The sequence below is a fragment of the Phyllobacterium sp. OV277 genome (assembly GCF_900104355.1).
Taxonomy (GTDB): domain Bacteria; phylum Pseudomonadota; class Alphaproteobacteria; order Rhizobiales; family Rhizobiaceae; genus Phyllobacterium.
In genome coordinates, this window is the sequence record NZ_FNIY01000001.1 from 1,145,819 (window position 1) to 1,203,489 (window position 57,671).

General features: G+C 55.8%; 46 protein-coding genes and 1 tRNA gene (1 of these 47 cut by a window edge). 25 read left to right on the top strand and 22 right to left on the bottom strand.

Annotated features, from left to right (window positions below; all coding sequences use genetic code 11):
- The first annotated feature begins 7 nt into the window (after window positions 1-7).
- On the top strand, window positions 8-646 hold the full coding sequence (locus BLU05_RS05640; RefSeq protein WP_091878237.1) for a 2-dehydro-3-deoxy-phosphogluconate aldolase: 639 nt from the start codon (window positions 8-10) through the stop codon (window positions 644-646).
- 476 nt (window positions 647-1,122) lie between these two features.
- Here BLU05_RS05640 and BLU05_RS05650 read toward each other — a convergent pair whose 3' ends face one another.
- Complete coding sequence (locus BLU05_RS05650; RefSeq protein ID WP_175540520.1) at window positions 1,123-3,102, bottom strand: peptidoglycan L,D-endopeptidase MepK; 1,980 nt, start codon at window positions 3,100-3,102, stop codon at window positions 1,123-1,125.
- A gap of 348 nt (window positions 3,103-3,450) precedes the next feature.
- On the opposite strand from BLU05_RS05650, the gene BLU05_RS05655 reads away from it, so the two are divergent.
- The 9 genes from BLU05_RS05655 (at window position 3,451) to BLU05_RS05695 (ending at window position 15,139) form a co-directional block, all read left to right on the top strand.
- Window positions 3,451-5,310, top strand: coding sequence for a M3 family oligoendopeptidase (locus tag BLU05_RS05655; RefSeq protein WP_091878240.1), 1,860 nt, complete (start codon window positions 3,451-3,453; stop codon window positions 5,308-5,310).
- A gap of 2 nt (window positions 5,311-5,312) precedes the next feature.
- Window positions 5,313-6,209 carry a heme-dependent oxidative N-demethylase family protein gene (locus BLU05_RS05660; protein ID WP_091878242.1) on the top strand — a complete coding sequence of 299 codons (897 nt, stop codon included), beginning with the start codon at window positions 5,313-5,315 and terminating at the stop codon, window positions 6,207-6,209.
- Window positions 6,210-6,360: 151 nt separating this feature from the next.
- Window positions 6,361-7,803 carry a homospermidine synthase gene (locus tag BLU05_RS05665; RefSeq protein ID WP_091878244.1) on the top strand — a complete coding sequence of 481 codons (1,443 nt, stop codon included), beginning with the start codon at window positions 6,361-6,363 and terminating at the stop codon, window positions 7,801-7,803.
- A 1,316-nt stretch (window positions 7,804-9,119) separates the two neighbouring features.
- Entirely contained in the window at window positions 9,120-9,722 is a 603-nt protein-coding gene (locus BLU05_RS05670) for a LysE family translocator (protein WP_091878245.1), read from the top strand.
- 94 nt (window positions 9,723-9,816) lie between these two features.
- Window positions 9,817-10,212, top strand: a complete 396-nt coding sequence (locus BLU05_RS05675; RefSeq protein WP_091878247.1) for an outer membrane lipoprotein Omp10 — start codon at window positions 9,817-9,819, stop codon at window positions 10,210-10,212.
- A 173-nt stretch (window positions 10,213-10,385) separates the two neighbouring features.
- Entirely contained in the window at window positions 10,386-12,263 is a 1,878-nt protein-coding gene (locus BLU05_RS05680; protein ID WP_091878249.1) for a bifunctional metallophosphatase/5'-nucleotidase, read from the top strand.
- A gap of 193 nt (window positions 12,264-12,456) precedes the next feature.
- Complete coding sequence (gene hemH / locus BLU05_RS05685) at window positions 12,457-13,506, top strand: ferrochelatase (protein ID WP_091878250.1); 1,050 nt, start codon at window positions 12,457-12,459, stop codon at window positions 13,504-13,506.
- A 133-nt stretch (window positions 13,507-13,639) separates the two neighbouring features.
- Window positions 13,640-14,653: an SPFH domain-containing protein gene (locus BLU05_RS05690; protein WP_091878252.1), complete on the top strand. Its 1,014-nt coding sequence runs from the start codon at window positions 13,640-13,642 to the stop codon at window positions 14,651-14,653.
- A 24-nt stretch (window positions 14,654-14,677) separates the two neighbouring features.
- Entirely contained in the window at window positions 14,678-15,139 is a 462-nt protein-coding gene (locus BLU05_RS05695) for an NfeD family protein (RefSeq protein WP_091878254.1), read from the top strand.
- A gap of 180 nt (window positions 15,140-15,319) precedes the next feature.
- On the opposite strand, the gene BLU05_RS05700 is transcribed toward BLU05_RS05695, so the two are convergent.
- A complete protein-coding gene (locus BLU05_RS05700) occupies window positions 15,320-16,315 on the bottom strand; it encodes a KpsF/GutQ family sugar-phosphate isomerase (protein WP_091878552.1) in 996 nt (331 codons plus the stop codon).
- Between the two features lie 237 nt (window positions 16,316-16,552).
- On the opposite strand from BLU05_RS05700, the gene BLU05_RS05705 reads away from it, so the two are divergent.
- Window positions 16,553-18,232: an outer membrane beta-barrel protein gene (locus BLU05_RS05705; protein WP_175540521.1), complete on the top strand. Its 1,680-nt coding sequence runs from the start codon at window positions 16,553-16,555 to the stop codon at window positions 18,230-18,232.
- Between the two features lie 256 nt (window positions 18,233-18,488).
- Here the strand turns inward: BLU05_RS05705 and galU are convergent, their stop codons facing one another.
- Complete coding sequence (galU, locus tag BLU05_RS05710; protein WP_091878258.1) at window positions 18,489-19,391, bottom strand: UTP--glucose-1-phosphate uridylyltransferase GalU; 903 nt, start codon at window positions 19,389-19,391, stop codon at window positions 18,489-18,491.
- Between the two features lie 279 nt (window positions 19,392-19,670).
- Here galU and BLU05_RS05715 point away from each other — a divergent pair, with 279 nt between their 5' ends.
- Window positions 19,671-20,897 (top strand): lytic murein transglycosylase, encoded by a 1,227-nt coding sequence (locus BLU05_RS05715; protein WP_091878260.1) that lies wholly within the window; start codon window positions 19,671-19,673, stop codon window positions 20,895-20,897.
- Between the two features lie 14 nt (window positions 20,898-20,911).
- Window positions 20,912-22,120, top strand: a complete 1,209-nt coding sequence (locus tag BLU05_RS05720) for an SGNH/GDSL hydrolase family protein (protein ID WP_091878261.1) — start codon at window positions 20,912-20,914, stop codon at window positions 22,118-22,120.
- Between the two features lie 42 nt (window positions 22,121-22,162).
- Here the strand turns inward: BLU05_RS05720 and BLU05_RS05725 are convergent, their stop codons facing one another.
- Together BLU05_RS05725 and gltB are read right to left on the bottom strand one after the other, a co-directional pair.
- A complete protein-coding gene (locus BLU05_RS05725) occupies window positions 22,163-23,617 on the bottom strand; it encodes a glutamate synthase subunit beta (RefSeq protein WP_091878263.1) in 1,455 nt (484 codons plus the stop codon).
- Between the two features lie 116 nt (window positions 23,618-23,733).
- Window positions 23,734-28,452, bottom strand: coding sequence for a glutamate synthase large subunit (gltB, locus tag BLU05_RS05730; RefSeq protein ID WP_091878265.1), 4,719 nt, complete (start codon window positions 28,450-28,452; stop codon window positions 23,734-23,736).
- A gap of 454 nt (window positions 28,453-28,906) precedes the next feature.
- Between gltB and BLU05_RS05735 the strand changes: the two genes are divergently transcribed.
- Window positions 28,907-29,956, top strand: coding sequence for a threonine aldolase family protein (locus tag BLU05_RS05735; protein ID WP_091878267.1), 1,050 nt, complete (start codon window positions 28,907-28,909; stop codon window positions 29,954-29,956).
- A 276-nt stretch (window positions 29,957-30,232) separates the two neighbouring features.
- Here BLU05_RS05735 and BLU05_RS05740 read toward each other — a convergent pair whose 3' ends face one another.
- Entirely contained in the window at window positions 30,233-30,703 is a 471-nt protein-coding gene (locus BLU05_RS05740) for an Hsp20 family protein (protein ID WP_091878269.1), read from the bottom strand.
- Between the two features lie 438 nt (window positions 30,704-31,141).
- On the opposite strand from BLU05_RS05740, the gene BLU05_RS05745 reads away from it, so the two are divergent.
- Window positions 31,142-32,119 (top strand): alpha/beta fold hydrolase, encoded by a 978-nt coding sequence (locus BLU05_RS05745; protein WP_091878271.1) that lies wholly within the window; start codon window positions 31,142-31,144, stop codon window positions 32,117-32,119.
- Between the two features lie 6 nt (window positions 32,120-32,125).
- On the opposite strand, the gene hisN is transcribed toward BLU05_RS05745, so the two are convergent.
- Together hisN and BLU05_RS05755 are read right to left on the bottom strand one after the other, a co-directional pair.
- Complete coding sequence (hisN, locus tag BLU05_RS05750; RefSeq protein ID WP_091878273.1) at window positions 32,126-32,899, bottom strand: histidinol-phosphatase; 774 nt, start codon at window positions 32,897-32,899, stop codon at window positions 32,126-32,128.
- 249 nt (window positions 32,900-33,148) lie between these two features.
- A complete protein-coding gene (locus BLU05_RS05755) occupies window positions 33,149-34,039 on the bottom strand; it encodes an N-formylglutamate amidohydrolase (protein ID WP_091878275.1) in 891 nt (296 codons plus the stop codon).
- 273 nt (window positions 34,040-34,312) lie between these two features.
- Between BLU05_RS05755 and BLU05_RS05760 the strand changes: the two genes are divergently transcribed.
- The 4 genes from BLU05_RS05760 to BLU05_RS05775 all read left to right on the top strand — a co-directional run bounded on the left by BLU05_RS05760 (window position 34,313) and on the right by BLU05_RS05775 (window position 37,000).
- Window positions 34,313-34,675, top strand: a complete 363-nt coding sequence (locus BLU05_RS05760) for a cell cycle two-component system response regulator CpdR (protein ID WP_091878276.1) — start codon at window positions 34,313-34,315, stop codon at window positions 34,673-34,675.
- A gap of 102 nt (window positions 34,676-34,777) precedes the next feature.
- A tRNA-Val gene (locus tag BLU05_RS05765) sits at window positions 34,778-34,852 on the top strand.
- A gap of 194 nt (window positions 34,853-35,046) precedes the next feature.
- Window positions 35,047-36,429, top strand: coding sequence for a S41 family peptidase (locus BLU05_RS05770; protein ID WP_091878278.1), 1,383 nt, complete (start codon window positions 35,047-35,049; stop codon window positions 36,427-36,429).
- Between the two features lie 88 nt (window positions 36,430-36,517).
- Window positions 36,518-37,000 carry a MaoC family dehydratase gene (locus BLU05_RS05775; RefSeq protein ID WP_091878280.1) on the top strand — a complete coding sequence of 161 codons (483 nt, stop codon included), beginning with the start codon at window positions 36,518-36,520 and terminating at the stop codon, window positions 36,998-37,000.
- Between the two features lie 6 nt (window positions 37,001-37,006).
- Here BLU05_RS05775 and BLU05_RS05780 read toward each other — a convergent pair whose 3' ends face one another.
- The 5 genes from BLU05_RS05780 to BLU05_RS05800 all read right to left on the bottom strand — a co-directional run bounded on the left by BLU05_RS05780 (window position 37,007) and on the right by BLU05_RS05800 (window position 43,797).
- Window positions 37,007-38,185: an alpha/beta hydrolase gene (locus BLU05_RS05780; protein WP_091878282.1), complete on the bottom strand. Its 1,179-nt coding sequence runs from the start codon at window positions 38,183-38,185 to the stop codon at window positions 37,007-37,009.
- Between the two features lie 403 nt (window positions 38,186-38,588).
- Entirely contained in the window at window positions 38,589-39,146 is a 558-nt protein-coding gene (locus BLU05_RS05785; protein WP_091878284.1) for a sarcosine oxidase subunit gamma, read from the bottom strand.
- Window positions 39,139-42,144, bottom strand: coding sequence for a sarcosine oxidase subunit alpha (locus BLU05_RS05790; RefSeq protein WP_091878286.1), 3,006 nt, complete (start codon window positions 42,142-42,144; stop codon window positions 39,139-39,141). The genes BLU05_RS05785 and BLU05_RS05790 overlap by 8 nt, the downstream gene beginning before the upstream one ends.
- A 3-nt stretch (window positions 42,145-42,147) precedes the next feature.
- Complete coding sequence (locus tag BLU05_RS05795; RefSeq protein WP_091878288.1) at window positions 42,148-42,519, bottom strand: sarcosine oxidase subunit delta; 372 nt, start codon at window positions 42,517-42,519, stop codon at window positions 42,148-42,150.
- 24 nt (window positions 42,520-42,543) lie between these two features.
- Window positions 42,544-43,797 (bottom strand): sarcosine oxidase subunit beta, encoded by a 1,254-nt coding sequence (locus BLU05_RS05800; protein ID WP_091878553.1) that lies wholly within the window; start codon window positions 43,795-43,797, stop codon window positions 42,544-42,546.
- Window positions 43,798-44,208: 411 nt separating this feature from the next.
- Here BLU05_RS05800 and rpsU point away from each other — a divergent pair, with 411 nt between their 5' ends.
- The 3 genes from rpsU to BLU05_RS05815 all read left to right on the top strand — a co-directional run bounded on the left by rpsU (window position 44,209) and on the right by BLU05_RS05815 (window position 46,046).
- Complete coding sequence (gene rpsU, locus BLU05_RS05805) at window positions 44,209-44,460, top strand: 30S ribosomal protein S21 (protein WP_091878290.1); 252 nt, start codon at window positions 44,209-44,211, stop codon at window positions 44,458-44,460.
- Between the two features lie 114 nt (window positions 44,461-44,574).
- The gene (locus BLU05_RS05810; protein ID WP_244518194.1) at window positions 44,575-45,420 is read left to right on the top strand and encodes a tetratricopeptide repeat protein; all 846 of its coding nucleotides are present in this window, start codon (window positions 44,575-44,577) and stop codon (window positions 45,418-45,420) included.
- A gap of 23 nt (window positions 45,421-45,443) precedes the next feature.
- Window positions 45,444-46,046, top strand: coding sequence for an NAD(P)H-dependent oxidoreductase (locus BLU05_RS05815; RefSeq protein ID WP_091878293.1), 603 nt, complete (start codon window positions 45,444-45,446; stop codon window positions 46,044-46,046).
- A 48-nt stretch (window positions 46,047-46,094) separates the two neighbouring features.
- On the opposite strand, the gene BLU05_RS05820 is transcribed toward BLU05_RS05815, so the two are convergent.
- From BLU05_RS05820 to BLU05_RS05855, 8 genes are all read right to left on the bottom strand, one after another.
- On the bottom strand, window positions 46,095-47,495 hold the full coding sequence (locus BLU05_RS05820) for an NAD(P)(+) transhydrogenase (Re/Si-specific) subunit beta (protein ID WP_091878295.1): 1,401 nt from the start codon (window positions 47,493-47,495) through the stop codon (window positions 46,095-46,097).
- A gap of 10 nt (window positions 47,496-47,505) precedes the next feature.
- The gene (locus BLU05_RS05825) at window positions 47,506-47,916 is read right to left on the bottom strand and encodes an NAD(P) transhydrogenase subunit alpha part 2 (RefSeq protein ID WP_091878297.1); all 411 of its coding nucleotides are present in this window, start codon (window positions 47,914-47,916) and stop codon (window positions 47,506-47,508) included.
- Window positions 47,916-49,286, bottom strand: a complete 1,371-nt coding sequence (locus BLU05_RS05830) for a Re/Si-specific NAD(P)(+) transhydrogenase subunit alpha (RefSeq protein WP_091878299.1) — start codon at window positions 49,284-49,286, stop codon at window positions 47,916-47,918. Before BLU05_RS05830 ends, BLU05_RS05825 begins: the two co-directional genes overlap by 1 nt.
- A 163-nt stretch (window positions 49,287-49,449) precedes the next feature.
- A complete protein-coding gene (locus BLU05_RS05835; RefSeq protein ID WP_091878302.1) occupies window positions 49,450-49,671 on the bottom strand; it encodes an aa3-type cytochrome c oxidase subunit IV in 222 nt (73 codons plus the stop codon).
- Window positions 49,672-49,818: 147 nt separating this feature from the next.
- Entirely contained in the window at window positions 49,819-49,965 is a 147-nt protein-coding gene (locus BLU05_RS05840) for a DUF3096 domain-containing protein (protein ID WP_091878304.1), read from the bottom strand.
- Between the two features lie 90 nt (window positions 49,966-50,055).
- The gene (locus tag BLU05_RS05845; protein ID WP_091878306.1) at window positions 50,056-52,362 is read right to left on the bottom strand and encodes a putative bifunctional diguanylate cyclase/phosphodiesterase; all 2,307 of its coding nucleotides are present in this window, start codon (window positions 52,360-52,362) and stop codon (window positions 50,056-50,058) included.
- A 229-nt stretch (window positions 52,363-52,591) separates the two neighbouring features.
- A complete protein-coding gene (locus BLU05_RS05850; RefSeq protein WP_091878308.1) occupies window positions 52,592-53,104 on the bottom strand; it encodes a hypothetical protein in 513 nt (170 codons plus the stop codon).
- On the bottom strand, window positions 53,097-53,705 hold the full coding sequence (locus BLU05_RS05855) for a CGNR zinc finger domain-containing protein (RefSeq protein WP_091878310.1): 609 nt from the start codon (window positions 53,703-53,705) through the stop codon (window positions 53,097-53,099). The genes BLU05_RS05850 and BLU05_RS05855 overlap by 8 nt, the downstream gene beginning before the upstream one ends.
- Before the next feature lie 64 nt (window positions 53,706-53,769).
- On the opposite strand from BLU05_RS05855, the gene BLU05_RS05860 reads away from it, so the two are divergent.
- A complete protein-coding gene (locus BLU05_RS05860; protein ID WP_091878312.1) occupies window positions 53,770-54,669 on the top strand; it encodes a branched-chain amino acid ABC transporter permease in 900 nt (299 codons plus the stop codon).
- Here the strand turns inward: BLU05_RS05860 and BLU05_RS05865 are convergent.
- Window positions 54,666-55,415, bottom strand: a complete 750-nt coding sequence (locus BLU05_RS05865) for an SDR family NAD(P)-dependent oxidoreductase (protein ID WP_091878314.1) — start codon at window positions 55,413-55,415, stop codon at window positions 54,666-54,668. The two genes, BLU05_RS05860 and BLU05_RS05865, sit on opposite strands and share 4 nt — an antisense overlap.
- A gap of 274 nt (window positions 55,416-55,689) precedes the next feature.
- Between BLU05_RS05865 and BLU05_RS05870 the strand changes: the two genes are divergently transcribed.
- Both BLU05_RS05870 and BLU05_RS05875 read left to right on the top strand, forming a co-directional pair.
- Window positions 55,690-56,271, top strand: a complete 582-nt coding sequence (locus BLU05_RS05870) for a TRAP transporter small permease subunit (protein ID WP_091878316.1) — start codon at window positions 55,690-55,692, stop codon at window positions 56,269-56,271.
- On the top strand, window positions 56,264-57,671 hold the 5' portion of the coding sequence (locus BLU05_RS05875; protein WP_091878318.1) for a TRAP transporter large permease. Its footprint extends 356 nt past the window's final position; the window shows 1,408 of its 1,764 coding nt (coding positions 1-1,408); it begins with the start codon at window positions 56,264-56,266; its stop codon lies off the right edge, out of view. Before BLU05_RS05870 ends, BLU05_RS05875 begins: the two co-directional genes overlap by 8 nt.

Consider the following 57,671-nt stretch of genomic DNA (forward strand, 5'->3'; position numbering starts at 1 on the left):
GTTTGACATGGCCCAGAAGACCGATTTGCTATTACCCGTTCTGAAAGGCCAGCCGGTTATTCCTGTTATTCTCGTCCATAACGTTGCCGATGCCGTACCTCTGGCGCGCGCGCTTGCAGCCGGTGGACTTCCAGCCATCGAAATCACCCTGCGCACAGCGGCAGCACTTGAAGCGATCCGCGCCGTTGCCAATGAAGTGCCTGAAGCCATTGTCGGTGCCGGCACTATTCTCAATGCGCGCCAGTATGAAGAGGCGAGTGCCGCCGGATCGCGTTTTATCGTCAGCCCCGGCGCGACGCCGCAGTTGCTGAAGGCCGCGGCTGCGGGCAAGGTTCCCCTGCTTCCCGGTGCCATTACCCCGGCAGAAATCATGAGCCTGCGCGAAGAGGGCTACACGATGCTCAAATTCTTCCCCGCCGAACAGGCTGGCGGCGCTTCGTTCCTCAAATCCCTGTCGTCGCCGTTTGCTGGCATTCAATTCTGCCCGACTGGTGGTATCGGCGCTGGCAATGCCAAAACCTATCTTGACCTGCCCAACGTTGTTTGTGTTGGCGGCTCATGGGTTGCCCCTGACAATCTGGTTCAGGCCGGAAAATGGGACGAGATTACCGCGCTTGCCGCTGAGGCTGCAAAATTGGCGAGGTAAGACTGATATCTCTCATCGGTATCGCTGGGTGATATATCCGGCATTCGTGGCTCTGCCGGGGTTCACCCCCCTCTGTCCTGTCGGACATCTCCCCCACAAGGGGGGAGATCAGCTGTACTCCTGCCTTTGCACAACTTGAAACGTTTCCTGTTGTGGGAAAGCGTTCATGCCAATGTGATCTCCCCCCTTGTGGGGGAGATGTCCGACAGGACAGAGGGGGGTGAGCACCGCCGATGCATGGTTCGTGGTTCGACAAGCTCACCATGAGGGAGAGTGAGGATGTAACGCTAATCGCCAGCATTGCAGGTCATTAAGGTCGCAGAACTCGCTCTCTTCATCACCCCTCACCCTCATGGTGAGCTTGTCGAACCACGAACCGCCCACCACCCACTCCCACACATGCAGCAACCACCCATCAAACAAAAAGGGCGGCCCGTTTCGGAGCCGCCCTTTTTGTTTAAACTCTAAAACAGCAATCAGTTCGTGGAAGTGAACTTTGCAATCGACAGGAACGTAACAGCCTTGCCCGTGAACTTGTTGGCATCGGATACCGGCAGAGCCTGCTGGAAACCTGCGGTGTAAACGGTTGTAGGAGCGGCACGCATTGCCTCGTTGCGCAAAACAGCCGGTTCAACATTCGGCGACGTCTCGGCGACCTGCTGGTTCGACAATGCACGATCCGACACATCCGAGGACACCTGAATGGCCTTGGCGCCCTGATTCTGCGCTGCCTGACGACGCGGCTTCGATGTCTTGCTGGTGGTGATCACGCCGCTATCAAGCATGGCGACTGGATCGGCAGAACCACCGGCATCCAGCATCGTGCGGCGCAGCGAAGGCTGAGGCTCATTGGAAGCCACTTGTGTATTCTGTGTCGGCGCAGGCTTGTTGCGAACAACGCGGCCACCCGTGGTCGCAGGCAATGTCGGCATGGCTTGCGCCGTTGCAACGGTCGGAGCTTTGCCACGGGTCTTATCAGACTGCTTGATAATCGCTTCCAGATCGTCATTGGGAACTGGAATGACATCATGCTCGGTTGCAGCCGCAACCTCGGGTGCAGACGCACCCTGGGGTGCAGCAGCAACCTGTGCAGTCGGCATGGCCGGACGCGGGTTCGGCACAACTGATGCGACCATCATGTCACTGTGCTTTGGACCGGTCTGCGGCTTGTCAAAGGGAACAGGAACCAGCGCATTGACCATTTCCGGTTGAGCCGGTGCCTGCTCATTGGCTGGCGTGTTCACATTGGCCGCGATCATGTCACGAATAGCGCTTGCACTGTCGGTCGGACGCGGTGTCGGCAAAGCAGCCACAACGGTCGACGGTTCTTCGGCCAGTGCATTAAGTGTTGCCGGAGCAGCAGGTTCGGGTGTCGGCGCATAATCAGGACGGCGCAGCGGAACAGGAACATTGAATGCCAGAGCAGCATTGTCCTCGGGACCCGCAACAAGTGGCGCATCAGGACGCGGTGCTTCAACCGGTGCTGGCGCATTGCGTGTCGGCAAAGCCGGTGCGATAGGGGTCGATGCGGGCTGCGCACCAGCGACACCCGGCAAGGACGAACCACCCTCGTCATCATCCGATGCCGCGGCTGGTGCAGCACGGGCTACACTGCGCGATGGGGTTGGGGCCGAAGCCACGGCAACCCCGGCTTCGCCGGAATCCTCCTCGTCGTCGGCACCACCGCCGCCAAAGAGCATACCAAAGAGCGTCTTGCTGCGACCGCCGGATCTGGAGGAATTGCTGGCAACCTGAACGGAGCCACCGCTACGCTTGCGGGATTCATAGGCAGCAACAGCCTGCTCATAACCGGGCAATGGCTTACCATCAGCAGGAATATGCATTGTCTTGCCATCGGGGAACACGGCCAGCAATTCGCGGCGGCTCATGCGCGGCCACATGCGGACATTGCCGACATCGGTGTGGACGAACGGCGAGCCAGATGTCGGGTAGTAGCCCACACCGCCTGCCTGGAATTTCAGCGCGGTAACGCGCAGGGTCGAGAGCTTTACACCGGGCAGATACCAATCCATCGCCTTGCCGAGCATGTGCTGGCTTGTCTTGGCAACGCCGCGGCTACGCGAGCGCAGCATCGAATTGGTTGCAGGAGAGCGATAGGCCGAAACCACATGAATATAGTCTGATCCGCCAACCGTCTGATAAACCTGCCAGACCAGATCGAACAGGCGGGGGTCCATGTTCGTTGGTTCATTGCGACGCCAGTCGCGCAGGAATCGATTGAGCTTGTTCAGGCCGTCCTGCTGATAACGTCCATTCTTCTTGAACGTGATTTCAGCGCGCTCTTTCGTGTGGATGAAATAGAGTTTGAGAGTCCGGGTCTCAGCGGAAGCCTGCGCCGATGCAAACAGCATCGAGCCGAAGACCATGAGGAACACAAACCAGCTGGCGCGTACAAAAGAAACTGCCGTTGATTTGCCGTTCTGTGCATGATTCATGTTTGACAATGTCGTCCCAACCTTGACCGTTTTTCCAGTCCCCGAATATCTGGATTATCCGATTTAATGGTTAATGGTCACTTATTGAAGAACAAATACGTTGAGAGCATGGCAAAAACCGACGCGCAAAGAGCTGATTTAAGACATGGTCAACGGATGGTTAACAGCACAATTAAGACGTTTTGGTGATAGAATCCACCCTTCATAGGTCTTAACCATGCACGTTTTGTAACCAAAGAATACGCTACTGGAACAAACACAGAGGAACTTTTAAGCTTTAGCTTATCGAAACTATCCTCCATGATTCGCGTTTGAACAAGCTGCAGACACGCAAAAAACGGTGCTTAAATGAATATCCACAGCCGCCATTATCCATACGCCGCCGCCGGAAAGTCGGGCGCAGCAACCGCGAAAGCCGAACAGACCGCGTTGGGCGCCCTGCCCGAATGGAACCTTGCTGATCTTTATCCCTCCGCTGATAGCAGCGAGCTGAAAGCAGATCTGAAAAAGGCCGATGAGCTTGCGGTGCTGTTTGCCAATCGCTGGAAAGGCAATCTGGCTGACGAAGCGGCAAAGCCAAAAGGTGGCAACTTTGCTGAAGCCATTAAGGAATTCGAGGCGCTGGATGAACTCATCGGCAAGATCGTCTCCTATGCCGGGCTTGTTTATGCGGGCGATACATCCGATCCCAAACGCGCCAAGCTCTATGGCGACATTCAGGAAAAGATGACCAACGCCAGTGCCCATCTCATCTTTTTCAGCCTTGAACTCAACCGCATTGATGATGCGGTGATTGAAAAGGCGATGGATGATAACCCTGCCATCGGCCATTACCGCCCGTGGCTGGTGGACCTGCGCAAGGACAAGCCGTACCAGCTCGAAGACAAGATCGAACAGCTTTTCCATGAAAAGTCGATCACCGGCCGCGGCGCATGGAACCGCCTGTTCGATGAAACCATGACGGCGCTGCGCTTTGAGGTTGATGGCGAGGACCTCGCGCTCGAACCGACACTCAATATGCTGCAGGATGCCGACGGTTCCGTGCGCAAAAAGGCCTCCGATGCACTGGCGAAGACCTTCAAGGAAAATCTGCGCACCTTCACGCTGATCACCAACACCCTGTCCAAGGACAAGGAAATTTCCGATCGCTGGCGCGGTTTTCAGGATATTGCCGACAGCCGCCACCTCGCCAACCGTGTTGAACGGGAAGTGGTGGATGCACTGGCGGAAGCCGTGCAGGCCGCCTATCCACGTCTATCGCACCGGTATTATGCACTGAAAGCCAAATGGCTCGGCCTTGATTATTTGAACAATTGGGACCGCAACGCTCCGCTGCCGGAAACACCGCAGGCGGTGATCCCGTGGACGGAAGCCAAGGAAACGGTGCTATCGGCCTATCGCGGCTTTGCCCCTGAAATGGCTGATATTGCTCGCGATTTCTTCGACAAGAACTGGATCGATGCGCCGACCCGCCCCGGGAAATCACCGGGTGCCTTTGCTCATCCCACGGTGCCTTCGGTCCACCCTTACGTGCTGCTCAACTATATGGGCAAGCCGCGCGATGTGATGACGCTTGCCCATGAACTTGGCCACGGCGTGCATCAGGTGCTTGCTGGCGATCAGGGCGCGCTGATGGCGTCGACACCGCTGACGCTGGCCGAAACAGCTTCGGTTTTCGGCGAAATGCTGACCTTCCGCTCGCTGCTGGAAAAGACGAAGGACAAGCGCGAACGCAAGGCCATGCTGGCACAAAAGGCCGAGGACATGATCAATACGGTCGTGCGCCAGATCGCCTTCTATCTGTTCGAGCGCCGGGTGCATACGGAACGCGCCCATGGCGAACTCACATCCGACCGTATCGGTGAAATCTGGCTGGATGTACAGAAGGAGAGCCTTGGACCGGCGATCAAGTTCGGCCCCGGCTATGAGACCTTCTGGACCTATATTCCGCACTTCATCCATTCACCATTCTACGTCTATGCCTATGCTTTCGGCGATTGTCTGGTGAATTCGCTTTACGCTGTTTACCAGAATGCCGAGGCGGGCTTTCAGGAGAAATATTTCGATATGCTGAAGGCTGGCGGCACGAAGCACCATTCGGAACTGCTGGCACCATTCGGCCTCGACGCCACGGACCCGGCTTTCTGGCAAAAGGGTCTTTCGGTCATTGAAGGCATTATTGACGAGCTGGAGGCGATGGACTCGTAAGAATGCATGTTCCCGCCCACACGCCATATGATGGTTCGGCGCAACCCTTCACCATAGGCTTGCATCAGCTTGACCTGAAGGACTGGATCGAGATTGACGGCAATCTCGTCCCCTACCTTGCGGAAAAACGCCGTCTGTTCGGGCTGCACGGGCAGAAGATTTTCGTCGAAGAGCCGGGGACAGGGGAAGCGCAGAAGGAAGTGCTCGAGCTTTTGAGCGATCATCTCGTCGCACATTATCCCGCGCACTATGTACGGAATGGCGGGAATATCGGCATTATGGGATGGGATGAAATGGTCCCGCTTGGCAAAGCCGATGCGCCGTTTCTGCATCGCGCCGCCAAACTTGTGCAGGAAGATCTTGTCCTGATGCGCAAGGACGATGCGCGCGGTTGGCATCTGGCAGCCGCATCTCTTTCTTTCCCGTCATCATGGACGCTTCTGGAAAAATTCGGCCGGTCCATGGAGGATATTCATGCGCCGGTGCCGGATTTTGGTACGGGCACGCGCAATGCCGGACTTATCAGCCGCATGTTCGACAATCTTCGGCCCGATCGTTCCGTCTATCGCATGAACTGGTCGCTGCAACCGGATGCCAATCTCTACCACCCGCTTTCCAGCCACCAGAAGGGCGCACGCTATACGGACGAGGATATCGTCGCGCAGAGCTTTGTCCGCGTCGAGCGCCAGACCTTGCGCAAGCTGCCCGCGTCGGGCGACATTCTCTTCACCATTCGCATTCATCTCGATCCGGTTGCCACATTGAAAAAACATCCGGAATGCCGCGCTGTCGCCGAAGCATTTGCTGCGCAACTTCTGTCTCTTAATGAGGCACAAGCCCAATATAAAGGCATTATTGCCATTCGGAACCGGTTGATCGACGCACTAAACGCACTTTAATGCGCTTCAATTAACAGTAGTTGCAGTTTTACCCGTTCCGGGTGAACGGTTGTTTGCTCTTTGTCATGACAATGCTCTATGGTTTCTTTGAAGCGGTGAAATAACCGCTGCCCTCATTGATGGAGATTAAAAAATTAGGAGTAGCAAAAAAATGGCGAAGGCGAATTGGCCTGTACATGGAGAAATTACTGGTCCGATTGTGATGATCGGTTTCGGGTCCATCGGACGGGGTACCCTGCCCCTCATAGAGCGCCACTTCAAATTCGATAAATCCCGCGTGGTCGTCATCGACCCGAGTGATGCCAACAAGAAACTGCTCGACGAGCGTGGCATCCGCTTCATTCAGGAAGCCGTTACCAAGGAAAATTACAAGACGCTGTTGAAGCCATTGCTGACTGCAGGCGGTGGCCAGGGTTTTTGCGTCAATCTGTCCGTCGACACGTCGTCAGTCGATATTATGCGCCTTTGCCGTAAGGTTGGCTCGCTCTATATCGACACGGTTATCGAGCCATGGGCCGGTTTTTATTACGCAGGCGGCGACAATGCCAAGCGCACCAATTACGCGCTGCGCGAGACATTGCTGGCGGAAAAGCGCCGTAAGCCCGGGGGTACGACAGCCGTATCGTGCAGTGGCGCCAATCCGGGCATGGTGTCGTGGTTTGTCAAACAGGCCATGGTCAATCTTGCCAAAGACATGGGCATCGAACACGCCGAACCAGCGCGCGATGATCGCGATGGTTGGGCGCGCCTGATGCGCAAGACCGGCATCAAGGGCATCCATATTGCCGAGCGCGACACGCAGCGCGCCAGCGGTCCAAAGCCCTTTGGTGTGTTCTGGAACACATGGTCGGTTGATGGCTTTATCTCCGAAGGTTTGCAGCCCGCAGAACTTGGCTGGGGAACCCACGAGAAGTGGCTGCCCAAAAACGCCCGCAAGCAGAAGAAGGGCAACAAGGCGGCAATCTTCCTCGAACAGCCCGGCGCCGATACCCGTATCCGCACCTGGTGCCCCACCGAGGGACCGCAGTTCGGCCTGCTTGTCACCCACAATGAAGCAATCTCCATTGCGGATTTCTTCACGGTCTTCGACAAGAAGGGCAAGGCTGCCTATCGCCCGACCTGCCACTACGCCTATCATCCGTCCAATGTGGCAACGCTGTCGCTCGATGAGATGTTCGGTGCCGCGGGCCAACCGCAGCCGATCCATCACGTTCTGGAAGAATCCGAGATCGTTGATGGCGCGGATGAGCTTGGCGTGTTGCTCTATGGCCACGACAGGAATGCCTACTGGTATGGCTCACAGCTGACCATCGAGGAAGCGCGCAAGATGGCACCTTACCAGAATGCGACGGGTCTGCAGGTCAGTTCTGCCGTTCTCTCGGGCATGGTCTGGGCACTGGAAAACCCGGAAGCCGGTATCGTCGAAACCGACGAAATCGATTTCCGCCGCTGCCTTGAAATCCAAAAACCCTATCTCGGCCCGCTCAAGGGCCATTATACGGACTGGACACCACTGGAAAATCGCCCCGGTTTCTTCAAGGAAGATATCGACACCAGCGACCCCTGGCAGTTCCGCAACATTCTCGTGCATTGATAAAAACGGCAACCCCAGGGTTGCCGTTTTTGTTTCCGGCGCTGTCCGTGGTTTGCCATGCGACGGGCTCAGGAAGCTCACCATAAAGGAGATGGATGCAACGCGAATCGCGAAGGTTGCAGAAAAAGGTTGCAGAACTTGACTCCCCGGCCCCCACCCTACCGCAACCCACCCCACCGTCATCCTCGGGCTTGACCCGAGGACCCATGTTGATAACTGCTGAGTATCGGTTCGCTTATTCTCCTTAGCCGTGGGTCCTCGGGTCAAGCCCGAGGATGACGGTGGGTAGGTTGCGGTGGGGTAGATTGCGGTAAGGTGGGTTGCTGGGAAGCCAAGTTCTGCAATGGTGGAGATTAGTTTTGCAACCAAACCAAACCCCTCATCCTGAGCTTGTCGAAGGGCGCAACAATCGATTTGCAGCCGACCAAATTATACCCTCCCCGTTACCACGCCCGCTTTTGCGTCTGGCTATTGAAAGGTGGGAAAGACGGGCGATCCAAAAGGGAACGCGGGGTCTTGGTATTGGTAGTGTAGTCATGCGTTCCCCGGAGATTTTCCTGTTTGAACCAAGAAAATAACCGGATCACCCGTCCCGATGACTGGTTTTACCCTTGTGAGATAAAACCCTTCCTCTGCGGTTGGGTTCTCCCCGCAGATGAAATCACCGATCCTTTCCTGACTTCAGAAGGTTTCCGGAGCATTCCCGCCGGAAAGGACACCATCAGAATAAGCGAGGTGGGATGGTGTTGGATAAGTTGGTGTGATTTTTTTTGAAAATGGGTGGTTGCATCAGCATGGTGCGTGGTTCGACAAGCTCACCATGAGGGAGAGAGGTGGGTTGCAGGGAGCCAAGTTCTGCAAGCTTTGCGCTGCACCTTTTGCGCTGCGATCTCTGCGATTAGCGTTACATCCGCCCAAGCCCCTCATGGTGAGCTTGTCGAACCACGAACCACAGCGGCATTCACCCCCCTCTGCCCTGTCGGGCATCTCCCCCACAAGGGGGGAGATCAGCCTTCACTACTGCCTTTGCACAATCTGCAATATTTCCTGTTGTGCAAAAGCGTTCATGTCCATGTGATCTCCCCCCTTGTGGGGGGTCCGAAGGACGGGCGAGACCCGTGGCTCGCCCCGGAGTCCGACAGGACAGAGGGGGGTGAAAGTAAGAGAAGATACCATCTCGCCAACATTTAAGTATGCTGCAAAGGCACCCAACCACAAAACAACAGCCCTCTCCGCTACCCACCCACAATTGACAATATAACAATTTGTACATATCCTCATATAAACAAATCATTATATCATTATGGGTGACTCTCATGAACATTCTCAATGTCGGGTTGTTTTCTCTCGCCGCGATTGTCCTGTTGGGTTCACCGGGCCCCGGCATTGCCGCCTTGATTGCTGTTGGCCGCGAAAAGGGGTTTGCCGGAGGGCTCGGCTTTTACGGTGGATTGCAGATCGGGCTTGCCCTTGCTGCCGGGATCAGCGCGGCCGGACTGTTTTCCATCATTCAGGCCATACCCATGGCAATGACCGCCATGACAATTCTGGCAACGCTCTATCTGCTTTATCTTGCCTACAGCATCGTTACCGCCCCGGTTGGCATGGATGCAGGCAGGCAAGATACAGGTTTTGCCGGAACCGCTCTTGGCGGCTTTCTTCTTGGAATCACCAACCCCAAGGCCTACATCGCCTTCATATCCCTGATGGCGTCCTACCCTATCATCAACGCCAACAATTCCGCCGACGTGACCGTCAAATGGCTGGTATGTATCATCGTGATGGTGGTGGTCGACATTCTCTGGCTATGGTTGGGCGTGATCATTCAGAAAGCCAATATGAAGCCCCGCTCCGAGCGCCTTCTCAATATCGCAATGGGCAGTATCATAGCGGGAACCACCGTTATCGCCCTGATATGATCCGGCACCCCGCGCCAATTCATTAAACTTATATCTTGTTTTTGCTCGATTTTCGCGGCATTGAAGAGGGCAACCTCATCAGGAGATTGATCGGATGAAACGTATTTCACTGGCCTTCAGCGCAGCGACCATGGCTCTGGCACTCAGCGCTTGCCAGACAGGCCCTATCAGGGACAGCGGACCGGTGGAGGCTTCCCGACCGACAGATGCCATTCAGGGCCAATGGTTTGATACTTCGGGCGTTGCTTTTTCGAATTTCAACAATGGCGTTTTCGAAAGCCGGGCTAACGACACCAAGGAAAAAATTGCTGAAGGTAGCTATCGCTTTGTTTCAGCCACCTTAATCCAGATCAACTTTCGCGCTTTTGCCCGTCAGGGCGCGCAATCCTTGGTTAATTGCTCGCTTGTAAATGCAGGGCAGCAGTTGAACTGCACTTCATCCACTAACCAGCAATTCTCGCTGACGCGCCGCGGCGGCCAGACGGGCTGACAACACCTGGTCAGCCCTAACCACCCGGGCTGACCATCTTCCTATAGTTTAGCGGCGAAAACTGCCGCCATTCCCTTGCATGCCACGCCAACTAATGAAAGCATCGGCGCATCTGTCAGACAGGTGCCAACGACCGATGACAACATCAGGCGATCTCAACAGGGGAACACTTCATGTCAAAAATCCTCGCCAGAATTCTGCTCACCACCTCCGCCCTCACCATGACGGCTGGAGCAGCGCTAGCCGACTACACACTCAATATTCTTCACATCAATGATTTCCACTCGCGGCAGGAATCGATCAACAAATATGATTCAACCTGCTCAGCTGAAGAGGAAACCAAGAACGAGTGTTTTGGCGGCATTGCCCGGGTAAAAACCAAGGTTGATGAGCGCCGTGCAGCCCTGTCCAAGGACGGCGGCAACGTGATCCTCCTCAATGCCGGTGATGAGTTTCAGGGATCGCTGTTCTATACAACCTATAAGGGCGACGACACAGCCGAGTTCATGAACGGCATTGGCTATGACGTCATGGCTCTCGGCAATCATGAATTCGACGACGGTGTGGATACACTGGCAAAATTCCTCGGCAAGGTGAAATTCCCGGTCATTTCGGCCAATACACAGGCCGCAGAAGGCTCGCCAATATCAGGCAAATACAAACCCTATGTGATCAAGGAAATCGGCGGGCAAAAAATCGGCATTGTGTCGGTTATCACAACCGACACCGCTGACATCTCGACACCCGGACCCACTGTCAAGTTTGCCGACGAAATCGAAACTCTGAAAAAAGAAGTCGAGGCGCTCAAAGCCGAAGGCGTCAACAAGATCATCGCCCTCAACCATGATGGCTATGTCAAGGACAAGGAGATCGCCGCCGCCGTCGATGGCATCGATGTGATCGTTGGCGGCCACAGCCATACACTGTTGTCGAACACCGATCCGCAGGCCCTTGGACCCTATCCAACATTGGTCAAGGGACCATCCGGCCGTGATGTGCCCATCGTTCAGGCTAAATCCTATTCCAAATATCTCGGTGAATTGAAAGTGACCTTCGATGATGACGGCAATGTCATCAAAAGCGAAGGCGCGCCGATCCTGCTCGATTTCTCCGTCGTGCCTGACGCTGCCTATCTCGCGCGGGTCAAGGAACTCGCCAAGCCGATTGAGGCCCTGAAAGCCCTTAAAGTGGCCGAATCCAGCGGCGTCATAGAAGCCGCGCGTGAAGTCTGCCGCGCTGTCGAATGCTCCATGGGCAACCTTGTTGCCGATGCCATGGTCGACCGGGTCAAGGATCAGGGCATGACCATTGCCATTATCAATGGCGGCGGTCTGCGCGCCTCCATCGACGCCGGTGATGTGACGATGGGCGAAGTGCTGACAGTCCTGCCCTTCCAGAACACATTGTCGACCTTCCAGCTCAAGGGTGCTGATGTGGTGGTGGCGCTTGAAAATGGTGTCAGCCAGATTGATCAGGGTGCGGGCCGTTTTGCGCAGGTTTCCGGCCTCAAATACGCTTTCGACGTATCGAAGCCGGTTGGCCAGCGCGTATCAGCGGTTGAAGTGCGCGATGGCGACAATTGGAAGCCGATTGATACGGCGGCAACCTATGGTGTTGTCTCCAACAACTATATGCGGGCGGGTGGTGACGGCTACAAGATTTTCGCCACCAATGCTGTTAATGCCTATGATTTCGGCCCTGGCCTTGAAGCAGTGGTTTCCGACTATCTGGCCAAGAATACGCCATATAAGCCCTATACGGATGGCCGGATAACGGTTCTTGCCGCCGCAGCACAGACGGCACCCGCGGCAACTGATCCGGCTCCGCCGGTCAAGCCCACTGCAGAACCGGCCAAGCCTGTAGCTGCAGCCCCGGCATCTACCGCAGCCGCACCATCCACCTATACCATCAAACGCGGCGACAATTTCTGGAACATTGCCAAGCAGGTTTATGGCAACGGTTTCGACTGGAAAAAACTGGCGGAGGCCAATCCGAAAATGATCGCCATGAAGCTGCCGATCGGCAGTGAAATGAAAATCCCGCCGAAATAGCCTCGGCTAGGACAAACAGTCCTAGGGGTGCTTTTTGAACCCGGTATAACTTGAATGTTGTGCCGGGTTCTTTCATATCTCGCCTGATTTGTGCGTCGGATTGCAATTTACCCCCTATCGCTGCGTCTTTTCGCGCCCTTGCAATCCCGGCCTTCACCACTAGGTTCCAACCGCAAAGCAGGAGTTGAAAGAGATGACGATGTCTGGTGAGGTTGGTGTGGCAATCAAGAAGCCCGGCGACCATCCGCGCATCGAAACGTCAAAAATTGGCGTTCTTCTTGTCAATCTGGGTACGCCAGATGGCACCGATGTCACCTCCATGCGCCGTTACCTCAGGGAATTCCTGTCAGACAAACGCGTCATCGAATGGCCGCGCGCCATCTGGCTGCCAGTGCTCTACGGCATTGTTCTGAACACCCGCCCGAAAAAATCCGGTGCCCTTTACGACAAGATCTGGAACCGCGAGCGCAATGAATCGCCGCTGCGTACCTATACCCGCGCGCAGAGCGAAAAGCTGGCGGCGGCCCTGTCATCGCAGCCTGGTGTGATCGTCGACTGGGGTATGCGCTATGGACAACCCTCGATTGAGGAGGCTCTGCTGCGTCTCGATAGCCAAGGTTGCAAGCGCATCGTCATGTTCCCGCTCTATCCGCAATATTCGGCAACGACGACGGCAACCGTGAACGACAAATTCTTCGAAGCGCTGATCAAGATGCGCTTCATGCCGGCGACACGCACCGTGCCATCCTATCAGGATGAGGCTGTTTATATCGATGCCCTCGCGGTTTCCATCGAGAAGCATTTCGCCACGCTCGATTTCGAGCCGGAAGTGGTCATTGCCTCCTATCACGGTATCCCGCAAAGCTATTTCAAACGCGGCGACCCCTATCCCTGCCATTGCTGGAAGACGACGCGGCTGTTGCGCGAGCGGCTTGGTTGGGACGAGAAGAAGCTGATCACCTGTTTCCAGTCCCGCTTCGGTCCCGAAGAATGGATGCAGCCCTATACGGACAAGACAGTTGAAAAACTTGGCCGGGAAGGCGTGAAATCCATCGCCGTTTTCAATCCCGGCTTTGTGGCCGATTGTCTGGAAACGCTGGAGGAAATTGCCGTTGAGGCCGGGAAAACCTTCCGTGACAGTGGCGGCGTCAACTTCACCCATATCCCCTGCCTCAATGATTCCGACGAGGGCATGAAGGTGATTGAAGCGCTGGTCCGGCGCGAATTGCAGGGCTGGATCTGAACGGGCGGAACCCCTGTATAATTGATGCTCAAGCCTTTCTGAGATCATGACTTTAGTCTATCTTGGCATTACCCCTGCAAAGGGCAATGATACGAGATGACATTGGTCCTGATGTCACGCAAGGGAGAGTATAATGCCGTTCAACGGTTTTGATTTTACCATTCCGGTACTGGTTGTTCTGGTGCTGGTTGTACTTTTCGCAGGTGTTAAAACCGTACCGCAAGGTTACAACTATACCATCGAGCGTTTTGGTAAGTATACCCGCACCCTTGCGCCCGGCCTCAGCCTTATCGTCCCGTTCTTTGATCGCATCGGCGCCAAGCTGAACATGATGGAACAGGTGCTCGACGTTCAGACACAGGAAGTCATCACCAAGGACAATGCCAACATCGCTGTCGACGGTATCGCCTTCTATCAGATTCTCAATGCACCACAGGCCGCCTATCAGGTCAGCGGATTGCAGAACGCCATTTTGAACCTCACCATGACCAATATCCGTACGGTCATGGGCTCGATGGACCTCGATGAACTCCTGTCCAACCGCGATGCAATCAATGACCGTCTCCTGCGTGTGGTTGACGAGGCCGCACATTCCTGGGGCATCAAGATGACCCGCGTTATGATCAAGGACATCAATCCACCCAAGGATCTGCTCGACTCCATGGCGCGCCAGATGAAGGCGGAGCGTGAGAAGCGTGCATTGGTTCTGGAAGCAGAAGGCAACCGCAACGCGCAAATCCTGCGCGCCGAGGGGCTGAAGCAGGCGCAAATTCTTGAAGCCGAGGGCAAGCGTGAAGCCGCCTATCGCGAGGCCGAAGGCCGTGAACGTCTGGCGCTGGCTGAAGCCAAAGCAACCGAGCTTGTTTCGGCGGCGATCAGCAATGGTAACGTGCAGGCAATCAACTACTTTGTTGCCCAGAAATACACCGAGGCTTTCGGCAAATTCGCAACCAGCAACAACCAGAAACTCATTCTGATGCCGATGGAAGCATCGTCACTGGTCGGTACCCTCGGCGGCATCGGCGCTATTGCCCGGGAGGTCTTTGGCGATACGGCTCAGACGACGGAGCGGGCAGCAAGCCCGGCACAGCCGGCGCGAGGACGCACCGTTCCGGGCACCACAGGTGGTTCCGGCCAGTCGTCGTAACCAACCAGCGGAGGAGTTGCACTGATGTTGGAACATCTCTTCTACGAACTTGGTCCCTGGAACTGGGTAGTGCTCGGCTTTGCCCTGCTTATTTTTGAAGTGGCAGCGCCCGGCATCTTCCTTCTATGGTTCGGTATCGCCGCCATTATCGTCGGCTTCCTGACAATCCTCGTGCTTGGACCGCTATTCGCCATTGGCTGGCAGATCCAGATCATCCTGTTTCTGGTTTTGTCGGTGATTTCGGTGTTCATCGGGCGGCGGTTCATGGGCGCAACCGATGTGCCCACGGATGAACCGCTGCTCAACCGGCGCAATGACCAGCTGATTGGCCAGATCGTCGTGCTCGAAGAGGCAACGGTCAACGGGCGTGGACGCGCACGGATTGGCGACAGCCTCTGGCGTGTCAAAGGCCCCGATTTAGCTGCTGGCAGCCAAGTGAGAATTACCGGAACCGATCAGGGAACGCTGACGGTGGAAGCGGCTTGAGTTGATTGCGCGATGGTGGTTCGTGGTTCGACAAGCTCACCATGAGGGAAAGTGTGGATGCAATGCTATTCACAAAGATTGCAGAATAAAGCTCCCCTCATTCTGAGCCTGTCAAAGGGCCTCATGGTGAGCTTGTCGAACCACGAACCCACGAACCACGCGCAATAACCCCTGCAGCCCTCAGGCAGCACCGATCCGCAGCAGATCGTGGAAATGCACGATACCGACGGGGAAATTATCCTCGGTAACGATCAACGCGCCGATGTTATACTCGTTGAGCAAAGCCAACGCCGCACTTGCGAGCATGCTTGTCGGCACGGTTTTCGGATTGCGCGTCATCACTTCCTCAACCTTCATGCCCACCAGATTGCGGTGAAGGTTGCGCGACAGATCGCCATCGGTGATGATTCCGGCCAGCGAGCCATCATCATTTTGCACGGCAATACAGCCAAAGCGCTTGTCCGACAGCACCTTCATCGCATCGGGAATGGAGGTTCCCAGCGGAACCAGCGGAATCTGGTCACCGCGATGCATGATCTCGCGCACATGGGTCAGGCTCGCGCCCAGCGATCCGCCCGGATGGAATGTCTTGAAGTCAATAGCCGTGAAACCCCGCGCCTCAAGCAGAGCGATGGCTATCGCATCCCCTACGGCCAGTTGCACCAGCGGCGATGTGGTCGGCGCAAGCCCATGCGGGCATGCTTCGGTAATTTTTGGCAGCAACAGCACCACGTCTGCGGCCGTTGCCAGTGCCGAGTTTTCACCCGCCGTCAAGGCGATCAGCGGAATACGGAACCGTCTGGAATAGCTGACGATACCTTTGAGTTCTGCCGTATCACCCGACCAGGAGATGGCGAGAATGGCATCGTCACTACCAATCATGCCGAGATCGCCATGATTGGCTTCGGCTGGATGCACGAAAAAAGCGGGCGTGCCCGTCGAGGCAAAGGTCGCCGCAATCTTGGCACCGATATGGCCGCTCTTGCCGACGCCCGTTACGATAATTCTGCCGCGCACCGCTGCAATGCTCTCAACAGCCCGAGCGAAAGCATCAGCCAGATTTCCATCCAGCGCTTCGCGCAATGCGCTCAGCCCGTCTCTCTCGGTTGAAATTGTCCGCTTTGCTGAATCGATCGCTGCGGATTTGTCGAGTTTGGTGTCGTTTATTGCCTGCATGGCCAGAACCGTTAGCGCTTTGCTGGCGCGCTGTCCATTTTTTGTTGTGAGCAGGTCCTGAAACGCCGTCACCCTCCGGCCCGGAAACCAGTCATTAACCATGACAGTTTACCCTCCGGAAAGGTTCGAACTCATTGGCAATGCTCATTCATGCATCATCGGCAACCACGCATCGAAGCACCGCCCTGCAGCGGCAGCTTCAAGTCTGTGATCAACTTCTGTCTGTGGACAGGGTTGATGAGCAGCGTTGCGTTTGCCTTAAGCGGAACAGCTTTTGCCCAGCAGGCGACGCCTTTGCGCGGGCCTGTGGATGAAAATGTCCTGCAAACTCAACAGAATACGCCGCCCCGCCCCGCCACTCGCCCGGCAGCAAATTCATCCACGCCGACGCCTGCCCCCGGCAACAATGATGGCATTCCGTCCACGCCCTATCAGCCTGTCAGCCCCGGTGCCTTGCCCGATGATGATGCGGGCAATCTTGGTCTGAACGGCGTACCGGTGAATGACGGCTCGCCGCCATCGGGACCTGTGGATAACAGCGGCGGTCTCAACCCTCCGCCCACCACGGTGCCCGCCGAGATCCCGATTCCCGCCGACCGCGCGACAGCGGCAACCCAGCGAACGCGACCGGGTCAGCGACCATTGCGGCCCGGCCAGACACCCGATGCGCTGACAACAGGTGCGCTGGAAGACGAGACAACTGGCAACCCCAAGGCGCAACGCGCCGACAAGGATAATTTGCCTGAAGCCGCAATCGAGCGCCGCTTCGTCAAGCCGGACCCTGAACCCTTTGCGCCGCTTGGCATCAGGGCGGGCACTGTCACGCTGCGTCCATCCATCTCGCAGGGTATTCGCGCCACGACGAATGCTGACGATAGTTCCGATGGCAAAAGCGCTGTTCTGTCGGAAACCCGGCTGCGCATGCGCGCCACCACCGATTGGTCGCGCCATTCTGCCTTTCTTGATTTTGACGGCACCTACGACAAGACGATTTCCGGCGAAGATTATTCGGCGCCGAATATTGGGCTGCGCGGCGGCTTCAAGCTTGATCTTGGCGAACGGACCACCGTAACAGGCGAAGGCGGCTACCGCTACCGGCAGGAAGATGCCAGCGCACCAACAGCCGTTGTCGGCGCATCGAACCGGCCCGCCGTGCAGGAACTCGATGCCACATTGGGCGTGCGGCATGAATTTGGCCGGTTCTTCGGCGAGGTAAAGGGCAAAGTCGACCATACCACCTATGGAAAGGCGGAATTTCCTGACGGAACCACGATCAGCCAGAAGGACCGCGACAACACCTTTGCCAGCATCGCCCTGCGTGGTGGCTTTGAAATGTCACCGGCTATCAAGCCGTTCGCCGAAGTTGAAATCGGCAAGCTGATGTATGATCAGACCGAAGACTCCAACGGGTACCGCCGCTCCGGTTTGCGCACCGCCCTGCGCGGCGGCATCGAGGCGGATTTTGGCGAAAAACTTTCCGGCGAATTGGCCCTTGGCTATCTGCGGCAGGGTATTGATGACAACAGGCTATCGGATGTGGATGGTGTCAGCGTTGACGGGGCAATCAAATGGTCGCCGCAGCGCGGGACAGATGTTAATCTTGGCCTGCTGACTCGCGTCGAGGGCGCGACAGCCCCCAATGATAGCGGCTCGATCTTTTATGAGGGAAGGCTCGGCATCAAACGCCAGATCCGCTCCAACCTGAGCGTCAATGCGGAACTCACCGCATCCCTGCGCGACAACAAGGATGGCAGTGGTCTCGACAAAGGCTTTGGGGCGGAGGTCGGTGCAACCTACTGGTTCAACCGTTTCCTCGGGCTTGATGTGAGCGCCCGCCACCGCATAACGCGCAGTGAGGTCGATACCCGCCAGACCACGGAAAGCAGTGTTTATATGGGGCTGACGCTGCAGCGGTGAGGTTGGCCTGTCGGCGCAGAAGGCACCACCGGCGCGGCAGCGGTGGGGATGAGACATTCACCCCCCTCTGTCCTGTCGGACATCTCCCCCACAAGGGGGGAGATCAGCTTGTATATTCGTTTCAACCAACCTTCAGCGTTGCAGTTTACGCGAAAGCCTTCATGTCGATGTGATCTCCCCCCTTGTGGGGGAGATGTCCGACAGGACAGAGGGGGGTGAAATACGAGAGGAAATCAAATGCCCCTCTTGCAATCTCTCAATCCTTGCGCGGTTGAATTGTCTTCAGCATGTTGCCGATATTGTCGATAACGCCATTACGAATGTCATTGCGCCACAGCGCAAACGCCACGTTGGCCTCGACAAAACCTTCCTTGGAGCCCGTATCATAGGTGCGCCCACGGAAGTGATACCCGAAGAAATCCTGCTGCTTGGCCAGTTTCAACATCCCGTCGGTCAGCTGAATTTCATTGCCCGCACCGCGTTCCTGATGTTCCAGAATATCAAAAATCTCCGGCTGCAGGATATAGCGGCCATTGATATAGAGATTGGACGGTGCCGTGCCCTTGGCTGGCTTTTCGACCATCTCGGTCAGTTCAAAGCCATTGCCGACATCCTTGCCCTTGCCGACAATACCATATTTGTGGGCTTCCTCAGGATCGCATTCCTGCACGGCAACAATATTGCCGCCAGCCTGATTGTAGAGTTCCACCATATCGGCGAGGCAGCCCTTCTTCTCCGGCTGCATGATCATATCTGGCAGAAGCAGCGCGAAAGGCTCGTCGCCGACGATATCGCGGGCGCACCATACCGCATGGCCAAGTCCCATCGGCACCTGCTGGCGGGTAAAGCTTGTTGTTCCCGGTCCCGGCTGAATACCCTGCAATTCATCGAGCAGTGCAGTCTTTCCCCGTTCGGCGAGCGTCGCGTAAAGTTCGTACTGCGCATCGAAGTAATCCTCGATAACCGCCTTGTTGCGGCCGGTTACGAAGATGAAATGTTCTATCCCGGCTTCGCGGGCTTCATCCACCACATACTGAATGACCGGCTTGTCAACGACCGTCAGCATTTCTTTAGGAATGGATTTGGTGGCCGGAAGAACGCGGGTACCAAAACCTGCGACTGGAAGAACGGCTTTGCGGATTTTTTTCGCTGTGGTCACAATATGCTCCCCATCTCTGCACTACATTCAATTAACATTGGTAATGGACATTTGAACCGCAAAGAATGAAAATAGTTTGTGCGGCGCAATAAACATTTTTTTCGCTTGGTAATGTTCGCGCATGAATGGCCAAATATTAGGCACCAAGTCTGAAGAAAAGCCCATTCACATGAACGAAATGGCGCCCGCCCGCCACGCATGGTAAACTAATTCCTAACTTTGATGTGCGTAATTTATCGTTTGACCGGAATAGGTGGCAACACAGTTCAAGGAGACAACATGTTTGAGAGTCCGTCGGCTTTCGCAAAGCGCATCATGATTTTGGCCGCAACCGCGAGCCTGGCTTTTGCAGTAACGGCGACGAACGCCTCCGCCGATGCAAAATTCCAGGGCTGGATTGCAGGCTTCCGTACCACTGCCATGCAGAGCGGCATTTCCGCATCAACGTTCCAGCGCGCCTTTGCCGGTATCACGGAAATTGATCCTGAGGTCCTGCAGAAGGCTTCATACCAGCCGGAATTTGTTGCTCCTGTCTGGGATTATGTTGACAATCGCGTCAATGAACACTCCATCACCACCGGCCGCGACATGGCGCGCAAATACAGCCGCTGGCTTGGCTCCATTGAGAAAAATTACGGCGTTGACCGCAATGTTCTCTTGGCGATCTGGTCCATGGAGACCAATTACGGCGAAGCCATGCAGCGCCCTGACATCATGCGCGATGCCGTGCGTTCGCTCGCGACCCTTGCCTATGCCGACCAGCGCCGGGCAAAATATGCACGCACGCAGCTGATTGCTGCCATGAAAATCCTGCAGACTGGCGATATTGACCGCAGCCACCTGACCGGTTCGTGGGCTGGGGCGCTTGGCCATACGCAGTTCATTCCCACCAGCTATCTGGCCTATGCCGTGGACATGGATGGCAATGGCAAACGTGATATCTGGACCTCCATTCCCGATGCGCTGGCGACAGCCGCCAATCTTCTGGCCAAGAACGGTTGGGAATCAGGCCGGACCTGGGGCTATGAAGTCACACTGCCAGCCGGACGCAAATTCCCTGCCGGTTCGCGCACGATGGCGGAATGGCAGAGCCTCGGTGTTGTCAGGGCCAATGGCAAACCCTTCCCGCGCGGCGGCGAAAAGGCCCAGCTCAAGGTTCTTGATGGCCGTGAAGGTCCTGCCTTCCTGATGACCAAGAATTTCTCGGTGCTCAAGAACTACAACAATGCCGATAAATACGCGCTTGCTGTTGGTCTTCTCGCCGATCAGATCGGCGGCGCACCGGCCCTTCGTCAGGACTGGAATCGCCCCTTCACACCAATATCGATGAAGGAGCGCGAAGAATTGCAGACACATTTGCGCGCACTGGGCTATTATGATGGCGAAGTGGACGGAAAAATTGGCTCCAGCTCGCGAAATGCCATTCAGGCATTCCAGAAGCGCATGGGCCTTGATCCGGATGGTCATCCCAGCAAGGAAGTATTGACCGTTATCCGCAAGCGATAAGGTTTGGAACTGTCATGGACACAATGAAGCGACCGGCTCTGATTCGTTGCCTTGTTGTGTCCATATCCCTCGGTGCCGCTGGCGGACTTGTATTTACCGATATTGCCGCCGCACAGCAGCGCACCCTGCTCGACATGCTGTTTGGTCAGCGCCGCGAGGTCTATCGCGAAAACACCGACCGGATGATTTTCGACGAAAACAACCGTCCGACCCGTCCATCCAAGAATCGCACCACCAAGCGGGCCGAACGACCCAAGCCACAGCCCGCAGCACCCGCGAGTGAAAACACGGCTCCAACGGCCGAACCCGTCATTCCGTCAAAACTGACTGACGCCAAAACCATTCTTGTTGTGGGTGACTTCATGGCCAGTGGCCTTGCCGAGGGCCTCGACGCGGCATTCATGGATTCGCCCGGCGTGCGCGTGGTCGACAAGAGCGACGGCTCCTCGGGCTTTGTGCGCAGCGATCACCGCGATTGGCCTGCCACGGTTGGCAGCCTGATTGATGCGGAAAAGCCTGCCGTCGTTGTTGTGATGATCGGCGCCAATGACCGCCAGCAATTCCTCAATGGACCAGCCTTGCAAAGCGAGGAATGGGCCAAGCAATATCAGGCACGGATCAAGGCATTTCTGGAAGCCGTCAAGAAGTCGGGCCACCCCATTGTCTGGGTTGGGCAACCCTCATTCAAATTCAAGAACATGACGAATGACCTGCTCGCGTTCAACGAGCTTTATCGCAGCGCGACCGAAAAGGCCGAGGGCAAGTTCGTCGATGTCTGGGAAGGGTTTGTTGATCAGAGCGGCAGCTTTACGCTGTCGGGTTTTGACGTATCGGGCCAGACCGCGCGCCTGCGCAACAATGATGGTGTTGGATTGACCACCGCAGGCAAGCGCAAGCTCGCCTTCTACGCGGAAAAGCCACTGCGGCAGATGCTTGGCAATGCGACATCACCCGCCATTGCTGCGATCAAACCCGGCTCGCCGGTGCAGGCCCTGCCTGAAACACCGCAGGCACCCGTGAAGATTGATCGCATTGCGCCGATTAGCCTTAGTGACCCGGAACTGGATGGCGGGACTGATCTCTTGGGCGCGGTCCCAAAAGGCACGGCAGCCGATAAATCCGCACAGGACAAATTGCTGATCGAGGGATCGGCACCGGACGCCCAGCCTGGCCGTATCAATGATTATTCCTGGCCCAAAAAGCCAGACGCGGCGACGAAATAGCAGCGGCTGACCCTTTCCTTTTGAGGAAAGGGTCTAGAGCATTTATCGCGGCAGAACCGACGTGCCCATCAGCGCTTCATCGATGGACTGCGCTGCCTGCCTGCCTTCACGGATAGCCCAGACGACCAGCGACTGGCCACGGCGGATATCGCCTGCCGTGAAAAGCTTGTCGACGCTGGTGCGGTAATCCTTCTCATTGGCGCTAAGCGAGCGATTGCCGCGACGATCCGCACGCATCTCCAGCGCATCGCCGAGTTCCTTGACAACACTTGTCTCAAACGGGCCGGAGAAACCGATAGCAATGAATGCCAGATCCGCCTTGATATAAAACTCCGTACCGGCGATGGGCTTGCGCGCTTCATCGACTTCACAGCATTTGACATGGGTCAGCGTGCCGTTTTCGCCAATGAATTCAAGTGTTGCGACCTGGAATTCGCGATCCGCACCTTCTGCCTGCGAGGAAGATGTACGCATTTTCGTTGCCCAATAGGGCCAGACGCTCAGCTTGTCTTCCTTTTCCGGCGGCTGCGGGCGGATATCAAGCTGCGTGACTTTTACCGCGCCCTGACGGAATGCTGTGCCAACACAATCCGAAGCTGTATCACCGCCGCCAACCACAACCACGTGGCGGCCTGAAGCAACGATTGGATCGCTCGGCCATGCCACCGATTCGATGTTCTCGCGGCCAACCCTGCGGTTCTGCTGCACGAGATAATTCATCGCGTCATGGACGCCTTCAAGTTCGGCGCCCGGAATACCCGCCGGGCGGGGTGTTTCCGCGCCGCCGCAATAAAGTACCGCATCATAGCTATCGAGCAGTTCCTGCACCGGCTTGTTGATACCGACATTGACGCCATAGAAGAAGGTAACGCCCTCGCCTTCCATCTGCGCCACGCGGCGATCGATGAAGTGCTTTTCCATCTTGAAATCAGGGATACCATAACGCAGCAGGCCACCGGCGCGGCTTTCGCGCTCATAGACGTGCACTTCGTGGCCAACACGGGCAAGCTGCTGCGCGGCGGCCATTCCTGCGGGACCAGAACCGATGATCGCTACGTTCTTGCCTGTTTTGGAAGCCGCAGGCTGCGGAATGATAAGGCCCTTTTCATAGGCCTTGTCGGAAATCGCCTGTTCCACCGTCTTGATGGAAACCGGCACATCTTCGAGGTTAAGCGTGCAGGCTTCCTCGCACGGCGCAGGACAGATACGGCCGGTGAATTCAGGAAAATTATTGGTGGAATGCAGATTGCGGATCGCCTCATCCCAGTTGTCATTGTAGACGAGATCGTTCCAGTCAGGAATCTGGTTATGCACCGGACAGCCCGTCGGCCCATGGCAGAATGGAATACCGCAATCCATGCAGCGGGCCGCCTGCTTCTTCACCTCGCCATCGGTCATGGGAATGGTGAATTCGCGGAAATGACGAATGCGGTCAGACGCTGGCTGATACTTTCCGACCTGCCGGTCGATCTCTAGAAAACCTGTAACCTTACCCATAAAACTGCTCCCCTCACCCTTGGAGGGCCACCCATTCCCAATCTTGGGTCAGGGCAGCATTGGACCCCATGCCGAGCATCATTTTGATGACGCTCGAAGCATGGTGTGCGTTGATTTTATTCCGCTGCGACACCCATCCGCATGCGCTCCATATCTTCGAGCGCGCGGCGATATTCGACCGGCATGACTTTCACGAATTTTGGCCGGAAGGTTTCCCAATTATCGAGAATTTCCTTGGCCCGGCCCGAGCCCGTGTAATGCATGTGGTTCGAAATGAGCTGCACGAGACGTTCCTCGTCATGTCGGGTCATATTACCGGAGACATCGACGCGGCCCTTATGGGCCAGATCGCCACCGTGATGGTGCAGTTTTTCGAGAATATCGTCCTCTTCCGGCACCGGTTCCAGCTCAACCATCGCCATGTTGCAGCGCTGGGCAAAATCGCCTGCCTCATCAAGCACATAAGCTACGCCGCCGGACATACCAGCCGCGAAGTTACGTCCCGTCTGGCCGATAACCACGACGACACCGCCTGTCATATATTCGCAGCCGTGATCGCCCGTGCCTTCGACAACCGCGATGGCACCGGAGTTGCGCACTGCAAAGCGTTCACCCGCGACACCGCGGAAATAGGCTTCACCCTCGATGGCACCATAAAGCACCGTATTGCCAACGATGATGGAGTTTTCAGGCACGATTTTTGTATCATCCGGCGGGCGAATGACGATGCGTCCGCCGCACAGGCCCTTGCCGACATAATCATTGCCATCGCCGATCAGCTCAAACGAAATACCGCGTGCGAGGAACGCCGCGAAGGACTGGCCCGCTGTACCGTTGAACTTGACCGAAATCGTATCCTCGGGCAGCCCCTTGTGCCGGTAGCGCTTGGCAACCTCGCCCGAAAGCATGGCACCGGCGGAACGGTCGACGTTCTTGATCGGCATTTCGATCTTCACCGGAATCTTGCTTTCCAGCGCCGTCTTGGCCTGCTCGATCAGCTTGCGATCCAAGATATCGACAATCGGATGGTTCTGCCGTTCGGTCCAGCGCGTCTTTTCCTCCGGTGCTTCCGGCTTGTGGAAGATGCGGGTGAAATCGAGGCCCTTGGCTTTCCAGTGATCGATCATCTCGCGCTTTTCGAGAAGTTCGGCCTTGCCGACGATCTCTTCAACTTTGGTATAACCCATCTCGGCCAGGAACTGCCGCACCTCTTCCGCCATGAAGAAGAAGAAGTTGATGACGTGCTCAGGCGTGCCCTTGAAGCGCTTGCGCAGGACCGGGTCCTGCGTTGCCACACCAACCGGACAGGTGTTGAGATGGCATTTGCGCATCATGATGCAACCGGCCGAAATCAGCGGCGCGGTTGAGAAGCCGAATTCATCGGCACCAAGCAGAGCCCCGATGATCACATCGCGGCCCGTACGCAGACCGCCATCGACCTGCAGCGCAATGCGGGAGCGCAGGCCATTGAGCACCAGCGTCTGCTGCGTTTCGGCAAGGCCCATCTCCCACGGGGAACCGGCATGCTTGAGCGATGTCAGCGGCGATGCACCCGTGCCGCCATCATAACCTGAAATGGTGATGTGATCGGCACGCGCCTTGGCAACGCCTGCAGCAACCGTGCCAACGCCAACTTCCGACACCAGCTTGACCGAAACATCCGCTTCCGGATTGACGTTCTTCAGATCGTAAATGAGCTGCGCCAGATCCTCGATGGAATAGATATCATGGTGCGGCGGTGGTGAAATCAGACCAACGCCGGGTGTTGAGTGACGCGTCTTGGCAACCGTCGCATCGACCTTGTGACCGGGCAGCTGACCACCTTCGCCGGGTTTGGCACCCTGCGCAACCTTGATCTGCATCATATCGGAGTTGACGAGATATTCCGTCGTCACGCCAAAACGTCCTGATGCCACCTGCTTGATGGCCGAACGTTCGGGGTTCGGCTTACCATCAGGCAACGGATAGAAACGATCCGGCTCCTCACCGCCCTCACCCGTGTTCGACTTGCCGCCGATCCGGTTCATGGCAATGGCCAGCGTTGTATGTGCCTCACGGCTGATCGAGCCGAATGACATGGCACCGGTCGAGAACCGCTTGACGATGTCCTTGGCTGGTTCAACATCATCAATGGAGACAGGCTTGCGCCCGGTATCGCCAGCCATCTTGATCTTGAAGAGACCGCGAATGGTCTGCGCCCGCGCCGACTCGCTGTTCACCAGATCGGAATATTCGGTGAAGGTCGTGGCAGAGTCCGTGCGCACCGCATGCTGCAACTTCGCGACCGCATCCGGCGACCAGAGATGCGCCTCGCCGCGCATACGGTAGGCATATTCACCGCCCACTTCCAATGTGTTGAGCAGGACAGGATCATTGCCGAACGCATCGCGGTGACGGCGAACCGTTTCCTCGGCCACTTCTTCCAGACCCACGCCTTCAATCGTTGTTGCCGTTCCGAAGAAGAAGCGGTCAACAAACTCAGACTTCAGGCCAACAGCATCGAAAATCTGCGCGCCGCAATAGGACTGGTAGGTGGAAATGCCCATCTTGGACATGACCTTGAGAATGCCCTTGCCGATCGACTTGATGTAGCGCGATACGACTTCCTTTGAATCCACCTCCGGCGGAAACTCGCCGCGCTTATGCATGTCGAGCAGCGTATCGAAAGCGAGATAGGGGTTGATCGCTTCCGCACCATAACCGGCAAGGCAGCAGAAATGATGCACTTCGCGCGGCTCGCCGGATTCCACGACGAGGCCAACCGATGTGCGCTGGCCCTTGCGGATCAGGTGATGGTGGACAGCTGCCGTTGCCAGAAGCGCCGGGATCGGAATGCGGTCCGGCCCAACCTGACGGTCAGACAGGATGATGATGTTATAGCCGCCATGCACAGCCGCTTCGGCCCGCTCACACAGGCGCTCCAGCGCACCGGCAAGACCAGCGGCACCTTCCACGACATTGTAGGCGATATCCAGCGTCTTGGTATCGAAGCGATCTTCCGTATGACCAATGGAGCGGATCTTTTCGAGGTCGCCATTGGTCAGGATCGGCTGGCGCACTTCCAGACGCTTGCGGCGCGAAGAGCCAACCAGATCGAAAATATTCGGGCGCGGCCCGATGAACGAGACAAGGCTCATCACCAGTTCTTCGCGGATAGGATCAATCGGCGGGTTGGTGACCTGCGCAAAGTTCTGCTTGAAATAGGTGTAAAGCATCTTCGACTTGTCGGACATGGCCGAAATCGGCGTATCCGTACCCATCGAGCCGATGGCTTCCTGACCCGTTGTCGCCATCGGCGACATCAGGAGCTTGGTGTCTTCCTGCGTATAGCCGAAGGACTGCTGGCGATCGAGCAGACTGACATCCTTGCGCAGCGCGCGCGGTTCAACCGGGCTCAACTCTTCAAGGATAAGCTGCGTGTTCTTCAGCCATGTCTTGTAGGGATGGCGGTTGGCGATCTCGGACTTGATCGTGTCATCAGAAACGATCTCGCCCTTTTCCATGTCGATCAGCAGCATGCGGCCCGGCTGGAGCCGCCACTTCTTGACGATCTTCTCCTCCGGTACCGGCAAGACACCAGCTTCCGACGCCATGATGACAAAATCATCATCGGTGACGATGTAGCGGGCCGGACGCAGGCCGTTACGATCAAGCGTCGCGCCGATCTGGCGACCATCGGTGAAGGCAACGGCCGCAGGGCCATCCCATGGCTCCATCAGCGCCGCGTGATATTCATAGAACGCCTTGCGGTCATCCGACATCAGCTTGTTACCGGACCATGCCTCCGGGATGAGCATCATCATCGCATGGGCGAGCGAATAGCCACCCTGGAACAGGAATTCCAATGCATTGTCGAAGCAGGCGGTATCGGACTGGCCCTCATAGGAAATCGGCCACAGCTTGGAGATGTCGTTACCGAAGAATTCGGAGTCGACCGAAGCCTGACGCGCCGCCATCCAGTTGACGTTGCCGCGCAGGGTGTTGATTTCACCATTATGGGCGACCATGCGATATGGATGCGCCAGCTTCCAGGACGGGAACGTGTTGGTCGAGAACCGCTGATGCACCAGCGCGACGGCGCTGACAAAGCGCGGGTCCTTCAGATCCTTGTAATAGGCACCCACCTGATAGGCGAGGAACATGCCCTTATAGACGATGGTGCGCGCCGACATGGACACGACATAGAAGTCGCCCTCCTTGCCGCCATTCTCCTGATAGATGCGGTTCGAGATCACCTTGCGCAGGATAAACAGCCGGCCTTCGAAATCCTCGTTGGATTCGATGTTCGGGTTGCGCCCGATAAACACCTGACGATGAAACGGCTCGGTCGCAGCGATGTGCGGGGCCTTCGACAGCGATGCGTTATCGACAGGAACATCGCGGAAACCGATCAGCGTCTGGCCTTCCGAAGCAATGACTTCGGTGATGACGGCTTCAATATGCGCGCGCTCTTCAGCATCCTGCGGCATGAAGAGATAGCCGACCGCATAATGGTTGACCGCAGGCAGTTCAACGCCCTTCTCGGCCCATTCCGCGCGGAAAAACGCATCGGGAATCTGCACAAGCATACCCGCACCATCGCCCATCAGCGGATCAGCGCCGACGGCACCGCGATGCGTCAGGTTTTCGAGCATGAACAGCCCGTCTTCAATGATCTTGTGGGATTTCACACCCTTCATATGCGCAACAAAGCCAACGCCGCAGGCATCATGTTCATTGCGCGGATCGTACAAGCCTTGTCGGGCGGGAATGCCTGACGATTTATTGGTTTTGACCGCACGAGTCTGTACGGCCTGAGCAAGTTCAGTCGTTACAGATGGCGTCAAATCCGACATCGTCAATTCCTCCATATGAGCCCCTTGGGGCGGTCAATTTCTCGCAGGACGGAATAGCATATATTCCTGTCCCCTCTGGTGCGGCATATCTTCCGTTTGCAAACTGCAGTCACTGTTTTGAGGACGGAAGCACATTGCTTGCCATCCTCGCTTTGGGATCATGCAAATTAGGACAGCATTGCTGTCATATCCTCATATGCCAGAATAATTCCAAACAAACAAGATGGAAAAGCAAAAAATAACCGCATGGGACGAAATATCCTTGCGCTGAATGTCGCAAAATTATGCCGTTCATTTCGAAACAGGCGTTTTCCGCTAATTATACGAGAGAAAACAGAATGTTCCGCCGGACCGTTCAAAAATCACCGGCAAGAAAGGCACCCCGCTCACCTTTTCAGTCACAGAGGAAAAGCGTAAGCGTGGATATATCAGTTCCATACCCCGAGGTCATTTCATGCATTTTGCATCCGATAATTGGGCCGGTGCCCATCCGAAAATTGCCGAAAATCTGACACGCCATGCGGGCGGTTTTGCTTCGGCCTATGGCACCGGAGATCTCGACCGGTCCGTGCACGAAACATTCAACACGATCTTTGAACGGGAAGTGGCAGTTTTCTTCGTCGGCACCGGCACGGCCGCCAATTCGCTTGGCCAAGCCGCCATGGCCAGACCGGGCGGTATCACCTTTGCTCATCGTGAAGCGCATATGATTGCCGATGAAGCAGGCGCGCCAAGCTTTTTCACAGGCGGAGCGCGCGTGCTGCCCTTGGATGGCGCAACCGGCCGCATCGATATTGCCAATCTTAAAGCCGCAATGAACGGCTTTCCACCCGGTCATGTCCATGCCGGCCAACCCATGAGCGTCTCAATCACCCAATCGACCGAAAGCGGGACGATCTATGAACTGGCCGAGATCGCAGCCATCTCCACCGTCTGCAAGGACAACGGTCTGCCTTTGCATATGGATGGCGCACGCTTTGCCAATGCGCTTGTATCACTTGGCTGCACCCCCGCCGAGATGACCTGGAAACAGGGCGTCGATATCCTGTCGTTCGGCGGCACCAAGAATGGCTGCTGGTGTGCCGAAGCGCTGGTTTTCATGAATCCCGAACAGGCAAAGGATATGCCATACATCCGTATGCGCTCCGCCCAGAACTTTTCGAAATCGCGCTTCATCGCCGCGCAGTTCGAGGCCTATTTTGCTGACGGACTTTGGCTGGAAACCGCTGCTCACGCCAATGCCATGGCGGCGGAACTTGCCAAACTCATTCGTGCATCAAAAGATTTGCGCCTTGCCTGGCAACCGCGTGCCAATGAAGTCTTCGCCATCATGAAAAAGCAGACATCGGCAAAGCTGCAATCATTAGGCGCAGCATTCTACGACTGGTTCACGCCTCACGCGGAAAAGGGCCTGTTGGAAGAAGATGAGACAATCACCCGTTTCGTCACCAGCTTTGCCACAACGCCTGAAGATATCAACCGCTTTGGCGATCTTATCGCGTAAAGAACGGCAGAGATGGTGCCTTTTATTTGCATGAGTGTGGGTGCGTGGTTCGTGGTGCGTGGTTCGACAAGCTCACCATGAGGGAGAGGGATGATGAAAGGGAGCCAAATTCTGCAACCTTTATGCTACAATCTTTACGCTGCGATCTTTGCGATTAGCGTTGCATCCTCCCTTTCCCTCATGGTGAGCTTGTCGAACCACGCACCACTGGACATGCAACCCCCGCATAAAAAAAGCGGCGCAATCGCGCCGCTTCTTTCACTCTAGCCGTTATGCTTAGTTCGCAGTCTTGGCTTCGATCTGCTTGGCTGTCTTTTCAGACAGGGCAGTGACAGCAATCTTGCGCGGCTTCATTTCCTCGGGGATTTCACGCTTCAAATCAATGTGCAGCAAGCCATTTTTCAGGCTGGCACCACTGACTTCGACGAAATCGGCAAGGTGGAAGCGGCGTTCGAAAGCACGCGAAGCAATGCCGCGATACAGCGTTTCAGCATTCTCGTCAGCGGTTTCGGTGCCCTTCTCGCCAGTTACCTTGAGCTGGTTGCGATGGGCTTCGATCTGGATTTCATCTTCCGAGAAACCGGCAACAGCCATGGTAATGCGATAGGCATTCTCGCCAGTCCGCTCGATATTATAGGGCGGATAGGTCTGAGCACCATCTGGCTGGGCCAGCGAATCAAGAATAGTGAAAAGCCGGTCGAAACCGACGGTCGAACGATAGAGTGGGGAAAAATCAACGTGACGCATGGTAAGCCCTCCTTTAGAGCGACAAGGTTGCGTAATTCTGGTTCCTGAAGAGACTCCCTTATTGGCAAGTCCCGCTGAACCAGTGATCCCGTTATGGCGATCACAATAGATAGTTGGTAAAGGGCCAAAGCCATTTCAAGCCCCATTTTACCGCTGAGTTTCACGCCGCACCGGCTGTAAAACGCCTGCCGCAGTGATGAACGCAAAATGAACGCACCCTTCGGGATACGTTCACACGCCCCCTTCTATAAACATATTCATCGTTCCGGATGTAACGTCCCTTCCGTCCGGAGTGTACTGACCGGAAACCCTCCCAAGAGTTTCCGGTCATTTTTTTGCGCAAACGCGGTTTGACCTTTATGTCCGTGCATTTTATCAAATGATGCAAATGCACAGCGCGACTCCCCCATGCGCGGGATGAGGACTGACCGGTATCCAATGACCCATCCGCTTGTCGAAACAGCAGCCAATCCGACACCGCAGGATGCCCGCGTCGATACTTTACCGCTGAAAGGTGGCAAGGAACTGCGCTACGCGATTTTTCCAGCCACAACACACCCTGTTCAAGGCACCGTGCTTATCCTGCAGGGCCGCAACGAGTGCATTGAAAAATATTTCGAAACCATCGGCGATATCACCAAGCGCGGCTTTGCCGTGGCCACTTTCGATTGGCGTGGTCAAGGCGGATCAAGCCGGATGTTGCGCGATCCGGCGCGCGGCCATGTCAGAAGCTTCGACCATTATGCCGCCGATCTGGAATTGCTGTTCGAAAACGTGCTTTTGCCCGATTGCCGTGGCCCGTTCTATGTTCTCGCCCATTCCACCGGCGCACTGATTGCGCTTCTCGCGGCTCCGGCTTTGGCAAACCGTATCCGCCGCATGGTGCTTATGACGCCGCTTCTCGACGTCAGGGGCGGTCGTCTCGGCAAAATTCTGTTGAGCGCTGTTGCCAATACCTTGCGGACAACCGGTCTTGGCCGGGTCTATATTCGTGGTGGCAAACCCACGATAAAGCCATTTGCCATCAATGAAGTGACATCCGATGCCGCCCGCTACCTGCGCAACACCGAGATTCTCAAGGCAGCGCCGGAACTCGCCATTGGCGGTCCAACAGCCGGATGGATCGCCTCCGTTGCCAAGGCGATCCGCCGGGTGACACAGCCCGATTATATCGAGGCCATCCGTATCCCGACGCTGGTTGTGGCGGCCGGCGCAGATCAGGTCGTATCCACACCGGCGATTGAACGGTTCGCAATGCAATTGCGCAATGCCACGCTGATCACCATTGATGGCTCGAAGCATGAAATCCTTCAGGAAAAGGATTTTTACCGCGAACAGTTTTTCGCGGCCTTCGATGCCTTCATTCCGGGAACCGGCGGTGACGTAGCCGAAACCGAAAACGAACAGGCGACCTAACCGCTATCAACGATTGAGCAGTTCCAGCGCCTGCGCGTGTAGTTCTTTCGAGCCTGCCGCCACGATATCGCCAGCCTTTTCTGCCGGGCCACCGTCCCAATTGGTGATGACGCCACCGGCCTTTTCGATGATGGGCACCAGCGCGACAATATCGTAGGGGTGCAAGGCTGTTTCCACCACCAGATCGACGAAACCGGCAGCAATCATGGCATAGCCATAGCAATCTGCCCCATAACGCGGCATGCGCACGCTGCGTTCAACCCGGTCATACGCTTCGCGCTTCTTGTCCTTGAACAGCGCCGGTGTGGTGGTGAACAGCGTCGCTTGCGCGATATCAGGGTTTTGCCGGGTTTTCAGCTGACGTGGACCGCCCGGCCCCTCATAATAGGAGGCTGTGCCATCGCACATGAAAAGCTCGCCGGTAAAAGGCTGCGCCATGACACCGGCAACCGCATCGCCATTAATGGTCAGACCCGCGAGCGTACCCCACACCGGAAGCCCTGAAATAAACGCCCGTGTGCCATCGATCGGATCGATGACCCAGACATGGGAAGCGTCCAGATTTTCCGAGCCGAACTCCTCGCCCATGATGCCATGATCAGGATAGGTCGCGTTTATCAGTGCGCGAATCGCCCGTTCAGCTTCCTTGTCCGCTTCGGTAACCGGGTCAAATCCGACCTGATATTTGTTGTCGATGGACGAAATGGTGCGAAAACGCGGCAGTGTCTGCTCGGCTGCAACTTGCGCGATTTGCCGTAAAAACGAAAGTTCAATGGCCAAAATGGTTCCTCACGATCAGAATTTTCTCATTTAACTGCATTGTCGGCTAAATTATTGCATTTTTTTTAGGCACATAAATATCATGCTTAAAAAAACGCACAAATTGCTTGACCCTTTGTGCGATGCAGCATAGATTAGTTAACAGACGGGGCGACCTGTCTATGCCCTCCTTGGGCGTTTCCTCCCTAGACTTGGACCGCGCACCTGCGCGGTCTTTTTTTGTTTCAGGCCAGCAGAGACGTCCCGGCACTATTCCGCAGCAAGCGGAACATCGAGGAAATGGAAGTCGGGCAGCGACACCAGATCGGCCAGAAACTGGCTGATATCCCGCTGCAACTGATCAAACCCCGATTTGCGTTCATAATTGTGCTCGTTGAGATAGAGCCCGCGATTGACCTCGATCTGCAGCGCATGGAAGCGCTTTAGCGGACGCCCGTAATGCTCGGTTATATAGCCCCCGGCATAGGGTTTGTTGTGGGCAACCGCATAGCCCATTTCGCGCAAGAGATCGATTGCAGCATTGGCGAGCTCTGGCGAACAGCTGGTGCCAAAACGATCGCCGATGATGAAATCCGGTCGCAAACCACTATCGGGGAAGCGAATGCCTGTTGGCATTGAGTGGCAATCAATCAGCACCCCGTAGCCAAAGCGGCTGCGTGTTTTCAGCAGCACCTCGGCAAGCAGCGCATGGTATGGCTTGTAGATTGTGTTGATACGTCCAAGCGCTTCCTCGACAGGCAATTTCTGCGCATAAATCTCCTGCCCTTCGCCGACGAGCCGCGGAATGGTGCCAAGACCACCGGCCACTCGCGTAGAATTTGCGTTGGCGTAGGAGGGAAGCGGATCGGAGAACATTTTCGCATCGAGCTCATAGGGCTCGCGATTGACATCGAGATAGGCGCGCGGGAATTGCGCAGCCAGCAAGGGCGCACCCAGCATGACGCTGGCGGCAAACAGCTGATCGACAAAGCAGTCTTCCGATCGGCGAATCGTTTGTGCATCCAGCTGTGATTGCTTGAGGAAAGCTGGGGGATAAACCTGGCCGCTATGGGGCGAATTGAAAACGAAGGGAATGCGTTGTTCAGCCGGCCGGCGCAGTTCATAGGGCAGCTTGTCGGGGAAATCGCGCTCGAGGGTCATTATTCACTTCGAAGGTTTGCTTGAATATACAGGCACTTTAGAGCAACTTCGCTCCGGAGGGAATTCTTCAACCATCAAAGTGCCGGAACTTTTCTGACGCGGTTGACCTTTCAGAATTCTTCGCCGCCATAACAGCGATCTTCCTCGACTTTTCCGGGGTTCCACCGTATTTTCCGCAAATCATTCACGCGATCTTTACCAAAAAAGCGTCTTGTTAACTGTGATGGGACGCCTGTCTGGGGATGATAAGGCGATAGAAATTCGGACGGACTGATGAAGAGAATCCTTCTAGCAGAAGATGACAATGACATGCGGCGCTTCCTTGTGAAGGCGCTGGAGAAGGCAGGATATCACGTCACGCCTTTCGACAATGGCGCCAGCGCCTATGACAGATTGCGCGAAGAGCCGTTTTCACTGCTCCTCACGGATATCGTCATGCCTGAGATGGACGGCATTGAACTGGCACGCCGCGCATCGGAAATCGACCCGGATCTGAAGATCATGTTCATCACCGGCTTTGCCGCCGTGGCGCTGAACTCCGATTCGAAAGCCCCGAAGGATGCGAAAGTGCTGTCCAAGCCTTTCCACCTGCGCGATCTGGTGAATGAAATCGAAAAAATGCTGGTAGCGGCCTGATCAAAGGCCCTATCCGCCCGCACGGATGAAGAAAGCCTGATAACTTCTTCCAACAGCTATTGACGGACTGAAACCAATATGGTGTATGCGCCCCTGTCGGATGGGCGTGTAGCTCAGCGGGAGAGCACTACGTTGACATCGTAGGGGTCACAGGTTCAATCCCTGTCACGCCCACCATCCGAACCTCCAATCAACACAACTGATGTGAGATTGCCAACGGTGCTATCGCTGGCTTCGATGCACGCGTTTCTGAACCAGTGGTTGTAAAACAACCAGCAGTGACCCTACATTGATCAAATCAATCAGTGGATGCAGAACAGCAATCATTGTGATCGCTCGTGTTGCATTGCGTTAGCCAAAGGGAGGTTTCAATGCGCGCTGGCCCGTTGTCATGGAGGTGCGCTGCACTGGCGCTTATCGCTTTTGCCTGCATGGCAGGCCCGGCCTCCGCTCAGACCAAGCAGGACCAAACGCTCCATTTGACACCCGCACAAATGCGCGAAGACCTCACTGTTCTCAAGAATCAGTGGGCGCCGCTCGACAAGAGCTACACGCCGGAACAGCGGCAGAAATTTGAGCAGATAGTTGATGATGCGGCTGCGGCTGCCGATACACTCTCCACCGAAGATTTCGCGCTTGAAATCATGCGAGCGACGGCCATATCCCGAAACGGCCATACGAGCGCCATGGTCGGCACTCTCCTGCACGATCTGCCGGTACGAGCCTGGTGGTTTTCCGACGGTCTCTACATTGTTAAAACAGACCCGGCACATGCGGATTTGCTTGGAGCACGTATGGACAAGCTGGGTTCGCTGACACCGGCAGAAGCATTGAAACGCGTCTCGCCATACATTTCCGGCACTGACCAGCGCATTCGATATTTGAGCGCTACTTTTCTGACCAGTCCTGCTGTTCTCAAGCGTATCGGCGCTGTGGCCAACGATAATGAGATTCCCCTGACACTGCGGCTTGCCGATGGAAGCACGCGTGTGGCAAATTTGAGTGCAGTCGCCTCGCCTGATCCTGCCGACGAACACAAGCCGGCAACAAGGGGGTATTCTGTGCTCATTCCCGATGATGCCAATCTACCGGGACGCTGGTTACACCTCCTTGACAACAGCAAGGAGCGGTCACCGATTTACGAGAAGCGCGTTGACGTCAACGCATCATGGATCGGTGAAAACAACAAAGTTCTCTATATCCGCAGCAACTCCATGAACAGCATGGATGAAACAGGGTTGCAGCACAAATATGCCAAGATTCTGCAGACATCTATTCTGCCGACGCGGCCGAAATTCATTGTTCTCGATCTTCGCTTGAACAATGGCGGTGATTTCTTCAACACGATTCTCTTTTCGCAGGCAGTGCCACGGCTGCTACCGTCAGGCGGGCGTGTTTTTGTGCTTGTCAGTCGCTCCACATTCTCGGCGGCAATCGTGACTGCTGCGATGTTGAAGGGCACTGACCAGAACAAAGTGACATTCATCGGCGAAGAGATGGGCGATAAAGGCCAGTTCTGGGCTGAAGGCGAAACTGTCACACTGCCGAACTCGCATATTGGCGTTGGCTACGCGACACAATTTGAAGATTATGAAAAAGGCTGCACTGACCCCGATAAATGCTACTGGGCAGCGGTCGCTTTTGGTCCAAAGAATATTTCCCTCAAACCCGACATCAAGATCGATGTTACTCATACTGACTATGCATCTGGTCGTGATCCCGTTCTCGAAAAAGCCCTCGCTTTGTCAAAGTGACGACAGGAAAGATGACATTTGGCTCATAAGGGGTTATCGACAGCAAAATCTATGATCTGACCCAAAACGTTCGGAAAGCCCAGAAACCATGAAAGAACCGATCACGCTCAAGCAGTTGAAGGCCGGTATCGGCACAGAAATGGGCTGTTCGGAATGGCGCGTGGTCAGCCAGGATATGATCAATAAGTTCGCCGACGCGACGGATGATCACCAGTTCATCCATACGGACCCCGAGCGCGCGGCGGAAACGCCTTTCGGCGGCACCATTGCCCACGGCTTTCTGACGATCTCGCTCCTGTCGACGCTCGCCTATGAGGCTCTGCCGATGATCGAAGGCGCGACCATGGGCATCAATTACGGTTTTGACAAAGTGCGTTTCATGGCCCCGGTCAAATCGGGCAAACAGGTGCGCGCCCGCTTCAAGCTGGTGGATGCGGATATCCGCCCTTCCGGCCGCGTGCTCAACAATTACGAAGTAACACTTGAAATCGAGGGCTCGATCAAGCCGGCGCTGGTCGCTAACTGGCTGACCATCGCTGTTCTCGAACACCCGCCTGAGATGGACGACTGATCTGGCTCAGGCTGCCTCGACAAGGCGGCCTGCATCGTCGAGCGGCGCGGCGCTGTCGTTCTCGACAAGTGCCTGAAAAGCGAACGGCCCCTGCACGAACATGCCCATATCGTATGGATTGCGGATCTGGGCGCCCTTCAAAAATAACAGATGCATCTTGAAGAAGTTTTTCCGCGCCCGTGCATAACGCTTGGCGCTGTGGATGTGCTTGAAGCGAATGCGCCGGATCAGCGGTTCATTGCGCGGGATAATCCCCAGCGCTTTCGCCGGATTGGATTTGTAGAAATGGACGATGTCAGCAATCGTCTGATATTCGGCCCAGAAAACCGGCGTTTCCTGCAGGACAACCCTGATATCCTCACGCAGCTGCGTTGCACGCGGGTGAAAGGCAATCATCAGCAGGCATGAGCCGATGGAAAATAAGGAAATCGGCTGCTGTTTGATGAGTTGCGGGGCGCTGCGCCAGACATCTGCAATCGCCTCCACGGCTGGAACAGTGCCGAGACTATGCCCGATGATCACGACCTCATCCGCATCGGTTTCCTGTAATTTCCGCGTGAGATGCTCGGCAAAGGCCTTGCGCCGCGCCAGCAATGCCGGATTGCGGCTATAAATCCGGTCGGAAGCAGCAGCCCAGTCATCAAGCAGATAGGACAGGAACACCTTTTCACCCGGCCAGCGGATCAGCAACCGCGCCATGATGAGCGCAAGGGGAACAGTCCAGATCATGTGATAGGAGCTGAAACCACCGAACAACGGCCCAAGACCGACGAGGAGGGCCACAAGTGAAATAAAACAGGTGAGCACAAAGGGCCACATGAAGAAGATGCAGAAGCGCCAGCTGGTTCTTAAATACCTCCAGAAGGTGCCTGTGAGCAGAATATCGAGAAACGCCATCAGCCCGGTGGCAAAGCGCGCAACAACATTGCGCGCCGAATAGGCATCGAACACGTCAGCCGTGCCATATTGGCAGAATTCGGTTTCAACAGCCCAGTTTGCGCCAGATGTTTCCAGCCGCATGGAAGCAATGTTCGGCCCCTCCGGCAGCATGGGACTTGCTTTGGTTTTGGCATGCCAGAGACTGTTGAAATCAGCGGCAGAGTTCAGATAGCGCCCGCGCACTGCATCAGGGTGCAGACCTTCATAGCCTGTGAAGTTGATAACAAGGCGCTTTTTGACAGCCATCGAACACTCTCGCGACGCGACCGCGCGAATCGGCAGCCACCGGCATCCTCTTTATGGCAAAGGACGGCGCAATTGTGATCGACAGCCTCACCGGGGAGCAATCTGTACACTATTATTATGTGGAGCTGTCAAATACGGCCTATTCGGCAAAAAAATACGATTATTGCATTGTGACCGTGCGTGGTTCGTGTTTCGTGGTTCGACAAGCTCACCATGAGGGAGAGTGGGGATGCAACGATAATCGCGAAGATTGCAGCAAATAGTCGTCGCAGAGTTCAGTTGTTGTGGAACTCAACCGCTGCAGAATTTGGCTCCCTTCATCACCCCTCTCCCTCATGGTGAGCTTGTCGAACCACGAACCACGCACAATGATGCAGCAAATCAACGGCTTGCGATCCGCCTGTCAGACAGTAACATCCCGGGCTGATTCCTGTAGGAAACTGTAGGCATAACCCGAAAATGAGCGCCAGCACTCAACGCGGAACGTGTTTTCCTCCGTGCGCAGCAGGACAATCTCGATCTTGCCAAGAACTGTGCGGGACGCCGCGCCAACCGGAAACGCCCGGAGCGACAGGTCCTGCGGGCAGCCACCATTGACCACAGCATCCGCACCCTTGCCTGATACAATGATCCCGACATTGCGATGCGATACATCCACAGCCGAATGCAGCCCCTTCACCTTGGCGAGATCGGCAACCAGCGCGCTACCATCAGCATCGATGATGAGCCATTCATCCGGGCCGATCCATAGGGCAGTGCGGGTCCCTTGCGTCGACGTTGTCTTGGGCTTCACCGGCAAGGTCAGCCCAATCGCCTTGGACAAGGCCGCCACCGCATCAGGCCGGGCCCGCAGCGATACACGGGTGGCATTGTCAGCCAGAACAACCGATACGGAGCCAACGCCCGCATAACCGGTCTGTAGCGGATGCAGACGCTGTGCTGTTTGTGCAAGGTCAGCCATTCAACCGTTCTCCCTTTTCGTCGAAGAACACCGTACCGGTTACTTCCACTTCAATCACACCATTGGGCATCGGCACATAGAGCGTTTCTCCGAGCCGTTTTGTTCCGTCAATCACCAGACCCATCGCAATCGACCGGCCGCAATTTTCCGACCAATAGGACGATGTCACATGACCAATCATTGTCATCGGCACCGGCTGGTTGGGATTGGCAACGATCTGCGCGCCCTCTTCCAGCACCACATGGGCGTCCTTGGTCTTCAAACCAACCAGCTGCTTGCGGCCATCGGCCACCAGATCGCGGCGCAAGAGGCCACGAATGCCAACATAGTCTTTCTTGTTCTTGCCAATAGCCCAGGTCAGCCCCGCATCCTGCGGTGTCACCGTACCATCCGTGTCTTGACCGACGATGATATAACCCTTTTCCGCGCGCAGAACGTGCATCGCCTCGGTGCCGTAAGGCGTCAGGCCAAGCGGCTTGCCACGCTCGTAGATAGCCTCCCAGACCGCCTGACCGTAATCAGCAGGCACGTTGATTTCAAAACCCGCTTCACCGGTGAAGGACATGCGGAACAGCCGCGTCGGCACGCCGCAAATCTTGCCTTCGCGTACACTCATATGCGGCATGGCTTCATTGGAAAGATCGATGCCCTCTACCAGTGGCGCGATGATTTCACGCGCTTTTGGACCCTGCACGGCGATGACAGCCCATTGTTCCGTGGTCGAGGTCAGCCAGACATCAAGATGCGGGAATTCGGTCTGCAGATAGTCTTCCATGTGATGCATGACACGCGGCGCACCGCCCGTCGTTGTCGTCACATGGAACCGGTCTTCCGCAAGACGGCCAACGACACCATCATCATAGATGAAACCATCTTCGCGCAGCATGATGCCATAACGCAGGCGGCCGACACCCAGCTTTTCCCATGGGTTGGTATAGAGCAGCTCAAGGAATTTCGCCGCGTCAGGGCCAACCACTTCGATCTTGCCGAGCGTCGAGGCATCGAAAATACCGGCCTGATTACGCACGGCAACGCATTCGCGATTAACCGCCGCATGCATGTCCTCGCCCGCCTGCGGATAATACCAGGCGCGCTTCCACTGCCCGACATCCTCGAAGGCCGCACCCTCAGCCGCATGCCATGCATGCATCGGTGTGCGGCGGGTCGGATCGAACAGATCATGGCGCGCATGATTGACGATTGCGCCGAAAGTAACAGGCGTAAACGGCGCACGGAACGTTGTCAGGCCCACCGCCGGAATTGGGCGATTGAGCGCTTCGGCGGCAATTGCCAACCCGTGCAGGTTGGAGGTCTTGCCCTGATCGGTTGCCATGCCATTGGTGGTAAAGCGTTTGACGTGCTCAATGGAGTGCATGCCTTCGCGCACGGCGAGACGCACGTCCTTGGCGGTGACATCGTTCTGGAAATCGACAAAGGCCTTGACCGTCGTATCCGCACCGGCACCCGGAGCAGAACCGATCATGCCAATGATCCAGTCCGTGCCACCCGTGGCCTTGACCGCTTTGGCCTTGCCCTTGAAGCCGGTTTCTGCTGCCAGCTTGCTGCCAGCCGCGATTGCCTCATCCAGCGCTTCCTGCAATCCGTCGCTGCCATTGCAGGCACCAACCGAAACGCAATCTTGCGCATAGGTGCCGGGCAGGAAGCGTTCATTGGCGGCATCCCATGCCACCTTGCCGCGTGACTGCGAGAACAGATGCACCGAAGGCGTCCAGCCTGCGGACATGATCAGCGCATCCACCACAACCTTACGCTCGGCACCGCCCTTGTTCGGACGGATGCTGATGGAGGAAACACGGCGCTTGCCGCCAGCGCTAAACACCGCATGGCCGGTCAGTACATCAATGCCGAGCGAACGGGCTTCTTCGATAACAGACGAAGAAGGATTTTCACGCGTATCGACAATAACGGGAACGTCAGCGCCAGCGCGCTTGAGATCAATAGCCGCCGCATAGGCGGAGTCATTAGCGGTATAGACACCGACCTTGCGGCCAACAGCAACGCCATACTGGTTGAGATAGATACGTGCCGCCGACGCCAGCAGAATGCCCGGGCGATCATTGTTGGCGAACACCATGTGCCGCTCGATCGCGCCGGTTGCCAGAACAACCTTCTTGGCACGAACCTGCCACAGGCGTTCACGCGGCAGATCAGAACCCGGATTGCTGAGATGGTCGCTGATGCGCTCGACCAGACCAACGAAATTCTGGGCGTAATAGCCAAAGGCCGTGGTGCGCGTCAGAACAGTGACATTCTCCATCGAACGCAAAGTGCCAAGCGTCTCCGTGGCCCAGTCATAGCCCGGCTTGCCATCGACGGTGACGTCAATCTCATAGCGCAGCGCGCCACCAGCTTCCGCCTGCTCGTCGCAAATAATGACCTTGGCACCTGTCTGTGCCGCACTGAGCGCGGCAGCAAGACCAGCAGCACCGCCACCAACCACCAGCACATCGCAATGGGCAAAGCGGTTGGAATAGCGATCCGTATCGGCTTCACCGGGAACAACGCCAAGACCGGCTGCAGCACGAATCTTCGGCTCGTAGATGGTCTTCCACGCGAATTTCGGCCACATGAACGTCTTGTAGTAGAAGCCTGCGGGCAGCATCGGCGAGAACACATCATTGATCGCGCCGACGTCAAATGTCAGCGACGGCCAGCGGTTCTGCGACTTGACCTTCAGCCCGTCATAGATTTCCTGCACGGTCGCCCGCACATTTGGTTGCTGGCGCGACTTGTCGCGCTCGATATCCACAAGCGCGTTTGGCTCTTCGCTGCCTGCGGAGAGAATGCCGCGCGGGCGGTGATATTTGAACGAACGGCCAACCAGATGGATGCCATTGGCGAGCAGCGCCGATGCCAGCGTGTCGCCTTCAAGGCCGGTTAATGCCTGCCCGTCAAAGGTGAAGCGAACGGTTTTGGCCGGGGTCAGACGACCAATGCCAGCGATACGGTTGCTTCCGGAATGGGATGTGGTGCTCATGGCTTATAGCTCCCCTTTCTTGGCGCGGGGGGCGCGTTTCTTTGCGGGTTCAGCGGCATCAACGGGAGCCGAAGCGGCATCCGGATTGAGAAGCTTGTCAACATCCGGGCGGGGCTCGCCTGCCTTGTAGACAGTCAGGAACTTGTCCGAAACGGAATCGCGCACCGCGTTGAAGAAGCGTCCGCAGCCGTGAATATGCCGCCAGCGTTCAAACTGCAGGCCTTTGGGGTTCTGGCGGAAATAAAGGAAACCGGCAAAATCATCGTCGGATTGTTCCGAAATCGCCGGGGAACGCACGAGATGCGCTTCACCCGCGTTGCGGAATTCCAGTTCCGGGCGCTCTTCTTCGCAATAGGGGCATTTGATGAGAAGCATTGTCGTCGTCTCGTTTCTTGAATGTCAGTGCGCTACGGCAGCGGCAGCGGCTTCGTCGATCAGGCGGCCAGTGGTAAAGCGCTCGATGGTGAACGGCGCATTGATCCGGTGCGGCTCATCGCGGGCAATCGTATGGGCAAACACATTGCCAGAGCCCGGCGTTGCCTTGAACCCGCCAGTTCCCCAGCCGCAGTTTACATAAAGGCCCGGCACCGGTGTCTTGGCCAAAATTGGCGAACGATCCGGCGTCACGTCAACAATACCGCCCCATGAACGCAGCATTTTCAGGCGCGTCAGCACCGGGAACATTTCGCAGATCGCATCCAGCGTGTGGTTGATGATGTGCAGGCCGCCGGTCTGGGAATAAGACGTGTACTGGTCCGTACCAGCGCCGATAACCATCTCACCCTTATCCGACTGCGAGATATACGCATGAACGGTGTTCGACATGATCACGCAGGGAATAAGTGGCTTGACCGGTTCGGATACCAGCGCCTGCAAGGGATAGCTTTCCAGCGGCATGCGCACACCGGCCATGTTCATAAGGACAGAGGTATGGCCCGCAGCCACAACACCAACCTTCTTGGCATTGATCGGGCCGCGATTGGTATCAACTCCCACGACCGCGCCATTGGCGGCACGGCGAATGCCGGTTACTTCGCAGTTCTGGATGATATGCACACCGCGATCAGCCGCCGCGCGGGCATAGCCCCATGCAACCGCATCATGGCGAGCCGTGCCGCCACGGCGTTGCAACGCCGCGCCAATGATGGGATAACGTGCATCGGCAGAAAGATTGATTGGCGGGCAGAATTCCTTGACCTGCTCCGGTGTCATCCATTCATTGTCGATACCATTCAGCCGGTTGGCGTGGATATGACGCTTCAACACCTGAACATCATGAACATTGTGCGCCAGCATCATGACGCCGCGCGCCGAATACATGACGTTGTAGTTGATATCCTGGCTCAGACCCTCCCACAATTTCACGGCATGTTCGTAAATGCCTGCCGATTCATCATAGAGATAGTTGGAACGGATAATCGTGGTGTTGCGGCCGGTATTGCCGCCGCCAAGCCAACCTTTTTCCAGAACCGCGACATTGGTGATGCCATGTTCCTTGGCCAGATAGTAGGCGGTGGCAAGGCCATGTCCGCCAGCGCCAACAATGATGACGTCATATTCCGACTTGGGTTCGGGCGAAGTCCATTGCTGATCCCATCCCTTGTGGGCGCGCAATGCCTCGCGGGCCAAAGCAAACACTGAATATTTCCGCATCATTCAATCCTTTGCAGAGCGTCCGGCCATTTCAAGTGACCTCGGCAGAGCGACGTGTTCCAACGATTTTCGAGAGCAATACCCTGTCCTGAAATCGACATCGATTTTCAAGCGCAGGATCGCACTTTTATGCATCAGTAACGCATCCGCTCAAAGGTCTTTTGCCATTTTGCGACGGAGATTGGCGTTCCATGCCGGTTATTCTAAAATTGCGCAGCGGCATGACGAGCCCTGGTGGAAGAATATCCCCATTTTAAGCAGCTTCACCATGGACATTCCGCCACCATTCTGATAATGGCCTCGTCAGTTTGCGATGGATGACCGTCGCGAAGTTTGGATTTGTGTCCCACTGACCAAGGTAAGGGCGCAGAATTCAGGCTCAACGAAATTCTAAGAGACACAGGATAAAACGTGCAGGTACTCGTACGCGAAAATAATGTTGATCAGGCTCTCCGCGTCCTCAAGAAGAAGATGCAGCGCGAAGGCATGTTCCGCGAAATGAAGATGCATGATCATTACGAGAAGCCCTCGATCAAGCGCGCCCGCCAGAAGGCAGAAGCCATCAGCCGCGCTCGCAAGCTTGCCCGCAAGCAGGCACAGCGCGAAGGTCTTCTGCCAATGCCAGCGCGCAAGGTACCGGCCCGTCCTTCTGCGGCTCGTTGATCAGTACTTTATCAACGTCTTGACAATACAACGGGGTGGGGTGGCAATCGCCACACCGCCCTTTTTGCGTTTTCGATTGAACGGGATACCAGGAATATGACACATTCACTTGAAATGGTTTCGTATCGCGACCCGCAATCGGCATTCAAGACGTTGCGCACCACCGGACTGGTGATCGCTTCGGTTCTCACTCTGGCTATTGCCGGGTGCCAGACCTCGACCACCGATATGACCGGCATCGACAAGGCGCAGGGCTCTTCCGAGAACATCAGCTCACTCGACAGCGTCATTCGCAATAATCCACGCGATCCGGAAGCCTACAATGTGCGTGGCTCGGCTTTTGGCCGCGCCGGTCGCAACAGCGATGCCATCAAGGACTTCAACACGGCATTGCAGCTGAACCCGAATTTCTATCAGGCCTATGCGAACCGTGCGCTTGTTTACCGCAATATGGGCAACAGCGCCCAGGCATTGGCTGACTACAGCAAGTCCATCCAGATCAATTCGCAATATGACGCTGCCTATATCGGTCGCGGTAATCTCTATCGCCTTTCGGGACAACTCGACCGGGCATTCAGCGATTTCCAGCAGGCAATCCAGCTGAACACCACCGATCCGCGCGCCTACCACAATCGCGGCCTGATTTATCAGGCACGTAACCAGCACAAGCAGGCCATCGAAGATTTCTCCACCGCGATCTCACTGCAACCTGATGCAGCCGAGCCTTATAATGGCCGTGGTATTTCCTATGTTGCGCTTGGCGATGACGACAACGCCTTTGACGATTTCAACAATGCCATCAAGCTGGATGGTACCATTGCCGAGGGCTGGGCCAATCAGGCGCTGATCTACGAGCATCGCGGCGACAAGGCTCGCGCTGCGAAATCCTACTCCAAGGCCGCGCAGCTTGATCCGAAATACAAGCCTGCGCTTGACGGTCTGGCACGCACGCGTTCCTGATCCAGATATGGCCTGATCCTGACATGGCAAAGCGGTTCCTTATTGTTTCCGCTCATCCACTTGAGAACAGCCTTTCGGCGCATCTGACGGCGTTGGTGACACAGCAGATCGCTGAGTCACCACACGAATTGCAGGTGTTCGATCTCTACCAGCAGGGTTTTGATCCACGGCTTTCGCGCCAAGAACGACAAAGCTACTACGCACCGCAATATGACGCCTCCGATGTTAAGGCTGAATCGGAGGCCTTGCAGACCGCTGACGTTCTCGTTCTCATATTCCCGACCTGGTGGTTCGGCCTGCCTGCAATCCTCAAAGGTTGGATCGACCGGGTGTTCGTGCCGGGCACGGCCTATGATCATGCGCCAGACTATGGCCGGATGATCCCGCGCCTTAACAAGATGACATCCTGTATTGCCATCACGACGCTCGGCTCCCCCTGGTGGATTGACCGGTTGATCATGTGGCGACCCGTCCGCCGTATCCTCGGCACAGCCATTATTGGCACCTGCGCACCCAAGGCACGGTTTTCAATGCTGTCGCTTTACAATTGCGAGAAGCTCGCCCCTGCCCGGCTTGCAGCCTTTGAAGCAAAAATCGATCGGGCGATTCAACAGACCCTGAAATGAAAAAGCCCGCCAATCGGCGGGCTTTTCGTTTGGTCTGGCAATGATGGATCAGTGATCCAGCGCCTTGACGATGTTTTCAACCATCTTCTTGGCATCGGCAAACAGCATCATCGTGTTGTCGCGGAAGAACAGTTCGTTCTCGACACCCGCATAACCGGAGCCCATGCCGCGCTTGATGAACAGAACCGTGCCAGCCTTGTCCACATCGAGGATAGGCATGCCGAAGATCGGCGATTTCGGATCGGTCTTGGCAGCCGGATTGGTGACGTCATTGGCACCGATAACGAAAGCCACATCGGCCTGCGCAAATTCGGAGTTGATGTCCTCAAGCTCGAACACTTCGTCGTAGGGAACATTGGCTTCGGCCAGAAGCACGTTCATATGCCCGGGCATACGGCCAGCAACCGGGTGAATGGCGTATTTGACCTCGACGCCCTCAGCCTTCAGCTTGTCAGCCATTTCACGCAAGGCGTGCTGTGCCTGCGCCACCGCCATACCGTAACCCGGCACGATGATAACCTTGGATGCATTCTTCATGATGAAGGCCGCATCATCAGCAGAACCCTGCTTGACCGGACGCTGTTCCACTTCACCGGTTGCTGCACCCGAGGTCTCGCCGCCGAAGCCGCCGAGAATAACCGAGATAAACGACCGGTTCATGCCCTTGCACATGATGTAGGACAGGATGGCACCGGAGGAACCCACCAGCGCACCGGTGATGATCAGCGCCAGATTGCCCAGCGTGAAACCGATACCGGCAGCAGCCCAGCCCGAATAGGAGTTGAGCATCGACACGACCACAGGCATATCCGCGCCGCCGATGGGAACGATGATCAGAACACCAAGAGCCAGCGACAGAAGAACGATCAGCCAGAACACGAAATGGCTTTCGCTCATCACCAGCGCCACAACCAGCAAGACAATGGCAATCGCCAGAGCCGCGTTGAGCACATGGCGGCCCGGCAGCATGATCGGCTTGCCGGACATGCGGCCATCGAGCTTCAGGAAGGCGATGATGGAGCCGGTAAAGGTAATCGCACCGATGGCAACACCGAGCGACATTTCGACCAGCGCCTGTCCGTGGATCGAACCGACTTCGCCGATCCCGAAGGAATTGGGCGAGTAGATGGCAGCAGCAGCCACCATGACAGCGGCAAGACCGACCAGCGAATGGAAGGCTGCAACCAGCTGCGGCATGGCCGTCATGGCAATGCGTCTGGCGGTATAGGCACCGACACCGCCACCAATGGCGAGGCCGATGACAATCAGGCCAAGGCCTCTGAAACTTGGCTCGGCAAGGGTCAGCGTGGTGATGATCGATATACCCATACCGATCATGCCGTAGAAATTACCTTGACGGCTTGTGGTTGGGTGCGACAGGCCACGCAGCGCCAGAATGAACAGGACGCCGGAGACGAGATAAAGAAAAGCTGCGAGATTTACGCTCATTGCTCAGGTCTCACTTTTCTTTTTTCTTGTACATGGCGAGCATGCGATGGGTCACAAGGAAGCCGCCAAAAATATTGACGCTGGCAAGTACAAGGGCGATGAAGCCGAAGCCTGTGGCAAAACCACTGGCAGACAGGCCAACCGCAAGCAGCGCACCAACGACAATAACCGACGAAATGGCGTTGGTTACGGCCATGAGCGGCGTGTGCAGGGCTGGTGTCACCGACCAGACGACGTAATAGCCGACAAAGATTGCCAGAACGAAGATCGCCAGACGGAAGACGAAGGGGTCAACGGCGCCACCTGTTACCGTATGGGCCACAGCACCGGCCGCATCAGGCAGGTTTTCAGCGGCCTGACGAACCGTCTCGGTTGCCTGATTGAGACTTTCAAGAGCTTTTTCGAGTGCGGTATCAGCCATCACGCCTCTCCTTCAGTCGTTTTTTGGGCAGCCGTTTTTGGGGCAGCCGTTTTGGTGGCAGCAGGTTTCGGCGGGGTTTTCTTCGGTGCGGCTTTGGGAGCAGCAGCCTTCTTTGGCGCGGCCGTGGCCGGTGCCTTCTTCGGCTCAGTTGTCACCGCAACTGTCGCAGCGGGTGCAGCCTTGGCTTTGGCAGGCTTTTTGGCTGCCGGTTTCGCCGCAGGAGCAGTTGCACTTGGCGCGGCACCGGCAAAATTCGGATGAACCACCTTGCCACCATGGGTCAGGACAGTTGCCTTGACCAGTTCATCGTCAAAATTGACCTTGATTGCCTTGGCATCCTTGTCAACAAGCGTCTCAACGAAGGCAAAAAGGTTCTTGGCATAAAGCTGTGATGCGGTGGCGGCGATACGGCCAGCAACATTGAGATGGCCGACGATCTTGACGCCATCGACATCAACAATCTTGCCTGCAACCGCGCCTTCAACATTGCCGCCGCGTTCAACCGCAAGATCAATAATCACGGAGCCGGGACGCATGCGCCCATACATTTCGCGTGTAACGAGCCGCGGAGCGGGACGGCCCGGAATGAGCGCCGTGGTGATGATGATATCCTGCTTGGCGATATGGTCCGCGACCAGCGCAGCCTGCTTCGCCTGATATTCTTTCGACATTTCCTTGGCGTAACCACCAGCGGTTTCAGCCGCCTTGAATTCCTCGTCCTCAACGGCAAGGAATTTCGCGCCGAGCGAAGCAACCTGCTCTTTCACGGCAGGACGCACGTCCGTTGCAGTGACGACGGCACCCAGACGGCGCGCGGTCGCAATAGCCTGAAGACCGGCAACGCCGACACCCATGATGAAGACCTTGGCGGCGGGAACCGTACCAGCCGCCGTCATCATCATCGGCAGGGCGCGGTCATACTCTTCCGCAGCGTCAACTACCGCCTGATAACCGGCGAGGTTGGCCTGACTGGAAAGTACGTCCATGACCTGCGCACGCGTGATGCGCGGCATGAATTCCATGGTGAACGCTGTGACACCGGCATCTGCCAGTTCCTTGACGGCAGCATCATTGCCATAAGGATCGAGCATGGCGATAACAACCGCGCCTTTTTTGTAGGATTTGAGCTCAGCCGAGGATGGGCGCCGGACTTTCAGAACGACATCGGCGTTCCTGATGTCGGCGGTTTTGCCAATCGTGGCACCCGCGGCTTCAAATTCGCGGTCAGGAATGCGGGATGAAACACCCGCGCCACTTTCCACAATGACTGAAAAACCAAGACCGATAAGCTTTTTGACCGTTTCCGCTGAACCGCCAACCCGCGATTCAACAGCATCGGTCTCTTTCGGTATGAACAGTGTCTGAGCCAAGCCCTCACCCCCAAAGCATGTTGTCACTATGCAGTCAGTGGCCCGAAGACCCGCGCGCCTGCCCCGCTATGACGATTGGCAATCCTGGTGATGGGCCCGCTCATGCAAGCGGATTTCAACAGAATTATCCGCCCGGTTCATGAACAACGCTTGTGGGCGTGTTTTAGAGAATGAACCAGGCAGCCACACAAATAATAATAAACAGAATGGTGGCGGAGAAAAACCCGCCAGCGAAAAAGCCGAATGCCATCGCAGCCACCAGCCCTACGCAGGTAACCACACCCCATTTCGAAAGAGCGAGAAAAAGATTGTAGGTTTTTTCGTGCTCAGGGTAGTCCATGGGTGCACCAAGTTCTGCAGGCGCCGTATCGTGATGTTCAGCCATCTTCAAACCTCATAAAGTCTTAGTCCTATTGGCAATAGCGAAAACGCAGCAGCAGCGCAATGCGCAGATAGTCGCTGAAAAGCCTCCCGGTCGATAAAAATGGCACCTGCGCTGATTTTACCGATCAAGCCAATCCCGCGAACCATCTCAACTGAGCAAATGGGGGAAAAGCCCCGTCACTCCGATGATGATCAGATAGAGCGCAACCACGTAATTGAGCAGACGCGGCGCGATCAGGATGATGATTCCGGCAATCAGCGCAACGAGTGGCGCAATGGCAATTTGTGCGATCATGACAGCGGTTCTTCCCTAATGAATCAGACATTGTTGACATTGGGAGTTTTGGACAAGATTGTTGTCAGGTCAAGCTCTTGGGCATTTCGATCAATGCACAGTGGCAATCTCGCCATTCTTTGGCTTAACCGGCAGTTGCACCATTTCGATATCAAAGTTCTTGGCAATATTTTCCGCCGTCGTGGCTGCTCCGTAGAGGAAGCCCTGCACATATTCAGCGCCAATCCAGCGATTGATCAGCGCAAACTGCTCCCGCGTTTCCAGACCTTCGATGGTCACGGACAGGCCGAGTTCATGGGTCATCTGCACGATACCGCGCAGAAGTTTCAGGGAACGGCCTTCCTCGGTAATATCAGTGATGAAGGAACGATCGATCTTGACCTTGGTGACGGGTAAATCTTTCAGATAGCTCAGGCTGGAATAGCCGGTACCGAAATCATCAATGGCAACCTGCAGCCCCATGGCTTTCAGACTTTCGAGCACACCGCCTGTCGCCTCACGGTCGGTGATGATTGCACCTTCCGTGACTTCCACCTCGATCAGTGCAGGCTCCACGTTATAACGTAGTAAGGCTGACCGGATAATATCGGCCATGTCCATATTGTGCAGGTCATAGGATGACAGGTTTATCGAAACGGCAATTCTGGAACCCCAGAGGCTGCAATCCTTGATGGCCTGTTCGATGACCGTCCGGGTCAGGTCCGAGATCAGTCCCATTTCTTCAGCCATAGGAATGAACTCCGCTGGAGAGATCGGGCCGAAATCCGGGTGGTTCCACCGCGAAAGCGCTTCGCACCCGACCATGCGCAAGGTGCGCACATTGATAATCGGTTGATAGGCAACCGACAGGGTCCGCTCGGCAATCGCCTTGCGCAGATCGTTTTTCAGCCGCTGTTTGCTGCGGAAGGACTGATCCATCGTATCAACGAAAACAGCCCAGGCTTTTTGGCTGTCTTTTCGCGCGGCATCAAGGGCAAGGTCAGCATTCATATGCATGACAGCAAGATCGAATTCACCCTTGCTGACAATCACCACGCCCGCATGGGCTCCGGTCACGATCTCCTGGCCCGATACATTATACTGACCCGAAATGGCGGCCATGATCCGCTCGACGCTCTTCAAAATGGCGTCGCGGGTTGGTGCTGAGAACAGCAACACAAACTCATCGCTGCCAAAACGCGAAATGACCGGATGCTTCACATCAACCGAAGCAAGCCGATCGGCAAAGGCCCGCAACAATTCATCACCAATACGATGGCCGAACGTATCATTGGTTCGCTTCAGGCCATCCACATCAACGACCATCAAGGCGATCTGCATTCCCGTCCCGATACCATCAAGATAGGTCTTGGCAATCTCGGCAAACTGGCTGCGGTTGGGTAGCCCCGTGAGACTGTCATAACGCGCCATGCGGCTGATCTGCGCCTCTGCTTCGGCGCGCCGGGTAACGTCCTGCAGGATGAGCACTGTTCCGTGTTGCGGATCCGGCGTCGCCATAAACTCAAAGTGCCGCTTGTTCGGCGTAACAAACATGTCCCGTTCCTTGCGACCAGTGAGCAGGTTCTGCATCTTGGCGGATAGGGAAGCGTGGGTTTCCTCCGGGAAATAGGCTTTGACGCGGGCAAGTCGCAGCAAGCTTTGCAGGGAATGACCATGCACCTGATCAGGGTCATCGAAGCCCATCATCTTCGCCGCCTTCATATTGGCAACGGTGATATTCTGATTGCTATCAAACATCAGCAGGCCCTGCGGCATGCCGTTCAGTGCTGCATCGAAATGGCTGACGACAACGCTCAGTTGCTGCTTGCCCAAAAGCGCATCCCATAATGATTGCCGCAGCTTCGAGGCAATCCGGACGTTGCTCCAGAAATACGGCAGGATCAGCAGCGCAAGCAGCCAATTGTAAATGCCGCCAAGCAGAATGAACGTCAGAAAAAGCGGCGCGAGAATACCAAAGGACATGCCAATGATAACAGTTGGCGATACATAGTTCCGTGTTACCAGCGCAACCATCGAAGCAACAACGATAGCCACGCTCGTAATAGCAGCCGAAGTGTCCGCAAACACATAAATACTCACCAGACACAGCAAACCGAGCAGGATGCACGTGCTGACCGCACCCAGAAGGTACCGCCATTCCCATTTTCGCAAATCCGTCATGGTCGCTGACGAAAGATCCTTTTGTTCAAAAGCACTGGCATTCGCAGTGCGAAGAAGAACAATCAGGAAAAAGGCCACCGCAAAACCGACGTAAATTGGCTGATTTGTTTTTATGTAAATAACCAGCGTAGCGAGAATTTGAACAACAGACGTCCACCACACGGCTTTCTTGTTCGCATAAAGTGTGCGCAGGAACAGAATTTCGAGAAAAATACTCTCGTTGCGTTCAATTTTCATCAAGGTGTCCGTGAATAACTGTACCCATAATTGGATACGTTAACGAATACTTTCGAACAAACGCCAACGATACTCAGATTATGTATGAGGCATGCATTTAGAATATTTATTTGCACCCCATGTCAAACTGATATTTATCAAATGGGAAACAGAATTACCAATTCCTAAAAGGATTAAGCCGGTGTCATAAACCGGTCACATCCTATGGTTCCAATTCGTTTTGGATTTTTCAGGCTGGACAGGCAATGGTTGTGGGGTCCGGCTTGTCCTTGTCAGGGTTTGGATCGTAGAATGGACCAACCACCAGCGGTTTATCAGGCATGACAGATTGATCCGTGTCCGATATCATCGTCCGGTCGATAGTCTGCAGTAATTTCCCACCCGCATCCTCAAGACGGATTATCACCTTGTACTCCCGCCCAGCCTTTACGCATTTGATTGGCGGACTGTCGATGCCGATCTTTTCGACCGCTGGCCAGACTTTTTGGCGGACAATAAGTGGCTCGCCGCCCGCCGGGTTTTCAAACGTCGTTTCAAGCATTGCTTCGTCAGGTACGCGCCGCACCTTGGTCAGCGTCAGGTGATAAGTTGCCTGCGCGATACGATAATTGAACACGAATAACTTTCCGGCGACAGCCAGATAATCGCCCTCGCCGGAATCGCGACAGGCACCCAGCGCCAGAACGCCTGTAACGACAGGCAAGAGAAGAAACATACGCAGTCGCCTTGCGATCTTATGCATGATCATTTTCCGGTTGTGTACGATTGCGGCGATAATGTCTCTGGGCCTTCGCCCGGTTTCCGCAGACGGTCATGTCGCACCAACGGCGACTGCGGTTGCGGCTCTCGTCGAAGTAAAGCCAATGGCAATTCGGGCAAATCTTGATCCGCTCAAGCCGTGCCGGTTCCAAAAGCCGCATGGCCGACAGGAAAGCTGCTGTACCGAGCGACAGTTCCCGTTCCCGCCCCAGCGCATTCGGCAGGGCCAGATCCTGTGTTCCGGGTTCATCACAAACCAGCGCCGACCCGAGTTGCAGGAACGTTGCCATATTTTGCGGGTGTAGCCCGCCACCCCGCACAGCCGTCCGAAACAGCGCGTTGATGGCCTCCCTGACATCAACAAGCCGCTCGACTTCCGTCCGCGCCACTGGCGCACGAAAGCTGGCTTCTCCCCATTCCGGCTTGCGGAAATGTGCCGCAGCCCGGGCAAATCGCTGTAGCTCCGCCCGGTCCGAAAACCGGTCCAGCGCGCGGTCGGGTGTCTCCCGGAAAATGACTGTGTTGGCCAGATCAAGAGCCAGCACGCCACCACTGAAACGATGCGCATTCCAATCAAAGGTCATGCAAAATTCTAACTGGTAAAATTGATTTTGCAAGTTAGAATGGTCAGGAATATGCGAGTGACCGATGGCCTATTTTCTGCAACTGCTGATTAATGGCATCCACAATGCCGCGCTCTATGCGTTGCTCGCCTATGGTTATGTGCTGATTCACGGCATCACCCATCGCACAGACCTTTCGCTTGGCGCGCTGTTCGCCTTTTCCGGCCAGACCTTTATTCTGGTAACAGCATTTGGCTGGACGGTACTCTGGATGACGCTGCCATTGGCTCTCGGCTTCGGGCTGATTGTTGCCGTGATCTATGTCGGCCTCGGCGGTTACACCATTGCGAAACTGATCTACACACCGCTCGAGACGGGCAGCCGCAATACGGTGCTCGTCGCCACACTGGGCCTCAGCATATTTCTGATGGAACTGTCGCGCCTTGCCGCTGACACACGGGATTATTGGCTGCCACCCATGCTCGCAGAACCTGTACACGTGCTTGGCTCCGGTGTTGATATCAGCCTGACACAGATGCAACTCGTCAATATTGTCGTGGCACTGGCTGTCATCACAACGGGTGAACTGGTCATGCAGCGCACCTCCGCCGGCCGGATATGGCGCGCGGTCAGTGACGAGCCCTTTGCAACGTCCATGTGCGGTATCGATCCACGGCGCGTCAGAACAAAAGCGATCCTCGCAGCTTGCGGCGTCTGCGCCATCGCAGGATTTCTGGCTGCGCTTTACTACGGCAATATCAGCTTCACTACCGGGATGATCTTCGGTTTGAAAATCCTGTTCATCACCGCTGCAGGCGGACTTTCAAGACCGCTCTATGCTGCGCTGGGTGCAGCAGCAGTCGGGGTGGTTGAATCCCTGTGGGGCGGATATTTTTCCGTTCTCTGGCGCGACGCGGCGGTATTCTCTTTGCTGGTCTTTGTTCTCGCCGTGCGGACGAACAATGATGAGGCCGAAAGAATCTAGCCCTGCAGGCTATGGCCGCCATCAATTGTAATAACAGTACCGGTGATATAGCTGCTGGCATCAGATGCAAGCAACAACACTGCACCATCAATATCATCAGGTTCGCCGAGCCTGCGCATCGGATTTTTGCCTTTCAGAAACCCATGCGCCGGGCCATTCATGATCGACTCATTGAGGCGTGTGGGAAACCATCCGGGTGCAATGGCGTTGACACGGATGGCATGGGAAGCCAATTCCAGCGCCAGCGAACGGGTCATCTGGCTTATCGCAGCTTTTGACATGGCATAACCAGCCGATCCTTTGATGGGCGCATCGGCAAGAATGCTCGACAGGTTGACAATCGATCCGCCAACCCCAGCCGCAATCATGCGTTTGGCGGCTTCCTGCGCAATGAAGAATGCACCTTCCACATTCACTTCGAAAATGTGCCGCAACTGCTCACGCGTTGTGGTGAGTGCGCGCTCCATCGTGGCAACTCCGGCATTGTTGAAGACAACCGTGACTGTCCCAAGCTTCTGTTCCGCCTCATCGAAAGCGCGCTCAATATCAGCGGCTATAGTAACATCGGCAATAATATTCAGAACATTGGGGCTGTGTTCATTATCCGGAGCAGGCGTGCGCGAAATGGAAACAACATTGGCACCATGCGCTGCAAGCACCTGAACCATCCTCAGCCCCAAACCTGAAGATCCACCCGTTACCGCAATAGTCTTTCCTGCAACGGAAATAGAAGAGGCACTTGTCATTACACTTAATACCAACATCAAACTGTTTCTCCACTGTTAGACTGCCCGTGCAACGATGACAACCACCCGAGTGTTCGAGTTCTGCAACTGCAATCAATTGGGTTGATGCACCGGTATGGGGCTGCTAACAGTTCAGACAGACTATTCGGGAGAGACAGCCGGGTTAGGCCTATTGCCGCCATTTCCAAGAGCGGCGCAGCCTATGGGATGAAGAGCTGTCTGGGTGATCATCCGGGGAACTGTAACAGTTGCCGGACTTATGGGGAGGAACTGCATGTCGGCTTTGCTTGCCGTGTCGAGAGCGATCGACCGTCTCAATGAATTCGTTGGCCGAAATGTTGCCTGGCTGATTTTCCTGGCCGTGGTGGTCAGCGCCGGCAACGCCATTGTCCGCAAAGTATTCAACCAATCGTCGAATGCGTGGCTGGAATTGCAATGGTTTCTGTTTGGTGGTGCTTTCATGCTGGCAGCCGCCTATACGCTGCAACAGAACGAACATATTCGCATCGACATTGTTTACGGCGCCTTTTCCCGCCGTGTGCAGCATTGGATCGATCTTCTCGGGCATCTTTTCTTCCTGATGCCTTTCGTTCTCCTCATGTGCTTTTACTTTGTCCCCTATGTCAGCCTGTCCTACCGCAGCGGCGAAGGCTCCCCAAGCGCGGGTGGTCTGGTCCAGTGGCCGGGAAAACTCATCTTGCTTGTCGGCTTTTTGCTGCTGGCCATTCAGGGCGTTTCTGAAATCATCAAGAAGATTGCGGTGATGCGCGGCGATATTCCCGATCCCAATCCACCTTTAAGTCTCGAAGAGATTGCGGAACAGGAAGTTGCCATGGCGGAGGCGCGTAATGATTGAGTTTATTGCACAGAACATGGCGCCAATCATGTTCGCCTCGCTGATCATTTTCATGTTGATCGGCTATCCTGTCGCGTTTGCTCTTGCTGCAAACGGATTGCTGTTTTTCTTTATTGGCGTCGAACTCGCCCCCTATTCCAATGGGACGATTACCCTCGACTGGCCATTTCTTTATGCCTTGCCCGAACGGTTCTGGGGGGTGATGTCGAATGACACATTGCTCGCCATTCCGTTCTTTACCTTCATGGGCATCATTCTTGAACGCTCCGGCATGGCCGAAGACCTTCTGGATACGATCGGCCAGCTGTTCGGTCCGATCCGTGGCGGCCTTGCCTATGCGGTCATTTTCGTCGGTGCGCTGCTTGCAGCCACGACAGGCGTCGTCGCGGCATCGGTCATTTCCATGGGCCTCATTTCGCTGCCGATCATGCTGCGTTATGGTTATGACCGACGCGTAGCGTCAGGCGTCATCGCGGCATCCGGCACGCTGGCGCAGATCATTCCGCCATCGCTGGTGCTGATCGTTCTGGCTGATCAGCTCGGACGCTCGGTCGGCGACATGTATCACGGCGCACTGATCCCCGGCCTCGTGCTCACCGGTCTCTACATGCTCTATGTCCTGGCCCTGTCGATCTTCAACAAGAAATCCATGCCTGCTTTGCCCGTTGAAGCGCGCACGCTGGGTTCGGGTGTTACATCTCTGATCATTGCTCTGGTGATTGCCGTCGCTATCGCCTATGGCGCGATTGTCTGGTTGACGCCGAAGGCGGGAGCCAATGCGGATATCTGGGGCGCGACAATCGGCATTGTTGTTATCTATGCATTCGCGCTGGCAGACCGTTCATTTAGCCTCAACCTGATGTCGCGTCTCGCCCAACAGGTGATCATTGTTCTCATCCCGCCGCTTGCACTGATCTTCCTCGTGCTTGGCACGATCTTCCTTGGTATTGCCACACCGACAGAAGGTGGCGCCATGGGTGCGGTGGGCGCTTTGCTCATGGCCGCATCCAAAGGACGTCTTAATCTTGGCGTTATCAAGCACGCCCTGACATCCACCACGCGGCTGTCTTCATTCGTCCTTTTCATCCTGCTTGGCGCGCGTGTCTTCTCGCTCACCTTCTACGGTGTCAACGGCCAGATATGGGTGGAGCATTTGCTGGCTTCGCTGCCGGGTGGACAGGTTGGCTTCCTGATCGTCGTCAATCTGCTCGTCTTCTTTCTGGCATTCTTTCTCGACTTCTTCGAGCTTGCCTTCATTATCGTACCGCTGCTTGCTCCCGTTGCGGAAAAGCTCGGCATCGATCTGATCTGGTTCGGCGTGCTTCTTGGCATCAACATGCAGACAAGTTTCATGCATCCGCCGTTTGGTTTTGCCCTGTTCTATCTCAGGTCTGTGGCCG

Coding starts and splice junctions, on each gene's coding strand:
- BLU05_RS05640 (WP_091878237.1), top strand. CDS start 8: ATGGCCCAGAAGACCGATTTGCTATTACCCGTTCTGAAAGGCCAGCCG.
- BLU05_RS05650 (WP_175540520.1), bottom strand. CDS start 3,102: ATGAATCATGCACAGAACGGCAAATCAACGGCAGTTTCTTTTGTACGC.
- BLU05_RS05655 (WP_091878240.1), top strand. CDS start 3,451: ATGAATATCCACAGCCGCCATTATCCATACGCCGCCGCCGGAAAGTCG.
- BLU05_RS05660 (WP_091878242.1), top strand. CDS start 5,313: ATGCATGTTCCCGCCCACACGCCATATGATGGTTCGGCGCAACCCTTC.
- BLU05_RS05665 (WP_091878244.1), top strand. CDS start 6,361: ATGGCGAAGGCGAATTGGCCTGTACATGGAGAAATTACTGGTCCGATT.
- BLU05_RS05670 (WP_091878245.1), top strand. CDS start 9,120: ATGAACATTCTCAATGTCGGGTTGTTTTCTCTCGCCGCGATTGTCCTG.
- BLU05_RS05675 (WP_091878247.1), top strand. CDS start 9,817: ATGAAACGTATTTCACTGGCCTTCAGCGCAGCGACCATGGCTCTGGCA.
- BLU05_RS05680 (WP_091878249.1), top strand. CDS start 10,386: ATGTCAAAAATCCTCGCCAGAATTCTGCTCACCACCTCCGCCCTCACC.
- hemH (WP_091878250.1), top strand. CDS start 12,457: ATGACGATGTCTGGTGAGGTTGGTGTGGCAATCAAGAAGCCCGGCGAC.
- BLU05_RS05690 (WP_091878252.1), top strand. CDS start 13,640: ATGCCGTTCAACGGTTTTGATTTTACCATTCCGGTACTGGTTGTTCTG.
- BLU05_RS05695 (WP_091878254.1), top strand. CDS start 14,678: ATGTTGGAACATCTCTTCTACGAACTTGGTCCCTGGAACTGGGTAGTG.
- BLU05_RS05700 (WP_091878552.1), bottom strand. CDS start 16,315: ATGCAGGCAATAAACGACACCAAACTCGACAAATCCGCAGCGATCGAT.
- BLU05_RS05705 (WP_175540521.1), top strand. CDS start 16,553: ATGAGCAGCGTTGCGTTTGCCTTAAGCGGAACAGCTTTTGCCCAGCAG.
- BLU05_RS05715 (WP_091878260.1), top strand. CDS start 19,671: ATGTTTGAGAGTCCGTCGGCTTTCGCAAAGCGCATCATGATTTTGGCC.
- BLU05_RS05720 (WP_091878261.1), top strand. CDS start 20,912: ATGGACACAATGAAGCGACCGGCTCTGATTCGTTGCCTTGTTGTGTCC.
- BLU05_RS05725 (WP_091878263.1), bottom strand. CDS start 23,617: ATGGGTAAGGTTACAGGTTTTCTAGAGATCGACCGGCAGGTCGGAAAG.
- gltB (WP_091878265.1), bottom strand. CDS start 28,452: ATGTCGGATTTGACGCCATCTGTAACGACTGAACTTGCTCAGGCCGTA.
- BLU05_RS05735 (WP_091878267.1), top strand. CDS start 28,907: ATGCATTTTGCATCCGATAATTGGGCCGGTGCCCATCCGAAAATTGCC.
- BLU05_RS05740 (WP_091878269.1), bottom strand. CDS start 30,703: ATGCGTCACGTTGATTTTTCCCCACTCTATCGTTCGACCGTCGGTTTC.
- BLU05_RS05745 (WP_091878271.1), top strand. CDS start 31,142: ATGACCCATCCGCTTGTCGAAACAGCAGCCAATCCGACACCGCAGGAT.
- BLU05_RS05755 (WP_091878275.1), bottom strand. CDS start 34,039: ATGACCCTCGAGCGCGATTTCCCCGACAAGCTGCCCTATGAACTGCGC.
- BLU05_RS05760 (WP_091878276.1), top strand. CDS start 34,313: ATGAAGAGAATCCTTCTAGCAGAAGATGACAATGACATGCGGCGCTTC.
- BLU05_RS05770 (WP_091878278.1), top strand. CDS start 35,047: ATGCGCGCTGGCCCGTTGTCATGGAGGTGCGCTGCACTGGCGCTTATC.
- BLU05_RS05775 (WP_091878280.1), top strand. CDS start 36,518: ATGAAAGAACCGATCACGCTCAAGCAGTTGAAGGCCGGTATCGGCACA.
- BLU05_RS05780 (WP_091878282.1), bottom strand. CDS start 38,185: ATGGCTGTCAAAAAGCGCCTTGTTATCAACTTCACAGGCTATGAAGGT.
- BLU05_RS05785 (WP_091878284.1), bottom strand. CDS start 39,146: ATGGCTGACCTTGCACAAACAGCACAGCGTCTGCATCCGCTACAGACC.
- BLU05_RS05790 (WP_091878286.1), bottom strand. CDS start 42,144: ATGAGCACCACATCCCATTCCGGAAGCAACCGTATCGCTGGCATTGGT.
- BLU05_RS05795 (WP_091878288.1), bottom strand. CDS start 42,519: ATGCTTCTCATCAAATGCCCCTATTGCGAAGAAGAGCGCCCGGAACTG.
- BLU05_RS05800 (WP_091878553.1), bottom strand. CDS start 43,797: ATGCGGAAATATTCAGTGTTTGCTTTGGCCCGCGAGGCATTGCGCGCC.
- BLU05_RS05810 (WP_244518194.1), top strand. CDS start 44,575: ATGGTTTCGTATCGCGACCCGCAATCGGCATTCAAGACGTTGCGCACC.
- BLU05_RS05815 (WP_091878293.1), top strand. CDS start 45,444: ATGGCAAAGCGGTTCCTTATTGTTTCCGCTCATCCACTTGAGAACAGC.
- BLU05_RS05820 (WP_091878295.1), bottom strand. CDS start 47,495: ATGAGCGTAAATCTCGCAGCTTTTCTTTATCTCGTCTCCGGCGTCCTG.
- BLU05_RS05825 (WP_091878297.1), bottom strand. CDS start 47,916: ATGGCTGATACCGCACTCGAAAAAGCTCTTGAAAGTCTCAATCAGGCA.
- BLU05_RS05835 (WP_091878302.1), bottom strand. CDS start 49,671: ATGGCTGAACATCACGATACGGCGCCTGCAGAACTTGGTGCACCCATG.
- BLU05_RS05840 (WP_091878304.1), bottom strand. CDS start 49,965: ATGATCGCACAAATTGCCATTGCGCCACTCGTTGCGCTGATTGCCGGA.
- BLU05_RS05845 (WP_091878306.1), bottom strand. CDS start 52,362: ATGAAAATTGAACGCAACGAGAGTATTTTTCTCGAAATTCTGTTCCTG.
- BLU05_RS05850 (WP_091878308.1), bottom strand. CDS start 53,104: ATGCATAAGATCGCAAGGCGACTGCGTATGTTTCTTCTCTTGCCTGTC.
- BLU05_RS05855 (WP_091878310.1), bottom strand. CDS start 53,705: ATGACCTTTGATTGGAATGCGCATCGTTTCAGTGGTGGCGTGCTGGCT.
- BLU05_RS05860 (WP_091878312.1), top strand. CDS start 53,770: ATGGCCTATTTTCTGCAACTGCTGATTAATGGCATCCACAATGCCGCG.
- BLU05_RS05865 (WP_091878314.1), bottom strand. CDS start 55,415: ATGACAAGTGCCTCTTCTATTTCCGTTGCAGGAAAGACTATTGCGGTA.
- BLU05_RS05870 (WP_091878316.1), top strand. CDS start 55,690: ATGTCGGCTTTGCTTGCCGTGTCGAGAGCGATCGACCGTCTCAATGAA.